The sequence below is a fragment of the Brevibacterium jeotgali genome, assembly GCF_900169175.1.
Classification (GTDB): domain Bacteria; phylum Actinomycetota; class Actinomycetes; order Actinomycetales; family Brevibacteriaceae; genus Brevibacterium; species Brevibacterium jeotgali.
Genome location: NZ_FXZM01000008.1, coordinates 57,672 through 113,660, shown reverse-complemented (window position 1 = coordinate 113,660; position 55,989 = coordinate 57,672). Strand labels below are relative to the sequence as shown.

General features: G+C 69.4%; 52 protein-coding genes (2 of these 52 running past the window's edge). 32 read left to right on the top strand and 20 right to left on the bottom strand.

Annotated elements, in window-relative coordinates; all coding sequences use genetic code 11:
• Together BJEO58_RS09390 and BJEO58_RS09385 are read left to right on the top strand one after the other, a co-directional pair.
• On the top strand, window positions 1-200 hold the 3' portion of the coding sequence (locus tag BJEO58_RS09390) for a DMT family transporter (RefSeq protein ID WP_101589214.1). Its footprint begins 169 nt before the window's first position; 200 of the gene's 369 nt are visible here — the last part of the coding sequence; its start codon lies off the left edge, out of view; it ends in the stop codon at window positions 198-200.
• Window positions 197-517, top strand: coding sequence for a DMT family transporter (locus tag BJEO58_RS09385; protein ID WP_101589213.1), 321 nt, complete (start codon window positions 197-199; stop codon window positions 515-517). The genes BJEO58_RS09390 and BJEO58_RS09385 overlap by 4 nt, the downstream gene beginning before the upstream one ends.
• Before the next feature lie 15 nt (window positions 518-532).
• Here BJEO58_RS09385 and BJEO58_RS09380 read toward each other — a convergent pair whose 3' ends face one another.
• The gene (locus BJEO58_RS09380; RefSeq protein ID WP_101589212.1) at window positions 533-940 is read right to left on the bottom strand and encodes a VOC family protein; all 408 of its coding nucleotides are present in this window, start codon (window positions 938-940) and stop codon (window positions 533-535) included.
• 74 nt (window positions 941-1,014) lie between these two features.
• Here BJEO58_RS09380 and BJEO58_RS09375 point away from each other — a divergent pair, with 74 nt between their 5' ends.
• From BJEO58_RS09375 to BJEO58_RS09360, 4 genes are all read left to right on the top strand, one after another.
• On the top strand, window positions 1,015-1,620 hold the full coding sequence (locus BJEO58_RS09375) for a TetR family C-terminal domain-containing protein (RefSeq protein WP_101589211.1): 606 nt from the start codon (window positions 1,015-1,017) through the stop codon (window positions 1,618-1,620).
• A gap of 113 nt (window positions 1,621-1,733) precedes the next feature.
• Entirely contained in the window at window positions 1,734-2,693 is a 960-nt protein-coding gene (locus BJEO58_RS09370; protein ID WP_101589275.1) for an arsenic resistance protein, read from the top strand.
• 165 nt (window positions 2,694-2,858) lie between these two features.
• The gene (gene glmS, locus BJEO58_RS09365) at window positions 2,859-4,733 is read left to right on the top strand and encodes a glutamine--fructose-6-phosphate transaminase (isomerizing) (RefSeq protein ID WP_101589210.1); all 1,875 of its coding nucleotides are present in this window, start codon (window positions 2,859-2,861) and stop codon (window positions 4,731-4,733) included.
• A 65-nt stretch (window positions 4,734-4,798) separates the two neighbouring features.
• Window positions 4,799-5,326 (top strand): holo-ACP synthase, encoded by a 528-nt coding sequence (locus tag BJEO58_RS09360; protein WP_101589209.1) that lies wholly within the window; start codon window positions 4,799-4,801, stop codon window positions 5,324-5,326.
• 76 nt (window positions 5,327-5,402) lie between these two features.
• Here BJEO58_RS09360 and BJEO58_RS09355 read toward each other — a convergent pair whose 3' ends face one another.
• Together BJEO58_RS09355 and BJEO58_RS09350 are read right to left on the bottom strand one after the other, a co-directional pair.
• Window positions 5,403-6,812, bottom strand: a complete 1,410-nt coding sequence (locus BJEO58_RS09355) for a M20 family metallopeptidase (protein ID WP_101589208.1) — start codon at window positions 6,810-6,812, stop codon at window positions 5,403-5,405.
• Window positions 6,813-6,857: 45 nt separating this feature from the next.
• The gene (locus BJEO58_RS09350) at window positions 6,858-8,384 is read right to left on the bottom strand and encodes an AbgT family transporter (protein ID WP_180951896.1); all 1,527 of its coding nucleotides are present in this window, start codon (window positions 8,382-8,384) and stop codon (window positions 6,858-6,860) included.
• A 206-nt stretch (window positions 8,385-8,590) separates the two neighbouring features.
• On the opposite strand from BJEO58_RS09350, the gene BJEO58_RS14800 reads away from it, so the two are divergent.
• Entirely contained in the window at window positions 8,591-9,487 is an 897-nt protein-coding gene (locus tag BJEO58_RS14800) for a LysR family transcriptional regulator (RefSeq protein ID WP_180951895.1), read from the top strand.
• Here the strand turns inward: BJEO58_RS14800 and BJEO58_RS09335 are convergent.
• Both BJEO58_RS09335 and BJEO58_RS09330 read right to left on the bottom strand, forming a co-directional pair.
• Window positions 9,468-10,871 carry a flavin monoamine oxidase family protein gene (locus BJEO58_RS09335; RefSeq protein WP_101589205.1) on the bottom strand — a complete coding sequence of 468 codons (1,404 nt, stop codon included), beginning with the start codon at window positions 10,869-10,871 and terminating at the stop codon, window positions 9,468-9,470. The two genes, BJEO58_RS14800 and BJEO58_RS09335, sit on opposite strands and share 20 nt — an antisense overlap.
• A complete protein-coding gene (locus tag BJEO58_RS09330) occupies window positions 10,868-11,596 on the bottom strand; it encodes a TetR/AcrR family transcriptional regulator (RefSeq protein ID WP_101589204.1) in 729 nt (242 codons plus the stop codon). The genes BJEO58_RS09335 and BJEO58_RS09330 overlap by 4 nt, the downstream gene beginning before the upstream one ends.
• Before the next feature lie 156 nt (window positions 11,597-11,752).
• Here BJEO58_RS09330 and BJEO58_RS09325 point away from each other — a divergent pair, with 156 nt between their 5' ends.
• The 11 genes from BJEO58_RS09325 to BJEO58_RS09275 all read left to right on the top strand — a co-directional run bounded on the left by BJEO58_RS09325 (window position 11,753) and on the right by BJEO58_RS09275 (window position 25,526).
• Window positions 11,753-13,099, top strand: a complete 1,347-nt coding sequence (locus BJEO58_RS09325; RefSeq protein WP_101589274.1) for an APC family permease — start codon at window positions 11,753-11,755, stop codon at window positions 13,097-13,099.
• A 47-nt stretch (window positions 13,100-13,146) separates the two neighbouring features.
• Window positions 13,147-14,379 carry a M20 metallopeptidase family protein gene (locus BJEO58_RS09320; RefSeq protein ID WP_101589203.1) on the top strand — a complete coding sequence of 411 codons (1,233 nt, stop codon included), beginning with the start codon at window positions 13,147-13,149 and terminating at the stop codon, window positions 14,377-14,379.
• Window positions 14,380-14,445: 66 nt separating this feature from the next.
• Window positions 14,446-16,143: a bifunctional ADP-dependent NAD(P)H-hydrate dehydratase/NAD(P)H-hydrate epimerase gene (locus tag BJEO58_RS09315; RefSeq protein ID WP_101589202.1), complete on the top strand. Its 1,698-nt coding sequence runs from the start codon at window positions 14,446-14,448 to the stop codon at window positions 16,141-16,143.
• Window positions 16,133-18,079, top strand: coding sequence for an alanine racemase (gene alr, locus BJEO58_RS09310; protein WP_101589201.1), 1,947 nt, complete (start codon window positions 16,133-16,135; stop codon window positions 18,077-18,079). Before BJEO58_RS09315 ends, alr begins: the two co-directional genes overlap by 11 nt.
• Window positions 18,076-18,795, top strand: a complete 720-nt coding sequence (gene tsaB, locus BJEO58_RS09305) for a tRNA (adenosine(37)-N6)-threonylcarbamoyltransferase complex dimerization subunit type 1 TsaB (protein WP_101589200.1) — start codon at window positions 18,076-18,078, stop codon at window positions 18,793-18,795. Before alr ends, tsaB begins: the two co-directional genes overlap by 4 nt.
• 224 nt (window positions 18,796-19,019) lie before the next feature.
• Complete coding sequence (gene rimI, locus BJEO58_RS09300; protein ID WP_101589199.1) at window positions 19,020-19,439, top strand: ribosomal protein S18-alanine N-acetyltransferase; 420 nt, start codon at window positions 19,020-19,022, stop codon at window positions 19,437-19,439.
• A 44-nt stretch (window positions 19,440-19,483) separates the two neighbouring features.
• Complete coding sequence (locus BJEO58_RS09295) at window positions 19,484-20,020, top strand: SRPBCC family protein (protein ID WP_101589198.1); 537 nt, start codon at window positions 19,484-19,486, stop codon at window positions 20,018-20,020.
• Window positions 20,017-21,147 (top strand): tRNA (adenosine(37)-N6)-threonylcarbamoyltransferase complex transferase subunit TsaD, encoded by a 1,131-nt coding sequence (tsaD, locus tag BJEO58_RS09290; RefSeq protein WP_101589197.1) that lies wholly within the window; start codon window positions 20,017-20,019, stop codon window positions 21,145-21,147. Before BJEO58_RS09295 ends, tsaD begins: the two co-directional genes overlap by 4 nt.
• Window positions 21,134-21,712: an NUDIX domain-containing protein gene (locus BJEO58_RS09285; RefSeq protein WP_101589196.1), complete on the top strand. Its 579-nt coding sequence runs from the start codon at window positions 21,134-21,136 to the stop codon at window positions 21,710-21,712. The genes tsaD and BJEO58_RS09285 overlap by 14 nt, the downstream gene beginning before the upstream one ends.
• A 142-nt stretch (window positions 21,713-21,854) precedes the next feature.
• Window positions 21,855-22,409 (top strand): glycosyl-4,4'-diaponeurosporenoate acyltransferase CrtO family protein, encoded by a 555-nt coding sequence (locus BJEO58_RS09280; RefSeq protein WP_144573907.1) that lies wholly within the window; start codon window positions 21,855-21,857, stop codon window positions 22,407-22,409.
• A 594-nt stretch (window positions 22,410-23,003) separates the two neighbouring features.
• Window positions 23,004-25,526 carry an HNH endonuclease signature motif containing protein gene (locus tag BJEO58_RS09275; protein ID WP_101589194.1) on the top strand — a complete coding sequence of 841 codons (2,523 nt, stop codon included), beginning with the start codon at window positions 23,004-23,006 and terminating at the stop codon, window positions 25,524-25,526.
• A gap of 24 nt (window positions 25,527-25,550) precedes the next feature.
• Here BJEO58_RS09275 and BJEO58_RS09270 read toward each other — a convergent pair whose 3' ends face one another.
• From BJEO58_RS09270 to BJEO58_RS14795, 4 genes are all read right to left on the bottom strand, one after another.
• Window positions 25,551-26,672: a glutamate--cysteine ligase gene (locus BJEO58_RS09270; RefSeq protein ID WP_101589193.1), complete on the bottom strand. Its 1,122-nt coding sequence runs from the start codon at window positions 26,670-26,672 to the stop codon at window positions 25,551-25,553.
• 131 nt (window positions 26,673-26,803) lie between these two features.
• Complete coding sequence (locus BJEO58_RS09265; protein WP_101589192.1) at window positions 26,804-28,903, bottom strand: FAD/NAD(P)-binding protein; 2,100 nt, start codon at window positions 28,901-28,903, stop codon at window positions 26,804-26,806.
• A complete protein-coding gene (locus BJEO58_RS09260) occupies window positions 28,900-30,129 on the bottom strand; it encodes a peroxidase-related enzyme (RefSeq protein ID WP_101589191.1) in 1,230 nt (409 codons plus the stop codon). Before BJEO58_RS09260 ends, BJEO58_RS09265 begins: the two co-directional genes overlap by 4 nt.
• 63 nt (window positions 30,130-30,192) lie before the next feature.
• Window positions 30,193-30,531 (bottom strand): hypothetical protein, encoded by a 339-nt coding sequence (locus tag BJEO58_RS14795; RefSeq protein ID WP_144573908.1) that lies wholly within the window; start codon window positions 30,529-30,531, stop codon window positions 30,193-30,195.
• A gap of 95 nt (window positions 30,532-30,626) precedes the next feature.
• On the opposite strand from BJEO58_RS14795, the gene BJEO58_RS09255 reads away from it, so the two are divergent.
• Both BJEO58_RS09255 and BJEO58_RS09250 read left to right on the top strand, forming a co-directional pair.
• Window positions 30,627-31,154, top strand: coding sequence for a winged helix-turn-helix domain-containing protein (locus tag BJEO58_RS09255; protein ID WP_246076149.1), 528 nt, complete (start codon window positions 30,627-30,629; stop codon window positions 31,152-31,154).
• A 40-nt stretch (window positions 31,155-31,194) separates the two neighbouring features.
• Window positions 31,195-32,865 carry a glycoside hydrolase family 3 N-terminal domain-containing protein gene (locus BJEO58_RS09250; protein WP_101589273.1) on the top strand — a complete coding sequence of 557 codons (1,671 nt, stop codon included), beginning with the start codon at window positions 31,195-31,197 and terminating at the stop codon, window positions 32,863-32,865.
• 103 nt (window positions 32,866-32,968) lie between these two features.
• Here BJEO58_RS09250 and BJEO58_RS09245 read toward each other — a convergent pair whose 3' ends face one another.
• Together BJEO58_RS09245 and BJEO58_RS09240 are read right to left on the bottom strand one after the other, a co-directional pair.
• A complete protein-coding gene (locus BJEO58_RS09245) occupies window positions 32,969-34,003 on the bottom strand; it encodes a sulfurtransferase (protein WP_101589189.1) in 1,035 nt (344 codons plus the stop codon).
• A 69-nt stretch (window positions 34,004-34,072) separates the two neighbouring features.
• On the bottom strand, window positions 34,073-35,302 hold the full coding sequence (locus BJEO58_RS09240; RefSeq protein ID WP_101589188.1) for a class I SAM-dependent methyltransferase: 1,230 nt from the start codon (window positions 35,300-35,302) through the stop codon (window positions 34,073-34,075).
• 96 nt (window positions 35,303-35,398) lie between these two features.
• On the opposite strand from BJEO58_RS09240, the gene rsmA reads away from it, so the two are divergent.
• Complete coding sequence (rsmA, locus tag BJEO58_RS09235; RefSeq protein ID WP_101589187.1) at window positions 35,399-36,262, top strand: 16S rRNA (adenine(1518)-N(6)/adenine(1519)-N(6))-dimethyltransferase RsmA; 864 nt, start codon at window positions 35,399-35,401, stop codon at window positions 36,260-36,262.
• On the top strand, window positions 36,259-37,230 hold the full coding sequence (locus tag BJEO58_RS09230) for a 4-(cytidine 5'-diphospho)-2-C-methyl-D-erythritol kinase (protein WP_101589186.1): 972 nt from the start codon (window positions 36,259-36,261) through the stop codon (window positions 37,228-37,230). Before rsmA ends, BJEO58_RS09230 begins: the two co-directional genes overlap by 4 nt.
• A gap of 32 nt (window positions 37,231-37,262) precedes the next feature.
• Here BJEO58_RS09230 and BJEO58_RS09225 read toward each other — a convergent pair whose 3' ends face one another.
• A complete protein-coding gene (locus tag BJEO58_RS09225; RefSeq protein ID WP_101589185.1) occupies window positions 37,263-38,006 on the bottom strand; it encodes an HAD family hydrolase in 744 nt (247 codons plus the stop codon).
• A 186-nt stretch (window positions 38,007-38,192) separates the two neighbouring features.
• Between BJEO58_RS09225 and BJEO58_RS09220 the strand changes: the two genes are divergently transcribed.
• Complete coding sequence (locus tag BJEO58_RS09220; RefSeq protein ID WP_101589184.1) at window positions 38,193-40,064, top strand: ABC-F family ATP-binding cassette domain-containing protein; 1,872 nt, start codon at window positions 38,193-38,195, stop codon at window positions 40,062-40,064.
• A gap of 15 nt (window positions 40,065-40,079) precedes the next feature.
• Here the strand turns inward: BJEO58_RS09220 and BJEO58_RS09215 are convergent, their stop codons facing one another.
• The 6 genes from BJEO58_RS09215 to BJEO58_RS09190 form a co-directional block, all read right to left on the bottom strand.
• Complete coding sequence (locus tag BJEO58_RS09215) at window positions 40,080-40,718, bottom strand: phosphoribosylanthranilate isomerase (protein ID WP_101589183.1); 639 nt, start codon at window positions 40,716-40,718, stop codon at window positions 40,080-40,082.
• A gap of 52 nt (window positions 40,719-40,770) precedes the next feature.
• On the bottom strand, window positions 40,771-41,931 hold the full coding sequence (gene fni, locus BJEO58_RS09210) for a type 2 isopentenyl-diphosphate Delta-isomerase (RefSeq protein ID WP_101589182.1): 1,161 nt from the start codon (window positions 41,929-41,931) through the stop codon (window positions 40,771-40,773).
• Window positions 41,921-43,024 carry a phosphomevalonate kinase gene (locus tag BJEO58_RS09205; RefSeq protein WP_101589181.1) on the bottom strand — a complete coding sequence of 368 codons (1,104 nt, stop codon included), beginning with the start codon at window positions 43,022-43,024 and terminating at the stop codon, window positions 41,921-41,923. Before BJEO58_RS09205 ends, fni begins: the two co-directional genes overlap by 11 nt.
• A complete protein-coding gene (gene mvaD, locus BJEO58_RS09200) occupies window positions 43,021-43,998 on the bottom strand; it encodes a diphosphomevalonate decarboxylase (protein WP_101589180.1) in 978 nt (325 codons plus the stop codon). The genes BJEO58_RS09205 and mvaD overlap by 4 nt, the downstream gene beginning before the upstream one ends.
• Window positions 43,995-44,975 (bottom strand): mevalonate kinase, encoded by a 981-nt coding sequence (gene mvk / locus BJEO58_RS09195; protein ID WP_101589179.1) that lies wholly within the window; start codon window positions 44,973-44,975, stop codon window positions 43,995-43,997. The genes mvaD and mvk overlap by 4 nt, the downstream gene beginning before the upstream one ends.
• A gap of 116 nt (window positions 44,976-45,091) precedes the next feature.
• On the bottom strand, window positions 45,092-45,709 hold the full coding sequence (locus BJEO58_RS09190; RefSeq protein WP_101589178.1) for a MarR family winged helix-turn-helix transcriptional regulator: 618 nt from the start codon (window positions 45,707-45,709) through the stop codon (window positions 45,092-45,094).
• A 194-nt stretch (window positions 45,710-45,903) separates the two neighbouring features.
• Between BJEO58_RS09190 and BJEO58_RS09185 the strand changes: the two genes are divergently transcribed.
• From BJEO58_RS09185 to deoC, 7 genes are all read left to right on the top strand, one after another.
• Window positions 45,904-46,995, top strand: coding sequence for a BMP family lipoprotein (locus tag BJEO58_RS09185; RefSeq protein ID WP_246076151.1), 1,092 nt, complete (start codon window positions 45,904-45,906; stop codon window positions 46,993-46,995).
• A gap of 143 nt (window positions 46,996-47,138) precedes the next feature.
• On the top strand, window positions 47,139-48,710 hold the full coding sequence (locus BJEO58_RS09180; RefSeq protein ID WP_101589176.1) for an ABC transporter ATP-binding protein: 1,572 nt from the start codon (window positions 47,139-47,141) through the stop codon (window positions 48,708-48,710).
• Window positions 48,707-49,936 carry an ABC transporter permease gene (locus BJEO58_RS09175; RefSeq protein ID WP_101589175.1) on the top strand — a complete coding sequence of 410 codons (1,230 nt, stop codon included), beginning with the start codon at window positions 48,707-48,709 and terminating at the stop codon, window positions 49,934-49,936. Before BJEO58_RS09180 ends, BJEO58_RS09175 begins: the two co-directional genes overlap by 4 nt.
• Window positions 49,933-51,231, top strand: a complete 1,299-nt coding sequence (locus BJEO58_RS09170; protein WP_101589174.1) for an ABC transporter permease — start codon at window positions 49,933-49,935, stop codon at window positions 51,229-51,231. Before BJEO58_RS09175 ends, BJEO58_RS09170 begins: the two co-directional genes overlap by 4 nt.
• The gene (locus BJEO58_RS09165; RefSeq protein ID WP_101589173.1) at window positions 51,218-51,649 is read left to right on the top strand and encodes a cytidine deaminase; all 432 of its coding nucleotides are present in this window, start codon (window positions 51,218-51,220) and stop codon (window positions 51,647-51,649) included. Before BJEO58_RS09170 ends, BJEO58_RS09165 begins: the two co-directional genes overlap by 14 nt.
• An 87-nt stretch (window positions 51,650-51,736) precedes the next feature.
• Window positions 51,737-53,023, top strand: coding sequence for a thymidine phosphorylase (locus tag BJEO58_RS09160; protein ID WP_101589172.1), 1,287 nt, complete (start codon window positions 51,737-51,739; stop codon window positions 53,021-53,023).
• A gap of 79 nt (window positions 53,024-53,102) precedes the next feature.
• Window positions 53,103-53,825: a 2-deoxyribose-5-phosphate aldolase gene (deoC, locus tag BJEO58_RS09155; RefSeq protein ID WP_101589171.1), complete on the top strand. Its 723-nt coding sequence runs from the start codon at window positions 53,103-53,105 to the stop codon at window positions 53,823-53,825.
• Window positions 53,826-53,867: 42 nt separating this feature from the next.
• Here deoC and BJEO58_RS09150 read toward each other — a convergent pair whose 3' ends face one another.
• Window positions 53,868-54,374 (bottom strand): hypothetical protein, encoded by a 507-nt coding sequence (locus tag BJEO58_RS09150; RefSeq protein ID WP_101589170.1) that lies wholly within the window; start codon window positions 54,372-54,374, stop codon window positions 53,868-53,870.
• An 81-nt stretch (window positions 54,375-54,455) separates the two neighbouring features.
• Between BJEO58_RS09150 and BJEO58_RS09145 the strand changes: the two genes are divergently transcribed.
• Window positions 54,456-54,650: a helix-turn-helix transcriptional regulator gene (locus BJEO58_RS09145; RefSeq protein ID WP_101589169.1), complete on the top strand. Its 195-nt coding sequence runs from the start codon at window positions 54,456-54,458 to the stop codon at window positions 54,648-54,650.
• Window positions 54,637-55,080, top strand: coding sequence for a hypothetical protein (locus BJEO58_RS09140; RefSeq protein WP_101589168.1), 444 nt, complete (start codon window positions 54,637-54,639; stop codon window positions 55,078-55,080). The genes BJEO58_RS09145 and BJEO58_RS09140 overlap by 14 nt, the downstream gene beginning before the upstream one ends.
• Window positions 55,081-55,134: 54 nt before the next feature.
• Here BJEO58_RS09140 and BJEO58_RS09135 read toward each other — a convergent pair whose 3' ends face one another.
• Window positions 55,135-55,989, bottom strand: partial view of a phospho-sugar mutase gene (locus BJEO58_RS09135; RefSeq protein WP_101589167.1) — the 3' portion only. 999 nt of this gene lie beyond the right edge of the window; the window shows 855 of its 1,854 coding nt (coding positions 1,000-1,854); the start codon falls outside the window, past its right edge; its stop codon occupies window positions 55,135-55,137.

Here is a 55,989-nt window from a genome sequence, read left to right as displayed (position 1 = left end):
TGCCTCTGGGTGTCGCGTACGGCAGCTGGGCTGCGGCCGGCGTCGCACTCACCGCGATCCTCTCGGCAGTCGTCTTCGCGGAGCCCTTCACCCCGGTCATGGGGATCGGCATCCTGCTGATCGCGGCCGGCGTGCTGTGCGTCGAGGTGGGCAGCACCCTGCCTGTGCGGCGACGCGGATGCGGGACGGTCGACGCATGACGGCGTGGCTGCTGCTGGCGGGTGCGATCGTGCTCGAGGTCGTCGGCACCCTCGCCCTGCGGATGGGGGCCCACGGCTCGCGGTCCTGGTACATCGCCGTCGGGGTCTTCTACGCGGGTGCCTTCTCCATGCTCGCCCTCGTGCTCGCCCAGGGCATGCCGCTCGGCGTGGCGTACGGCATCTGGTCAGCGGTGGGCGTCTCTCTCACCGCAGTGCTGGGTCGGATCCTCTTCGCAGAGCCCTTCACCTGGCTGAGCGGACTCGGCATCGTGCTCATCGTGGGCGGCGTGCTGCTGGTGGAGACCGGCGCGGCCTGACTGCTGCGACGTGACTCAGCCGCCGGCATAGAGGTCCGCGAAGTCGGCGCTGGGTGCGATCGGCTGGATGACATCGAGGAGGACGCCGTCGGGTGCCGCGACGATGAAGTGCCGTTGGCCGAAATCCTCGTCGCGCAGCGCCAGGATCGGTTCCAGACCGGTTTCTTCGGTGAGCCTGCGGTGGGCTTCGTCGACGTCGTCCACTTCCAGGTTCAGGATCAGGCCGTGGGGGAGGGCCCGGTGCGGCTCGGGGATCGTGGCGTGGTCATGGGAGAGGACTGCCAGCTCGAATGCGCCCAGGCGCAGGCTGACGTACCACTCGGAGTCGAACGTCGTCTCGAAGCCGAGCGCTCTCCGGTAGAAGGCGGCGGTGCCGGCGACGTCGGTGGTCGTGAGGACCGGGTAGAAGCTGGTGGGGGACATCGGCATCTCCTTTACGTACACTGAGTATGTAGCTCGATCAGGATACATACCGCCTGTACGTAAAGGAAGTGCTCATGCCCCGCGCCACAGCAGCCGACGCCGCACGCACCGCCCGGCTGGTCCTGGCCTCGGCCGGTGAGCTGTTCGCGTCTCGGGGCTTCGCTGATGTTTCACTGGTCGACGTCGCCCAGGTCGCCGGTGTGACGAGAGGGGCCGTCTACCACCACTACCGGAGCAAGGCAGGGCTGTTCCGCGAGGTCGCGGCCCAGCTGCAGCGGCAGGTCGCCGAGGCGGTCATGGAGGCAGCGGAGAGTGCCGGGACGGAGCCGAGCGACCAGCTGAAGGCGGGCGCGCATGCGTTCCTCGATGCGGTCACCGCCGGCTCCGCTGTGCGGATCCTGCTCATCGACGCGCCGGCGGTGATCGGCTGGCAGGAGTGGCGGCGGCTCGACGCAGAGAACTCCGCGGCACACCTGAAGGAGGTCCTGCGGGACGTCGGGGTCGCCGAGGAGCTTCTCGAGGCGGTGACCGCACAGCTCTCCGGTGCGATGAATGAGGCTGCGCTCTGGACTGCTCAGCATACGGACGCGGACCTGGCACGAGAGCGATCCCACCAGGTGCTGGACCGACTTCTGGCGGCTGTCCTCCAGGCCGATCAGACCTCAGGGAGAATGGCCTGAGAGCGCACCGTGACGCGAGGAGACCAGATGCGGATGACCGCCCAGTGCAGACGGTGACAGCGCAGTGCAGACGGTGACAGCGCAGTGCAGAGGATGACCGCGCAGTGCAGAAGATGACCGTGCAGTGGATGGAGACCCATCAGGCATCGTTGTATCTGGTGGGTCTTGCTCTGGGTGCATGCGCGGGGCTGCTCCTGCCCGCCGCGGCCGGTCCTGCGGAGGCGGCGATCCTCCCGGTTCTGGCGCTGCTGCTCTATGTCACCTTCCTCGGCGTCCCCTTCGGCCGGTTCGGACCGGCGATCCGCGATTGGCGCTTCGTCATGACCATCCTGGTGGTGAACTTCCTCGCGGTCCCGGTGGTGGTCTGGGTGCTGTCACGGATCGTGGCCGACGACCAGGTCCTGCTGGTCGGCGTGCTGTTCGTGCTCCTGACCCCGTGCATCGACTATGTCATCGTGTTCGCGGGGCTGGCCGGTGGTGACGAGCAGCGCCTGCTGGCAGCCACACCCCTGCTGATGCTCGGCCAGATGCTGCTGCTGCCGCTGCACCTCTGGCTGTTCGTCGGCGCCGAGTTCGTCGCCGCTGTCGAGTTCGCGCCCTTCGTCGAGGCGTTCGTGCTCATCATCCTCATCCCCCTGGCCGCGGCCGCGCTGACGCAGTGCGCCGCCCGCACACGCGCAGGACGAGTCGTGGTGCAGACCGCGACCGGTGCGATGGTGCCGCTCATGGTGGCCACCCTCGCGGTCGTGGTCGCCTCCCAGGTCGCGGGCGTGGGCGCGCAGCTCGGCTCACTGCTGCGCGTGATCCCCGTCTACATCCTCTTCGCCGCCGTCATGGTGCCCATCGGCATGGCCGCCGGTCGACTGGGCGGCGTGGACACGGCGGGACGGCGGGCGATCGTGTTCAGCGGCGTGACCCGGAACTCGCTGGTCGTGCTCCCGCTCGTCCTTGCCCTGCCTGCGGAGTTCGACCTCGCGCCGCTCGTGGTCGTCACCCAGACTCTCGTCGAGCTGCTCGTCATGGTCGTGCTCATCGTCCTCATCCCGCGGCTGATCCCGGGCCGACGGCGATGACGGTTCGCCTGCGGTGACGACCGGACGGCGAGGGAGGGCGGAGGCGCAGTGCGAGGAGGAGGAAGCGAGGAGGAGACCGCGATTCCTCTTCCGATCCGGGCGCTGTCCGGACACTGTGATGTGGAATGCAGAGGGCAGGGGACTGGTACCGCTACGCTTTCTCCTATGTGTGGAATCGTCGGATACGTCTCGTCGGCCGCTGCGAACAGCGCCGACCACCTCGCCCTCGACGTCCTGCTGCAGGGCCTGGGAAGGCTCGAGTACCGCGGATACGACTCCGCGGGCGTGGCAGTCGTCCCCGAAGGGGGTGGGCTCGCCTCGCAGAAGCGCGCCGGCAAGCTCGCGAACCTCCTCGATGCGGTGACGGACGACCCTCTCCCGGACGCTCGTACAGGCATCGGCCACACCCGCTGGGCGACCCACGGCGGACCGACCGATGACAACGCCCACCCCCACCTCGCGGACGGTGGGAAGCTCGCACTCATCCACAACGGCATCATCGAGAACTACGCGCAGCTCAAGCGGGACCTCGTGGCCGACGGCGTCGAGTTCTCCTCGGCGACGGACACCGAGGTCGCCGCCCACCAGCTGGCTGCGAACTACCGCAGGACCGGCGACATGACCGAGGCCATGCGCGTGACGGTCGGTCAGCTCGAGGGAGCGTTCACCCTGCTGGCAGTGCACGCGGACGCTCCGGACACCGTGGTCGCGGCCCGCCTCAACTCGCCGCTGGTCATCGGCCTGGGCGACGGCGAGAACTTCCTGGGATCCGATGTCGCCGCCTTCATCGACTACACGCGCCGCGCCGTGGAGATCGGCCAGAACCAGATCGTGACGATCACCCCGGAGCAGGTGCAGATCATCGACGCGGAGGGAGCCCCTGTCCAGGGCGAGCCGTTCGAGGTCGACTGGGATCCCGCGACCGCGGAGAAGGGCGGCTTCCCGTCCTTCATGGACAAGGAGATCCACGATCAGCCGAAGGCGGTCGCGGATACCCTGCGAGGTCGGTTCGGACTGGACGGTCGTCTTCAGCTCTCGGAGATGAACATCGACGAATCGATCCTCAAATCCGTCGACAAGATCGTCGTCATCGCCTGCGGCACCGCCGCATATGCGGGTCAGGTCGCCAAGTACGCGATCGAGCACTGGTGCCGCATCCCCACCGAGGTCGAGCTCGCGCACGAGTTCCGCTACCGCGATCCCGTCGTGACGGAGAAGACGCTCGTGGTGGCCATCTCCCAGTCCGGCGAGACGATGGACACCGTCATGGCCGTCCGCCATGCACGGGAGCAGGGAGCGAAGGTCATCGCCATCTGCAATACCTTCGGCTCGACGATCCCGCGCGAATCCGACGGCGTGCTCTACACGCACGCCGGCCCGGAGATCGCCGTCGCATCGACGAAGGCGTTCCTGTCGCAGGTCGTCGCCTGCTATCTGCTGGGCCTGTACCTGGCTCAGCTGCGCGGCAACAAGTACAACGACGAGATCCAGGTGATCCTGTCCGAGCTGGAGGCGATCCCCGGCAAGATCGAGCAGATCCTCGAGGGGACGAAGCAGCAGATCACGGACTTCGCGATCCGGCACAAGCACGAGCAGTCGGTGCTCTTCCTCGGACGCCACGTCGGTTACCCGGTCGCGATGGAGGGTGCGCTCAAGCTCAAGGAGCTCGCCTACATCCATGCGGAGGGCTTCGCCGCCGGCGAGCTCAAGCACGGGCCGATCGCGCTCATCGACGAGGGCCAGATGGTCATCATCGTCGTCCCGTCGCAGCGCGGCCGTGATTCGCTGCACGCGAAAGTGCTGTCGAACATCCAGGAGGTGCGCGCCCGCGGCGCGAACGCCGTCGTCATCGCGGAGGAGGGGGAGACGGGGGTCGAGGAGTTCGCCTCCGAGGTCTTCTACGTCCCGGAGACGACGACGCTGCTGGCACCGCTGCTGGCGACCGTGCCGCTGCAGGTCTTCGCGATGGAGCTCGCGACTGCGAAGGACCTCGACGTCGACCAGCCGCGCAACCTGGCGAAGTCCGTCACCGTCGAGTGAGGGCAGGCAGCCGATCACTCCGCGAGTGATCGGCTGCCGTCGAGCGATCGGCTACCGTCGGTGACATGGCGATCATCGGAGTAGGCGTGGACATCGCGGACGTGCCGCGGTTCGCAGAGCACATCGAGCGGGTCCCGGAGCTGCTGGACCGGCTCCTCACCCCTGCCGAGCAGCTGAGGAAGAACGGCGAGCGCAGGTCCGCGGAGTCCTTGGCGGCGCGGTTCTCCGCGAAGGAGGCGCTGGTCAAGGCACTCCAGCTGCCGCAGATCATCCCGTGGCAGGAGGCCGAGGTCGTCTCCGCGTTCTCCGGTGCCCCCAGCTTCCGGCTGACCGGCTGGGTGCTCGAGCACTTCCGGCAGAAGGGCGGCGAGACCGTCCACCTGTCGATCACCCACGACGCGGGCCGGACGGTCACGTTCGTCGTGGTCGAGGGCGACGGTGCGACGATCGTGCCGCCGGTCGACCAGCCTGCGCCCCTCCTCCCGGGCTCGCCCGAGGCGCTCGCGGAGCTCGAGCGGTTCCGCACGATGGCCCGCGCGTCCCGGGAGGCCCGCCGGGCTGAGCGCGAGGCTGCGCGGCGGGCTCCGCGGTAGGTGGACGCGGGCTCTGTGACGGGTCGTCCTCGAGTCTGACGGGGTCGAGGAGACTGGGCGTGCTCGCTGTCGCCTCTCAGGGCCGGTGCGAGCGCAGATCCCAGAACAGCCCGGCCATCATCTGCATTGATTCGCGGACCAGCGGGCCGAGCACATGTTCGTTCGGCGCGTGCTGTGCACATCCGGGGTACGAGTGGGGGATCCACACGGTCGGCAGCCCGAGGACGTCTGCGAATGCGCCGTTCGGGATCGTGCCGGCGAGATTCGGCACCAGCGCGGGCACTCCGCCGGTCGTCTGCTCGATCGATTCCATCGCGAAGCGCACCCACGGGTCGTCCGGGTGCAGCCGGGTGGCGGCCATGTCTCCGCGAGACTCCACCGCGACGCGGTCGAGGTCCGCGGCGGCGAGGTGGGCGCGGACAGCGGAGACGACGGACCCGGGGGTGGTCGACCCCACCACGTAGCGGAGCTGCAGGTCGGCGTGGGCCGTTCCGGGGATGGCGCCGACGGGCTGGTAGGGGTCTCCGCAGAGGAAGTCGAGGATCTCGAGCGTGTTCCACGCGAAGAGCCGCTCCGCCGGTGTGAGACCGGGCTCGCCCCAGTCGTCCGTCAACGACGGGTCTCCGGGGTCCGTACCCACGCTCAAGAGGTCCGTGGCGCGGCGGACCGCATCATCGATCCCGGTGGGGCGCAGCTCCTCGACGAGTATCCGTCCCTGCGCATCGACCAGCGACGACAGCGCGTGCGCCAGGATCGTTCCCGCGTTGGACAGCACACCGCCCCAGTTCCCCGAGTGATGTGAACGGTCCCGTTCGTCGACAGTGAGTCTCAGCAGCGTCGTGCCGCGGGACCCCAGGAACACAGTCGGGGTGGCGGCGGAGATCCGCGGTCCGTCCGACGCGATGAAGACGTCGGCAGCCAGCTCGTCCCGGTGTGAGGCACAGAACTCGGACAGACCCGGCGATCCCGCCTCCTCGCCGGATTCGAAGAGCACTCGCACACTGAATCCGAGGTGCCCGTCGCTCAGACGGATCACTTCCTCGAGTGCTGCGAGATTGATCGTGTGCTGGGCCTTGTTGTCCGCGGATCCGCGGCCGTACCAGCGGTCGCCGTCGACTGTGAGGGTCCACGGGTCCAGGCCCTCCCGCCACTGGTCGGTCTGCGGAGGCTGGACATCCGCGTGCCCGTACAGGAGCACGGTGAATGCGGCGTCCTCCTCTGTGCGGTCGGCGATGACGAACGGGTGCCCGGGGGAGACCGGGTTGTCGTATCGCTGCCAGGCGAAGCCCATCTGCTCCACGGCCGGCCCGATGTCCTCGCTGTAGTAGTCCTCGATCTCCTGCACGAGATCAGGGTCCGTGCTCACCGTGCGCCGTGCGACGCGTGTGCGGAGCTCAGCGAACAGCTGACCCGAGTCGACGCGTCGCTGCGAGGCGGCTATCGCCTCGTCCCGCGCTGCGACGGAGGATGCCGTTGTCTCTGCCATCAGTGGTCCTTTCGGTCGGGTGGAATCGGATGGGGCTGCGGAATGTCACTCGAGATGGAAGCCCACGCCCGGGCCCAGCGGCAGTCCTGCCCAGTAGAAGACGAGGAGGAGTCCGGTCTGCGCGACGAAGACGCCGATGGCGTAGGGGAGTGTCGCGGATATCAGGTTCCCCAGCCCCTGCCGGGGGTCCCATTCGCGCATGAATCCCAGGATCACGATCATGTACGGCATGAGGGGCGTGACCATGGAGGTTGACGAGTCGCCGATCCGATACGCCATCTGGACTGCGGCAGGGTGGAAGCCCAGCTGCATGAACATCGGCACGAAGATCGGGGCAAGGATCGCCCAGAGCCCGGTGCCGCTCGTGATGAGCAGGGTGATGAGCGCGGAGACGGCCACCACGCCGACCAGCAGACCGATTCCGGACGCATTCATCGCGATGAGGGCTTCGGCGCCGTTGACGGACACCCACAGTCCGATGTTCGACCAGGTGAAGTATGCGCTGAACTGGCTGATGAAGAAGATGACGACGAGGAAGTGGCGCATGCTGCCCACCGCCTCCGCGAAGTGGTCGACGACGTCTCGTCCCCGCGAGATCTTCCGTGCTCCCGCACCGTAGGCGAGGGCTGTGAGCGTGAAGAAGACGAGGAGGACGGGGACGACTCCGCTCAGCAGTGGTGAGGGGACGAGCCCGCCCGCGTCGTTCTGCATCGGTGAACCCGGGAGGAGGGCGACCGTGGCGATCAGAACGATGAAGGCGACGGCCGCTGCGCCGGCTGCGACCAGCCCGCGCTTCTCCTCCGCGCGGAGAGGTTCTGCTGTGGCCGTGTGCTGCCCTTCGTACGTGCCGAACCTGGGCTCCACGATCCACCGCGTGACGGACCCGCCGACCAGTGTGCAGACGATCGCGGCGACGACCATGAAGTAGTAGTTGTCGACGGCGGTGACCTCGAGCGTGCCGCCGATGATCGTGACGGCTTCAGTCGAGAGGCCCGCGAGGATGGGGTCGATCGATGTGATGACCAGCCCCGAACCGTAGCCGCTCGAGGATCCGGCGAACGCGGACACGATCCCGACGAGGGGGTTGCGGCCCAGAGTGCGGTAGACGATCGCGGCCAGCGGGGGCACGATGAGGAACGCCGCGTCGGCCGCGATGATCGCGGCGTTCGCGATGAAGAACACCGCGTACGGCAGGAGCCAGAGGGGGATGTTGAGCATGACGGCGCGGATCAGGGCCTCCAGCAGCCCGATCTTGTCGGCCAGCCCGATCCCCAGCATGATCGTGAGGACCGTGCCCACGGGTGCGAAGCCGACGAAGTTCGACACGGTGTTCTCGAGGATGAACTGAAGGCCGTCACCGCTCAGCAGGCTCTGGACCGGCACGTTCTCCCCGCTGTCGGGGTGTGTCACAGACACTCCGGCAGCGGCGAGTGCCGCAGAGCCGACCACGATGATGCCGATGAGCCACAGGAAGATGATCATCGGTTCCGGCAGCTTGTTGCCGATCCATTCGATGAGATCGAGGAAGCGGGTCCGGCGTCTGGTCGGCCGTGAGGTCGTGTCTGCGTCCACGGGTGGTTCTCCTGGGATCGTTGCCGCGATGCGCATGAGCATCGACGGCTGTGCGGGGGCGGAGTGGGGACGTCGACGATGAGGCCTCACGCACCACGCTCTTCCAGAGGAACGTACGCCATGACCGGTGTCCATGTGTGGTCTCCGCCACGTCCGATCAGGCACTGTACCGTTGCCGTGAAGGCAACGATGCGAAAGGACGGGATGTGAGTACGACGCTTCTTCCGGTCGAGCTGCAGTACTTTCGTGTGACTGCGGCCGCCGGTTCCGTCAATGAGGCGGCTCGTCGTCTGCGCGTGGCCAGTTCGGCGGTCAGTCGGCAGATCGTGAAGCTCGAGAGGTCGCTGGGGGTCCCGCTCTTCATCCGTCACGGGCGAGGGGTCGAACTCACGACGCAGGGCTTCCGCCTGCTCGCCTCGGTGCGCCGCTCAGAGGTCGAGGGGAAGCGCCTGCTGGCTGACCTCGCGCAGGAGGAGAACGATGTGCGGCGGATCAGGGTCGCCTGCTCCGACGGCTTCGCGGGTCCGCTCATCGCGCAGGTGATCGTCGCCTTCGCCCGCGTGCACCCGGAAGCGCGGGTCGAGGTCGTCTCGTGCTCGAGCGAACAGGCTGTGCGCCTCGTCCGGGACGCGCACGTCGATATCGGCGCCTGCTTCGTCACGGGGCTCCCCGATGGTGTGCGGGTCGAGTACACGGAACAGCTGCCGATGGTCGCGGTCATGGCGCATGACCATGTGCTCGCGGACCGGCGCGACCTCTCGCTCGCGGAGGCGCTGGAGCACCCCTACGGTCTCCTGAGCGGGCAGAGCTCCCAGCGCGATCTGCTGTCGGACGCTGCGGCGAAGCGCGGGCTCCGACTGGACCCGGTCGTCGAAGCGGATCGCAGCTCGATCCTGCTCGACTTCGTCCGGGCGGGCGGTGGGCTGATCTTCCGCTCGATGCTGGGTGGCGGGGTCGTCGATGACCCGTCCCTCACCGCGGTGCCGTTCGCTGAACCGGAGCTGCTTCAGAGAAGCGCCCAGATCCACTCCCCTCTTCCGGGCGACCTGGACGCCGCGCAGTCGGAGTTCCTCGATCTGCTCATCAGCGGTATGAGGTGGTAGGGGCGGCCGGTGACAGTGCCGCGACCTCGGCGGCGACCCGCTGACCCGAGCGGATCGCGCCGTCGATGTACCCGTTCCACACTGCGGCGGTCTCCGCCCCGGCCCAGTGGATCAGCCCGCACGGCGCGGCGAGGTGAGCGCCCACCGTCGTCCACAGCCCGGTGGCGAACCGACCGCCGTAGCAGCCGCGCGTGTACTGCTCCTCCGACCAGTTCCGCTGCAGCACCTCGGTGGGGCGGGCGGCGGCATCGCCGAAGAACGCTGTGAGGTCGTCGATCACGCGCCGGTCCCGCTCCTGGTCGTCCAGCGTGTGGAGGGCGCGCGCGTGGGCGCCCTCGACGAACGCGACGAGGATGCCCGCGTCGGAGTCCGGAACACAGTTGTCGTAGACGAGTGACACGCCGTGATCAAGGCTCATCACCGTTCCGCTCAGTCCCTCCTCACGCCAGAACGGGCGCGGATACTCGATCTGGAACTTGAGCACGCTGCCCGGCATCATGTGCGACTGCGCGATGTCGCGGCCGGCCGGCAGCGGCGGGTCATACGACATGCGCGTCGCCATCGTCGGAGGCACCGCGACGACGACGCGGTCGCAGCGCAGGGTGCGGTGCGAGGTCGTCACCGCGGCGACCTCGGCGTCCCAGCCGCTGATCCGCAGGACCTCCTCGTCCAGCAGCACCCGATCGCCCAGGGCCTCCGCGAGCCTCTCCGACAGCTGGTGGGTGCCCCCGCGCACGCGTGACTCCTGTGCTCCTCCGATCGTGAGCATCATGCGATGAAGACCGCCGCCCGAGCCCAGGTAGAAGAGCAGGTGGAGCGCAGAGTACTCATCCGCGTCCGCCGCGAGGATCGACGCGAGCATGGTGTCCATGAAGGCACGCGCGTCCGCATGGCCGCAGTGGACGTCGAGCCACTGGGCCGCGGTCATCCGGTCCAGGTGCACTGCGTCAGCAGAATCCCAGGGCGCCTCCCGGTCGATCGTGGCCGCAGTGCGGTCGATGAGCTCGACGAGGTCCGCGAATGCCCTCGCGGCCTCCCCGCCCAGTCCGAAGGCGTCGTCCTCGCCCTCCGTGCGCCCTCCGTCGGCGAACAGCAGTGAGGCGCCCTCGTCGTAGACCGTGAAGGTCTCGAGGCCCAGCCGAGCTGCCAGTGCGAGCACTTCGTCCTGAGTGGGGCCCACCCACTGACCGCCCAGTTCGATGACCGTGCCCGAGGCGAACTCGCCTCCCTCGGTCCGCCCGCCCACGCGGTCGCGGGCTTCGACGACGCGGACGTCGAGCCCGGCCCCGACCAGTCGTTCCGCCGCGGTGAGTCCGGCGATGCCCGCGCCCACGACGACGACGTCGCAGGTGAGGTCGCTGGCGGTGGCGTGAAGGGGTGTCATGGTGTCTCCTCGGGCCGGGTGGGGGCGGTGGTGGTCGGAGTGGCTGGGACGGTGAGGCTGCTGGGGCTGGTGAGGGCTCCGGTGGGGAGTGAGAGCCGTGCGGCGAGCGGTGCCGCGAGGCGTGCAGGATAGTCAGCGGGATCGCCGTAGGCGACCAGGGTGTGCGCGTTGAGCCCGTCGAGCAGCGCGATGAACTCCCACGCCGCAGCCTGCGGATCGTCGACGCTGAACTCTTCGCGGGACGCGCCCTCGGCGAGGATCGCGGCGATGAACTCCTGCCACGTGTCCATCGCGGATCGTATGGTGTGCGCCATCCGGGGGTCCCTGCGGCCGATGCTCCAGCCGTCGAGCCACACACTCGAATGGTCCTCGCGGCCGGTGCGACTCAGGGTGTCGATGAGGGCCGACAGCTGCCTGACCGCAGAGGAGTGCCGAGCGGCGAGTGCTGCACAGGACTCGAACTCCTCGCGCAGCAGCGCCTCGCAGGCGTGCGACCGGAGTTCGCCCATGTCCGCCGCGTGGTGGACGACGAGGGTGTGTGTGATCCCCAAGTGCCCCGCAATGCTGCGGTGGGTGACGTTCTGCAGTCCGTCCGTCAGCGCGAGCTCCTGCGCCGCGGCATGGATCGCCGCACGACGCTGGACGGCGGACAGCCTGCGCCGCTTCCCGCCCCCGGTCCCCGTCGCAGACTCCGGCTCTGTCTCCGGTTCCGTCCTCGTTGACATCGGATGTGACCCCGCTTACTGTGTGTCGGCAATGGTATTGACCGCATGGTCAATATCCCGTGGGTCGCCGGACGTGTCAAGAGACGCGACCGGAGAGCGCATCGGTCAGCGACGACCACCACGAAGCCGCGGACACTCGACGAGGAGGCGCACGCGATGACGGCACCCGGACCCAGACCCGACCACCAGTCCGCTCCCCGAGGCCTCGTGCGGTCGATGGGAGTACCGACCCTGATCTTCTTCGGCCTCGCCTACATGGTCCCGATGACGGTGTTCACGACCTACGGCATCGTGAATGAGGTGACGGGCGGATTCCTCGCGAGCGCCTACATCATCACGCTGGCGGCGATGCTCTTCACCGCCTGCAGCTACGCGTTCCTGGGCCGACGCGTCCGCACCGCAGGCTCGGCCTACGCCTATGCCCGCGAAGGACTGGGCGGTGGCGCAGGGTTCCTCACCGGGTGGACGGTGATGATCGACTACATCCTGCTCCCGATGCTCAACTACCTGCTCATCGGTCTCTATCTGTCGGAGCGGTTCCCACAGATCCCGGCGTGGGTCTTCAGCATGGTGGCACTCGTGCTCGTCACCGCACTCAACGTCATCGGGATCACGGTGGTGAAGAGTGCGAACGTTGTGCTCGTCGTCCTGCAGATCGTCTTCTTCCTCGTCTTCTTCGTCTTCGCCTCCCGTGCGTTCGATCCGGACACAGGACCGCTGGACCCGTTCCTGCGGTCCGACTTCAGCCTGCCCGCCGTCGTCGCGGGATCCGCGGTCCTCTGCCTGTCGTTCCTGGGCTTCGACGCGATCTCCACGATGGCGGAGGAGGCGAAGAGGCCCACGCGCTCCATCCCGATCGCCGTCATCCTCACGACGGTGATCGGCGGATTCTTCTTCGTCACGATCTCCTGGTTCGCGCACATGGCATCCCCGGACGTGGTGACGGGTAGCGGTGCGGACGTGGCGGCGCTGTCGATGCTGGGGCGGCTGGGCGGAGAAGTCCTCACGGCCCTCTTCCTTGCGGCCTATGTGACTGGTGCGCTGGGATCCGCGCTCGCATCGCAGGCGTCGGTCGCCCGCATCCTCTTTGCCATGGGCCGAGACGGGGTCCTGCCGACGAAAGTGTTCGGCTCACTGTCAGAGCGCTTCCGCACACCCGTCGGGGCGATCCTCGTCGTCGCGGTCGTGTCGATCTCCGCGGTGTTCGCCGACGTCGATTTCGTGGCCTCCATCGTGAGCTTCGGAGCCCTCACCGCATTCAGCGTCGTGAATGTGAGTGTGGTGAGCGTGTTCCTCGTGCGGGAGAAGAGGCGCGATGTCGGAGCGATCCTCGCGTACGGAGTCATCCCGAGCATCGGCTTCCTCCTCACCGTGTGGCTGTGGACGAGCCTCGCACCACACACCGTGCTGCTGGGCATCGGGTGGATCGCGCTGGGGATGGTCTATCTGCTGTGGACCACACGGGCCTTCCGGCGGCCCGTTCCACGCATGCACCTGGAGTGAGCGCCCGCGGCGTGCGTCGATAGGGCGTGCATCGATAGCTTGAGGACATGACCCTCCCGACCCCTGCGGAGTCCGACGCCCTCCTGCCTCAGCTCCAGCAGATCCGGCGCTCCCTCCACCAGCACCCAGAGGTCGGCCTGGACCTGCCGCGCACCCAGCGCACGGTCCTCGACGCGCTGGAGGGACTCGCTGTGGAGACCACGACGGGAGCCGGACTCAGCTCGATCGTCGTCGTGCTGCGCGGCGGCAGGCGCGAGGAGACGGGCTCGGGAGTGCTCCTGCGCGGCGACATGGACGCCCTGCCGATCGATGAGGAGACGGGGTTCGACTTCGCCTCCGACAACGGCGCGATGCACGCGTGCGGCCACGACCTCCACACGGCCGGACTGATCGGCGCCGTCCACCTCCTCCACGCGCACCGCGCCCAGCTCCCCGGTGACGTGGTCTTCATGTTCCAGCCGGGGGAGGAGGGCTGCGACGGTGCGGGGAGGATGATCGACGAGGGCGTGGTCGACGCAGCGGGGGTGCCCCTCGTGGGCGCCTACGGCGTGCACGTGTCAGCAGATCAGGAGCCCGGGCACGTGCACACGCGGTCGGGGCCGTACATGGCGGCCTACTCGCGCTTCGATGTGACGGTCCGCGGCCGAGGCGGGCATGCGGCGCGTCCGGAGAACGCACTCGACCCCATCGAGGCCGGCGCCGCTCTCATCGGCCAGCTCCAGGAGTACATCACCCGTCGGTTCAACATCTTCGATTCGGTCGTCCTCACCGTGGGCATGTTCCACGGAGGGACAGCGCCGAACATCATCCCCGAGGCGGCGGACCTCTCGATGAGCGTCCGGACGTTCTCCCCGGAGGCCACAGCCCGGGCGGAGGCGGAGCTGCCCCGAGTCGCGCAGTCATTCCTCGCCGCACACGGTCTGGGCGCGGACATCGAGTTCGAGACCCTCCTGCCGGCGACGGTCAACGATGACACAGAGGCCCGCTTCTATCTCGAGACGTTCGCAGAGCTGTTCGGCGAGGACCGTGTGCACCGGGTCGCGCACCCCAGGGCCGGGTCAGAGGACTTCTCCCGAGTCCTCCAGCAGGTGCCCGGATCGTACGGCCACCTGGGCGCGGCGATGCCGGGCGTCGATGCCGCGGCCCAGGAGGTCAACCACTCGCCGCGCGCCCGCCATGGCGACGAGGGGCTGGGGGACCACTCTCTGTTCCTGGCCCATCTCGCTGCCCGCAGGCTCCACAGGGAACTGGACCGGAAGGTCGCGGACGCGCACACCTGAGGCCCTCGTGACGTCTCTGCGGCCCTGCGCCCGGTACTGGCCTGCGCCCGGTACTAGTCTGAGTGCATGCCCGTCCCCGCCTACAGCGCCGCCGCGGTCCGTGCCGCCGAACAGCCGCTCCTCGACGCCGGCCGAGGCGAGTCCCTCATGCGCACTGCCGCGGCCGGGCTCGCCACCGTCTGCCGCCGCGAGCTGAGGAGTGCCCGCGGCCGGATCACCGGTGCCCGCATCGTCGTCTTCGCGGGCCCCGGCAGCAACGGCGGTGACGCGCTGCTCGCCGCCGCGAACCTCGCGCACCGCGGTGCTCATGTCACCGTCTCCGCACCCCTGGGACGCCTTCATGCGGAAGGCCGCCGAGCCGCGCGTCGAGCCGGTGCGCTGTTCCTCGATTCCGCTGCCGACGTCGAAACCGCCGCCGAGGCCACCGCCGCCGAGGCCGCTGGTCTCGCCGCCGAAGCCGACCTCGTCCTCGACGGTCTGCTGGGCACAGGCGCCCGACCGCGCCTCGATCCTCCTCTGAGCACCCTCATCCACGCGTGGCAGGCCGCGGCCCGCCGACGGTCGGTCCAGCAGGCGAACACCGGGCAGCGGTCCACCTCCCACGGCGCCTCGCAGATCGTCGTCGCGGTCGACGTCCCCACCGGCGTCGATGCCACGACGGGGGAGTGCGGAGACGTCCACGTGCGCGCAGACGTCACGGTGACGTTCGGCGCGAGGAAGGCGGGCCTCCACCTGCCCGGTGGAGCCGAGGTGAGCGGTCGCATCGAATACGTCGACCTCGGCCTGGACCTTCATCCCTCCGAGGACGGGGGGCCACCCCTCGACGGCTGGCCATCCCTCGAAGGCCAGCCGTCCCGGGAGAGCGAGGCGGCCTCGGGCCCGGAGGTGTGGGTCGTCGACGACGTCGACCTGCGCGACTGGCCCCGCCCGGGCCCCCACGACCACAAGTACACGCGAGGCGTGCTGGGGGTGATCGCGGGATCCCGGCAGTTCCCGGGAGCCGGGGTGCTCACCAGCCTCGCGGCGGTGCACGCCGGGGTCGGCATGCTGAGGGTGCAGGGTGCGGGGACGGTGCAGGATGCGGTCGTGGCCCGCGCACCGGAGGTCGTGACCACCCCCGGTCGGGTCCAGGCGTGGACGATGGGATCGGGCGCTCCCGAACCCCACGACATGATGGAGTTCCTCAGTGAGGCGATCGGCACGGGGACACCGCTCGTGCTCGATGCCGGTGCGCTCGCCCTGCTGCCGGCGCTGCTGTCGGTCGCGACTTCGCCGCTGCCGTCGTGCACGGTGCTCACTCCGCATGCGGGCGAGCTCACGGAACTGCTCACCCGCATCGATGATGAGGCAGCCGATCTGGACCGCGGGGACGTGGAGTCCGATCCCGTCCGGTGGGCCCGCCGCGCGGCAGGACTCACCGGTGCCGTCGTCCTGCTCAAGGGCCATCGCACCCTCATCGCCGCACCGGACGGCCGCCTGTGGGCCCCCACGCCGGGACCGCCGGGACTCGCGACGGCCGGCAGCGGCGACGTGCTCGCCGGACTGGTGGGCGCCGCGCTGGCGACCGGACTGCGTCCGGATCCGACGGACGACCCCGCCGGCAGCGCCGCGGCTTTGGCGGCCCTCGCCGTCATACTGCACAATCGTGCGGGTCGCTTCGCACGCAGTGCCTCGGGGATCGTCGAGGCCATCGCGGCGGAGCTTGCAGAGATCGAGCACGTCGGTCCGACGGGGACGGGAAGAGGAGACACGCATGCACGCTGAGGCTCCTTCGATCCTGCGCGCGCTCATCGACGCAGACGCGCTGGCGCAGAACGTGGCCGCGATCCGCGAGCGGATCGGCGAGCGCACCCTCATGGCGATCGTGAAGGGCGATGCCTACGGCCACGGTGCGGCGCACGTGGTGCCGGCCGTGCTCGCCGCGGGCGTCCGACGGTTCGGAGTCGCCACCCTCGCCGAGGCCCTTGACCTGCACGAGCAGCTCGCCGGCCTGCCGTTCGGCGATGAGGCGACCCTCCTGTTCTGGCTGCACGACGATACGACGGATCTGGCCCCTGCTCTTGCGCGCGGGTTCGAGGTGGGGCTGTCGACCGCTGACGGGTTCGCCCGTGCCGGTGAGGCTGCTCGCCGCACGGGGAAGGTCGCCCGCGTCCATCTCAAGGTCGACACCGGGCTGGGGCGCGGCGGCTTCAGCCCCGCTCAGCTGAGCGAGCTCCTCGGGGAGCTCGGCGGACCGGGCGCAGGATCTGCGGGAGCCCCGGCGGGGGATGTGCAGATCGTCGGCCTCATGAGCCACCTGGCGAACGCCGATCTCCCGGGGGACCCGGCGACCCACCGGCAGAAGGAGGCCTTCGCGTCCTTCCATGATGCCCTTGCGGATTTCCTCGCCGGCACGGGTGCCCGCTTCGCCTCGACCGAGGGGCTGACGACGCACACCGCGAACTCGCCCGGCGCGCTGGGCGACGACGACGTCCCCGGCGACACGGTGCGGGTAGGACTGTCCCTCTACGGGCTCAGTCCGTTCGAGCACGTGAGCGCGCGGGACCTGGGTCTGCGCCCGGCCATGACCCTCTCGTCGCGTGTGCTCACGGTGAAGGACGTGCCGGCGGGCCACGGCGCCTCCTACGGGCTCACGTACACGACGAAGCGGCCCACGCGCTTCGCCCTGGTGGCGGGCGGGTACGCGGACGGCATCCCCCGGCCGGCGTCCGGCCGCGCCGAGGTCACGATCCGCGGCCGCCGGCTGCCCGTCGTCGGTCGCATCGCAATGGATCAGATGATCGTCGATGCAGGTGAGACGCCCGTCCAGACGGGGGACCCGGTCACTGTCCTGGGCGACGGCCTCACCGGCCCGAGCGCCGAGGAATGGGGCGAATGGGCCGGCACCATCAACTACGAGATCGTCACGCGCATCGGCCCTCGCGTCGACCGTGTCGGAGCGGGCGCGCCTGGTGACGTGGCGCAGAACCCCGTCTCGGTGACCCTCACCGTTCCGGGCCGGGCGGCGATGGCCGATCTCGCCGAGGCCGTCGGCCGGGTGGTCCGTGCCGGCGACGTCCTCGTCCTCACCGGCAACCTGGGGGCGGGCAAGACGACGTTCACGCAGTTCCTCGCACGGTCGCTCGATGTGCGCGGACGGGTGTCGTCGCCCACGTTCGTCATCGCTCGAGAGCACCCGCCGCGAGGCGCTGGGCCCGGGCTGATCCACGCCGATGCCTATCGGTTGGGAGGTGCCGACGAATTCGACGACCTGGGGCTCGACGCCTGGCTCGACGAATCGGTCACCGTCGTCGAATGGGGGCGCGGCATGGCGGAGACCCTGGGCGGCCACCTCGACGTGGAGATCCTGCGCGATGCGGAGACTCTGCGGGGTGCGGAGGCTCTGCGGGACGGAGGAAGCTCGGGCGATGTGGTGAGCCTCGGCGATGCCGTGTGCGTGAGCGATGCGGACACCGCGCGCGGCATGGATCACGAGGGTGCGGCACCCGAGGGCGGCGCCGCAGACGGCGATGGCTACGGCTATGGCTATGACAGTCAGGATGAGCAGGACGAGGACGGCTCCGATGACGAGTTCCGCACCGTCGTCCTCACCGCCCACGGGGACACCTGGACCGGTAGACTCACGACGCTCCGCGCACACCTGAGCGGTGGCGCGGACGCGGGTACGACCAGCGACCCGAGCACAGAGGAGGCCCCGTGATCGTTCTGGCGATCGACACCTCGGCGGCGGCTTCCGTCGCGCTGGTCGAGGGCGAGCGGCTCGTCTCCGATCGGACGGAGTTCGCCGCCCGCCGCCACGTCGAGTTCGTCGGCCCCGCGCTTGCAGAGGTGCTGGCCGACGGCCGCGCGGAGGGCCTGGTGCCGGATGCGGTCGTGGTGGGCATCGGCCCGGGGCCCTTCACCGGCCTGCGTGCCGGGATCGCCGCAGGCATCGGCGCTGCACTGGGGGTGGGGGCACCGGTCCACGGAGTCGTGAGCCACGATGCGCTGGCGCTCCGTGCGTTCGCCGCCACGTCCGACGCGAGTACCGACCCCGCCGCGGTCACGGGCTCCGACCCCGCCGCCGTCACCATCGCCACAGACGCCCGCCGCCGCGAGGTCTACGCGACGACGTACAGCGGCCTCGACGAGGCAGGTCTGCCCGTGCCGGCGTCCGGACCTGCCGCGCTGTTTCCCGTGGACCTCGCAGAGCGTCGTCCGGCACGGCGTGTGGGGCGGGGCTTCGTCCTGTACCGTGACGTGCTCGGCGACCCGGAGGACGGGGATCCGAACGCCCTCGACCCCACCGCCGCGTGGTTGGCGCGATTCGCACACCGGGCTCTGTCCAGCGGGCGCGCACTGCCGGGGACCGAGCCGCTCTACCTGCGCGAGCCCGACGCGAAGCCCAGCGCACGCCGTGAGACGCTCCTCAGCTGAGGAGAGGGCTGAGAAGAGGGTCGAGGAGAGGACGGAACCGACCGCGCTCACCCGCCTCACCTCGCCCCCTGGCACTCCACCTCGTGCCCCCGCACGCACCCCTCGCGATCCATCGACGGAAGAACCCTGTGAAGCACCCTGATCCGGCCTCGAGCCCCGACCCGGCCGCACATCGCGGCCCCGGGTCCGAACCTCCGCTGCCCCCCGCGCCCCGACTCCGTCGGATGCGCTGGTGGGACATCGATCGTGTCGCCGAACTCGACACGGTCCTCTTCGGTCCCGACACCTGGACGCCGGAGTTCTTCTGGTCGCAGCTCGCGTCTCCGGTCGCGCGCATGACGATCGCCGTGGAGGTCGGCGACGGGCTGTGCGGCTACGTGGGCGTGAGCGTGGCGGGCGCGCAGGCGGACATCCTCACGATCGGCACCGCACCCTCCGCGCAGGGACGCGGCCTGGGGCGACGGCTCCTGGGCCACGCGGCGGACAGCGCCCGGGATGCGGGCGCAGAGGTCCTCCACCTGGACGTGGCCGCGGACAACAGCGCGGCGCTCGGCCTCTACCGGTCGTTCGGCTTCGACGAGCTGGGCCGCCGTCCTGACTACTACGCGGGCGCGGACGCGATCGTCATGAGGGCGTTCCTGTGACTCCGGCCTCTCGCCCGATCAACCTCCGCGCATAGGATGAGGGCATGACGGAACATCTGGTGCACGCGTCGGTGACCGAATGGGAAGACGGCATCGACCTCGTCCTCGACACGCAGGTCGCCCTGCCGCCCACGCAGGTGTGGCCGTATCTCACCCGCTCCGAGCTGCTCGAGGACTGGTTCGTCGGCTACCAGTCGGACTCCGGCGCCGCGGACATCCTCCTCGAGCTCGATGACCAGCCGGTGCCCGCGCATGTCCTGAGCGTCTCCGCACCCGAGGACGACACCGCCAACGCCCACGTCCTCCTCGAGGTCGACGGCATCGGCCGCTTGGGACTGACCCTCACGCCGCTCCCGAGCGATGCCGAGGTCGTGGGCACCCGCATCACCCTGGCCCATACGATCGCGGACCGGGGGATCGACCACGACATCCTCTCCCAGGCGATTGCACAGGTGGGGCCTGTGTGGGAGACGCATCTGCGGCTGCTCGCCGGGACGCTCACCGACAGCCCGGGGGCCTACGACGTGCCGGAATCTCAGATGACGACCCGCTACGAGGCTCTGGCCGAGGAGATCGGATGACCCGTGCCGAACCGCTGGTCCTCGGCATCGAGACGTCGTGCGATGAGACCGGAGTGGGCATCGTCCGCGGCCGCACTCTGCTCACGAACACCGTCGCGACGTCGATGGACGAGCACGTGCGGTTCGGCGGAGTCGTGCCGGAGGTCGCCTCCCGCGCGCATGTGCAGGCGATCGGCCCGATGATCGAGAAGGCGCTCGCGGATGCCGGCGTGGCTCTGGACGACCTCGATGCGCTCGCCGTCACTGCAGGGCCGGGGCTGTCCGGCGCCCTCATGGTCGGCGCTGCGGCTGCGAAGGGGCTGGCCGCGTCGACGGGGCTGCCGCTCTACGGCATCAACCATCTCGCCGCGCACGTCGCAGTGGACCTCGTCGCTCCCGATTCGCCGGGCCTGCACACGCCCACCATCGCGCTGCTGGTGTCCGGAGGGCACACGGAGATCCTGCGCATCGGCGACATCGTCGACGACATCGAACTGCTGGGCGCCACCATCGACGACGCCGCCGGCGAGGCGTTCGACAAGACGGCCCGCCTCCTGGGCCTCGACTACCCGGGCGGGCCCAGCATCTCCCGCGCCGCCGCCGGTCTGCTCGACGGAAGCGGCGTCCCCGGTGACCCCGCTGCGGTGCGCTTTCCGCGAGGACTCTCGACGAAGACGGATCTCCGCGATCCGGAGCGTCGGTTCTCGTTCTCGTTCTCGGGCCTCAAGACCGCCGCTCTGCGCACCGTCACCGCAGCCGAGGCGGCCGTGTCCGCCCAGCCGACCGACGCCCCGGGTGCGGGCGAGCCCTCGCCCGGTGCACCACGGCTCGCGGACATCGCCGCCTCGTTCGAGGAGGCCGTCGTCGACGTGCTGGTGAAGAAGACCCTCCTGGCGTGCGAGGACACAGGCATCCGCCACGTCCTGCTGGGCGGCGGGGTCGCCGCGAACGCGCGACTGCGCGCCCGATTGGCTGAGCGGTGCGAGGCCGCCGGCGTGACACTCCGCGTTCCTCCCCTGGACCTCTGCACGGACAACGGGGCCATGGTGGCCGCGCTGGGAGCGGAGATCGCTGCGCGGGGGCGGGCGGCCTCGGGTCTGGGATTCGGAGTGCTGTCGTCACTGGAGGTGGACGATGTCCTCGTCTGAGGAGGCGCGGGGGAGGTCGTCCGAGGAGGACACCGTGCCTGCTGGAACGTCTGGTCCGGGTGCGACGGGCGAGCTGTCGCAGGAGCTTCGTGAGCACCTGCGTGCTCGTCGTCGAGCCGGCGATGGCTGGGTCGAGACCCCGAAAGGCAGGTTCTGGGGACTGTTCGGCGCGGCCGGACTGCTGCTGCACGATCCGGACCGGGGTGTGCTGCTCCAGCATCGGGTCGCATGGTCGGCCCACGGCGGCACCTGGGGCATCCCGGGTGGTGCGATCGACGCGGGCGAGACGCCTCTGACGGGCGCGATCCGCGAGTGCCACGAAGAGGCCGGAGTCCCTCAGCTCGACGGGGCCGATATCCGCATCATCCACACTCATGTCGTCGACATGGAGGGGTGGTCCTACACGACCGTCGTGGCGCGGACGATCGCGCACCTCGAGGAGTACGTGAACGACATCGAGAGCGTCGAGCTGCGCTGGGTGCCGCTCTCCGAGGTGACGGATTATCGCCTCCACCCCGGCTTCGCCGCGGCGTGGCCGACGCTGCGCGGCGTGCTCGAGGGCTGAGAGAGCCGCGGCTCGGAGCGAGCGCTCTGCGTGGGTGCTCCCAGGCGGAGCATTCGCAGTGCAGACTGCGACGGACATCTTGGGCGCAGTGTTGTCCTCGACGTGCGTCTATAGCCTCGGCATGTGCCGATAGCCTTGGAGTGTGTCTCAACCTCTCGAATCAGCGCGTGTCTTGCTGGTCGCGTCGTTGGCGACGGCACTCGCCGCCGGAGCTATTGCAGCGGCGTGGCTGTTCATCGGGCCTGCGGGGTTCTCCTTCGCCTTGGTCACTCATTTCGTTCTCATGGCGTGGGTGTCCGCGATCGTCGGCCCCCGAGTACAGATTCCGAATCTGGGTTGGCTGTGGGTCGGGCGCTGGGAGTCGCGGCTTTACCCAGCACTGGGGGTCCGGTTGTTCGGGAAGTTGCTCGACGTCATCGGATGGAACCGGGTCATAGCAGAAGAACGCGGATTCAACGGCACGCGAGAGGGGTTGCAAGAGCTCGATCAGCACACGCGGCGCTCCGAGGTCGGCCACAGCCTCTGCATTCTCGTCACTGTGGCTATGGCCCTCGGCGTGCTATCGACAGGGGCATGGCAAGGCGCTGCTTGGCTGGTTGCACTCGGACTGCTCTTGCACCTGTACCCGGCGCTGCTTCAGCGACTCTTGCGCGCCCGCATTCAATCCGTAGCGGACAGGCTTTCAAGGAAGAGCTAGCCGATCGACGCTGTGGAGCTGGTAGTTCGTCAGCCGGAGACGACTGCGAGAGCGAGCCGCCACGTAGCACCGTGAGGACCCCGCCACTGATCTTTGCAATCCACACCCCACGATGAAGAACTCACTCGAACACTCTTGTGCGCTCATCCGTTCTGCCCTAGAATAGAACATGAGTTCGATCGAAGTCGATCGACTGCAGATACGCAACGAGGCGTGAGGCGGGTGAGTGGCATGGCGGAAGGTGCGGACCGGTCTGAGCCCTTCCCTGGTGCCCAGCGTCGTGTCGAGCCCCTTGTCTCCATTCCTCCGATCGCGAGCGTGGACGCACTCTATGAGACGCTGGATTTAGGGCATCCGGTACTCGGTGGCCTCGAGTACCTGGACTGGAGCGCGATCGTCTCGCCGTGGAGCACGTGCGAAGGAGCCTCCGGCGACAAATCACCTGGTGCTGGCGTCGAGACTAGTTTTGAGGCTGGTGCCAGTGCCAGTGCCAGTGCAAGTGCTGAGCATGGATCTGAACCTCGGCCCGGTGCTGCGGCGTCGTGTGCGGAGCGGCTCTCGTCCCGGTCGGTCGCGCTGGATCGACTCCGCGGCTTGGAACTCGTCGACCTCGCCACGACTGCGCTCTCCCTGGCGCGGGCGGAGGAATCTTCGCGCCAGAGGATGGAGAACCTCTTCGAGGACTGTGAGTCCGATGAGGATGACTGCACCTCAGAGCAGTATGCGCAGTTGGCTGAGAGCTACGAAGCGTTCGGGACCCATGCGGAGTATCTGCTCACGACGGAGCATGAAGCCACCCTGAGCGCGCGTTTGAATACGCGCACCGGCACAGCGCGGAAGCGCGTCGGGCAGGCGATCACCGCGTACGTCGGCGTGCCGCTCACGCTGAGCGCGATTCTTGAAGGGCGCCTGCGTTTCAATCGGTGGGAAGCCATCGTACGGCGGATCGAGAGCCTGTCGCTTCCACATCTGCGTGCGCTTGATGTGTTCATCGTCGGGTTGGATCCTCGGTACTCACTAGGGCAGTTCACCCGTCGAGTGTGCCGCTTCTTGGCCGATCTGGTGGACAAGCCGGTGCTCGCTGCGAAGGTGCGTTCGCGGCGGACCGCATGGGTGGAGGACTTGCCTGACGGGGAATCTGTCGGCTCAATCCGGGGACCCACCCCACTCGTGCACGCATGGTTCCAGGAGGGCTATGCGCTCTCCGCCGCAGCGTTGAAGCGTCAGTTCGCGAACGTGGACGTCACTCCCATCGACAAGACAGTCGACTCGAACCCAGACCCAGCCTCAGACTCAGGCTCAGGCTCAGGCTCGGACTCGGACTCGGGCTCGGACTCAGGCTTGAGTTCGGCTGCGGACTCAACTGCGGCTGCGGGCGCGCCTTCGGACTGGAGCGCAGCTTCGGACGTGAGTTCGGCCTCGGTGCCGGAATCAATCACACCGATGACCGCGGCGGACGAACTCCCGCCCCTCGGGTCGCTGGCGGTGAAAGATGAGCGGCAGATCCGGCAGATGATGTTCGACGTGATCACCGGTGCCACCCCGCGGACTGAGACGGTGCTCGAGGAAATCGACGACGAGGACGGCACGAAGACCCGGTACCGCGTTGGTATCGCCTTCTCTGATGAAGCGTCCGTTCTGCGCAAGCACGCGTCTGTGGTCGTGACGGTGCCGATGACCACGCTCATGGGCCTGGATGATCGGCCCGGAACGATCGCTGGGGCCCCCGTTCCGGCGGATATGGCCCGTATGGTCGCCTCCAGCTCCACCGTCTGGTATCGGATGCTCACAGATCCCACGACGGGCAGAGTCCTCGACGACACGGCGCTGAAATACGAACCAGACCGCGCTACGAGGATCGCAGTCCGAGGCAAATGGCAGACCTGCACGGCACCAGGCTGCTCGCGTCCAGCACTCGAATGCGAGATCGACCACGGTATACCGTTCAACCATCACGAGCCGGAGCTCGGAGGTCGGACGGAACCAGCCAACCTCCATCCGCTGTGCAAGAGGCACCACCAGGCGAAGACCGAAGGCCGCCTGCGAATGCGACGGGTCACCGCGGATGAGATCGAATGGATCATGCCCGTCGGCACCACCGACACGACAGTGGCTCCCTCGGTGGATGACGGAGGAATCCTCAGTGCGGCATGCGCGCCGGAGGAGTCTCCGGAAAGGGCGGACGCTCGCCGCGTCGTCCGAGAAAGAGTCGTCACGGATCCATTGACGGGGGCGGATGCGGCCGATGCAGTGCTCGCCGGGGCGTGGCAGGAGCTTCTGGCGGAGGAGGCCATGCGGGAGCGCCGCTGCGCGGAGCAAGCCGCGGAACGCTCAGGGCAGTACGCAGATCTCGAAGCAGAGTGGCGGAGGGCGAAAGCGTGGCCGGAGCAGGAGCGCGCGCGGCTGGACGAGTGGGAAGCACGTCTTGGTAGACAGTCGCTCGACGTCGCCAGGCGGGATGAGAAGGTGAGTCGGGACGAACGCCTCGCGGCCATGATGCTGGCCGATGTGGAGCGACGACGACAGGACCTGCAGGCGCTTCGGGTGGAGGCGGGCCGATCGGAAGCGGATAAGCCGGAGGATCAGCCCGACAACGATCCGCCAGAGGTCGGGTCGCGTTCGACAAGGCGTGCCCGGTCAGCTCCTCCACCGAAGTACAACGAGTCCAGCATCGCGATGCAGACGATCATTCCCATGACGACGACGATCTTCGAGCATGAGCGCGGTGCGACCAGCAGCCTTCACAGCCCACTCTTCGAATCGAGAGCACGGCGGGTGGCGAGACGCGACGAGATCGAAGAGCTCGCGGCCACGTACGACGAGATCTGGCAGCCAGGGGAGAACGCGGTGCGAGGGCCTCGGTCCACAGGGAAGCTGCCGCGCACTGCCTCAGCCATCGCGGACCGGCTCGCGACGGAGCTGCACGACCGCCTTGCGGACAGGGTCCCCGATGTGGTGGTGACCTTCGGACAGATCCCTCCGGTGGAAGAGTCGCCTCCGTGGCGCGAGGAGCTTCGTCGGAAGGTGGCCTCGTTCCGCAGAGTGAGCGCAGAACCTCGGAGCGTGCCGCACGCACGCAGTCCGACAGCTGACGAAGCCGATCCTCCGCCGTTCTGAAGGCGCGCCCTGCTATGGCTACGACTACGGCTTTCCGGCGCGGAACTCGGAGACCAGGAGCTCGGCGACAGACGTGAGCGAACCTGTCTCGGCCAGCCGCGCCCTCTGACGCTGGTACCCGGCTCCCCACGTGGCGAATCCGTTCATCAGCTCGAGCTCCTCGACACACCCCAGCCGCACTGCGACGGGGCGCAGGCGCTCGACTTCGTCCGCGATGACCTCTGTGACCAGGCGTTCGTTCGCAGCAGCATCCTCGATGATGATCGCGTCCATGCCGTACCGCGCAGCGCGCCACTTGTTCTCGACGTGGAACCAGTCCGGCATCGTCGGCAGCGTCTCGCCTACGTCCAGGCGAGCAGAGAAGTCGTCCACCAAGCACTGCACGAACGCCGTGACCGCAGTGATCTCCGACAGGGTCGACAGGCCGTCGCAGACACGGACCTCCACGGTGCCCCAATGCGGGGCGGGTCGCAGATCCCAGCGGATCTCCGTCAGTTCGTCGATGACGCCGGTCCTCTTCATATCCGCGATGTAGGACTCGTAGCCCGACCAGTCGTCGAAGAGGTAGGGCAGCCCGGCGGTCGGGAGCTGCTGGAACATCATCGCGCGGTTCGATGCGTAGTGGGTGTCCGTCGCTTCCCAGAACGGCGATGTCGCACCCGCCGCCTGGAGGTGCGGGACGTAGCAGGTGAGCGCCGCGAGGATCGGCAGCACCTTGTCGCGGTCATCGATGCCCACATGGGTGTGCACGCCGTAGATCAGCATGTGGCGCCCCCACCACTGGGTGCGGTTGATGAGCTCGGCGTACCGGGCGTGGCCGGTGATCTCCTGGTTGTGCCAGAGCGCGAACGGGTGCGTGCCGGCGCACAGGAGCTCGAGTCCCAGATCGTCCAGCACTGGTCGCAGCTGCCCGACCGCGTCCTCGAGGTCGCCGGCGACACCGCTCACGGAAGCATGCACACCGGAGACGACCTCGATGGTGTTCGTGAGCATCTCACCGACGACTCGGTTGGCCAGGGGCGTGTCCGCGATCGCGTCGAGGACCTCGCCCGCCCGGGGGACGAGGTCCAGCGTCGTGGGGTCGACGAGGCCGAGCTCCCATTCGACGCCCAGCGTCGACCGCTCCGACCGTGCGAAATCAACCATGCGTCGAATCCTAAGTCACGTCGAACGGTGCCGGAGGAACACCGATGTCGTGGTCTGCGCCGCTGACTGTGGCCCACTGGTCAGAACAGCGCCGTTTCGAGTCGTCCCGCCGCCTGCCGCATCGTCCTGAGTCACCCCGGCTGCACGCGTTCGGCGCGGTGGAGCACCTGCTTCGCGGCGATGTCCGCCCCCGCCAGCAGCGGGGAGGGCAGTCCCGGAGTCGCGCCGATGGCGCTGCCCGGCTGCGTCGTGGACGCGGGGATGCCCAGCACGATGACGGATTCGTCGACCTCGCCCGATGCGGCGACGAGGTTGTGCCCCGTCGTCACCGCCTCGGCGACGTCGGCACGAGTCGCTTCGATGAAGTCGGTCATGACGCCGTCGACCTGGTGGATCCGAGCCCGTCCGGAGTCGAGCAGCGACCGCAGCAGCGGGTCGTCCGTGTCAGGCACGCGGCCCTTCGACATGCGGGTCTCGACCAGCACTCTCGAATCGACCGCTCGCCGGGAGATGAGCGACTCCGCCCGGAAGCGACCGGCGTCGACGTCGGCGCGCACGACCGTCTCCGGCCCCAGCAGGTCGATCACTCCCGCATCGATGAGAGCGAGCACCTTCCGCACCCGCACCGACGGCGGTCCCGAGGCGAGGAACAGTCCGTCCGCGTCGAACCAGCCCTGCAGGTCGCGCACGAGCGATGTGCCGGCGACCGCTCCCACAGCGCCCAAGCGGTGCGCGGATCCGCGCAGCAGGCTCATGACGCGATTGACTGCCGCGCGGGGATGCCGGGCCGGTTCGCACATCGACGCGAGCTCGTCCTCGATCATCGTGTCGACGAACGCCTGCCACTCGTCGGACGTGACGCTGCGGCCCCGGGTGGGTCTGCGCAGATCCGCGATGGTCCACGACCAGCGCCGGTCGACGACGTGATCGACGAGGATCCGTTCGACGTCCTCGGCGGTCTGTGCGGACGCGAGGTCCGCGACCCAGGATCCGACCGCGCCCGAGGTGCCGGTCACTGCCTGCCCCGACGTTGCGGTGCCTGCCACGGCCTCGGGCGCCCACTCCGCGAGAGCGCTGAGGTACTGGTCGGCGATCTCCTGGGCGATCGTGGGCCAGACCTCGGTGGCGAAGTCCAGACCGCGGCGGTGGGAGAGCTCCTCGAACCAGTCCGGTGTCGCCCAGCGAGGGGTGAAAGCGCGCTGCTCGGCGTAGGGGATCGGCTTCGTCCGATAGGGCATGCCGCGGCGGGAACCGGCGACCAGGTGCGGTTCGCGCCCGGTCGGCAGGTAGCGCAGACGGCCGTGCGGATCGCCTGCGACGGGTTCGAAGGTCCCGCCCCACTCCGCGATGAGCCCGCCGATGACATCGAAGAAGTTCGCCCCCAGGCCTCGGACGATGACGGTCTGGCCAGCGGGGAGGCCCGTGAAATCGCGTTCGGCAGGCATGCCCGGGGCCACGTAGCGGAGTCCGTGATCGTCCGCGAAGCGAGTGAGACCCGCGACCTCGGTGTCCGGCAGCGACTGCACCATGCCCTGTGCGAGGACGACGGTCGGTGCCGCCAGTCTGGTGCCGTCCTCGAGTACGACCGCGGTGAGCGGGTCACCGGAGAAGGGCTCGACGTCGACGGGGTCGAGGTCGTGAGCGGTGGTGACGAACTGCTCCACCTCGAAGCCCCCCGCCGTGATCGCGCCCGCCAGCTGATCGCGGTAGTAGACGCCCTGCAGCCGGCGGGACGTGAAGTCGAGGGCACGGAGCTCGCGTGCCTCCTCGACGACCCAGTCACCTGCGGGGTGTGTCCCGGCGTCCGCGACCCGTCTCATCCAGTCGACGAGATCCGGGCCGGGCGATGGTGGACCGCTCATGGGAGTCGACTCGTCCGGGAAGAGCGTCGTGGCGGAGGCTGTCGTGTTGTTGAGGTACTGCGCGGGCTGCGTCGTGAGCCAGGTCGCGCCTGAACCGACTTCGAGGGCGTCGACGATCGCTATGCGCAGGGGCCGACGGCTCATCGCCGCGTCCGCACGGACTGTGGAGCCGGCGTCAGCTGCACCTGCACTCTCGCTCGCCTGGCGGAGGCGTGCGGCCATGCGGATGAGCGTCGCGACTGTGCGGGGTCCGCCGCCCACGAACACCGCATCGAACTGCCGAGTCACCCGCGCGGTGCGCGTGACACGAATGGTGCGCGGGGAACCGGACACGTCCGCCGCGTCCGGCGACTCAGCGGTGCCGGTCATGACGACTCCTCGGTCTCCGGCCAGTAGGGCTCGCCGAGAGTGAGCATGAGGCGGTTCGCCCAGCCGAAGAACGCGGTCGACGCGATGTGGTCGACCATCTCCAGATCGGTGAGGCCGATTCCGCGCAGACGTTCGGCGTCTTCGACGGTGAACGCCGGCACGAGCGCAGCGAGCCGTGCCGCTGTCTCGATGAGCACCGTCCACCGGTCGTCCTGGCCGGTCGCGAGTGCGGTGACGTCCGATGCGACCCAGTCGGCGTCGCGATCCAGCTCGACTGCGAGCATGCGGTCGACGTCCTCGTCGCGACGAGTGCGCTGCACCGCCTTCCGTGCGTGCACCGATGCGCAGTACACGCAGTCGTTGACCTTGCTGGAGACTGCGGCGGCGAGTTCCCTCTCGCCCTTCTCCAGGCCTTCCTTCGAGGTGAACACGGCGTTGTCGAGAGTCGAGCGCGCCAGTGTGACGCCCGGGGTGCGGGCGATGAGGCGGAAGTACACGCTGCCGGTCGTCGCCTTCGAGGCGAAGGACTCGATCTGCTCTGCGGTGAGTTCATCCTCGGCCGGTGCGGGGAGCCACGGTTCCCAGTCGAGGAACTCGCGGGTGAATGCCGTCGGGCGGGACCGCCCCGTCGTGGTGAGCGCGCTGCGGTCGCCGGTACGGCCTCGGGAGTGGGGAGTGCGGGCCAGGTCGGGCAGCGCAGTGGGGGTCTCGGCGGCAGCGCCGTCGGGTGCCCCCGTGGCGGGAGATGCGTCCAGCGCGGAGAGTCCTGCGACGAGCCGGACGAGGTAGGACTCGAAAGCGACGAGTTGGCCGATGAGGACGACGAGGTCAGGGTCCGCGCCGGCCGATTCGAGGGTCCGCTGGTCCTCGACGGCGGCGAGTGCGGGGGACACGGACACTGTGTCCACGTACTCCATGAGGGCGGCGAGCAGCGGATCTGCGGGCTTCGCACCGGACACCAGGTCATCGAACAGTTCGCGGTCGTCGACCTGCGTCAGGTGCCAGCGAAGCAGGGCGGAGGACCCCTGCTGCGCTGCGACCACCGCGGCGATCGTGTGCAGCAGAGACGGTGGCAGGGGGTGCGAGGCGGCGAAGAGGGCGTTGTAGGCGGCCTGCGTCTGCTCGGTGACGGTCGGCTTCCGATCCGTGAGGACCGCGAGAGCAGCGCTGTCGCCGAGCAGTGACTCGAGGACGGATCGAACCGGCGCGGAAGAAGAGTCGTTCATGAGAATCGACTCTTGCACGTCGTGCTCGCCCGCGCGAGGGTCGGGTCGCGGTTGTTAAGAAGATCACCAGGCGAGGGGTGCCATGAGCATGCGTGCCTCGGCTCGGCGCTGCTCGTGTTCGAGAGCACGGTGGGTGTGGTGACGGCGGATCAGCGTCTCGGTGTCGCTGTCCGTTGCGGTATCGCTGGGCGTACCGGAATGGGCCTCTGACCGCGTCGACCATTCGACCAGCAGCAGCCCGAGGAACAGTGTGATGCGGCGCAGCTGGGCGGTGAGGCGGGGACGCGTGGAGTCGTCCGGCGACGGAACGGGTGGTCGCGTCGTCTGGGTGGGGGCGGACTGGGGGGGGGATGTGGTCGGGGCGAATGCTGTGGAGCAGATGGGCGAGTCGAGCGGGGTCATCGCCGATTCCGCAGGGCGAGCAGACGTCCAGCAGTGCAGCGGCACGCTTCGAGAAGCTGCCCGGGGAGGCTTCGCACGAGATGGATGCGCGAGCTATGAAAGCCTTCGCACATCCCCTGCGCATGGCGATGTACACCTATCTCAGCGACCACGGTGCAGCGACGTCGACGATGCTCGCGCAGCATCTGGGCGAGAGCACGGGGCAGACCAGCTACCATCTCCGGCAGCTCGAGAAGCACGGTCTCGTCGAGGAGGACTTCGGGCGCGGCACCGGCCGTGAGCGATGGTGGAAGCCCATCAGCTTCACGATCCGCCGACATGTCGTCGAACCCGACGGTGCGACCTCGGAGCAGCTCGGCATCCTCATGGGCCACCATCTGCAGGACCGGTTCGAGAAGCTTCGCGCCTGGCTGGGCCATGATGAAGACGAGACCCCCGAGTGGCGGGAGGCGTCCGTGGACACGACGTCGACCGCTCAGCTGACCGCCGCGCAGGCGCGGGCGCTGTCGCGTGAGCTCATGGAGGTGGTGGAGCGCCACACGGCCGCCGCCGAAGACGGCGAGCGCGGCGACACTGCTCGCCGGTTCCGGGTCTACGTCAGCGCGTTCCCACTGCCTGACTGAACGGTTCGTGCCGACGAGGCCCGCCGCTACGATGGACGCCATGCGCACCTCCTTCGGCGTCGTCGGCGCCGCCGCCGCACTCGTCCTCACAGGCTGCTCGTCAGAGCCGCCGGACGGGGACGCGGGCGACGCGCTCCAGCCGACCGGCACCTCGGCGGTGGGAGAGGCCGCAGGCGACCCGGGCGCGCACGCGACGGCGGACACGGAGGCGCCTCCGGCCGACGGCGTGACGGACGACGATGTCGAGGCCGCTGCCGACATCGTCGAGGACATGGATGATGTCGAACTCGTCGGGTCCGTCGTGATGTTCACCTACAACGGCACGGACGTCGACGCCGCGGCGGATACTGTGAACGAACGGCATCTCGCAGGTGCGATCGTGATGGGCCACAACCTCTCCGACGGCGCGGGCGCGGACGAGGTGCGTGGAGTGACCGACACCCTCGCCGCGGCCGCGGGCGACCGCGGATGGCCCGTCGCGATCGGCGTCGATCAGGAGGGCGGCCCCGTCGCACGGCTCGATGACGCGGCCCTCGAGTTCCCCCCGCTCATGGCTGCCGGAGCCGCCGACGACGCGGACATCACGCGCGCTGCGATCGAGGCGCAGGGCGTCGATCTGCGGAACCTGGGCTTCACGGCCGACTTCGCGCCCGTCGCGGATCTCACCATCGGAGCCGAGGACCCGGTCATCAACCTGCGCTCGCCCGGCGACGATCCGGAGCGTGTCTCCGAGGTCGTCGCCGCCGCGGTGAGCGGCTACACCGAGACGGGACTGGCCTCGTCCGCCAAGCACTTCCCGGGCCACGGAGCGCTCACGGTGGATTCGCACGAGGAGCTCCCCGTCTCAGAGGACTCCCTTGACGAGCTCGCGGGCGACAGCTTCGAACCGTTCCGCACGGCGACCGAGTCCGGCGCGCCGATGGTCCTCGTCGGCCACATCGGCCTCCCCGGGGCTGAGGATCTGCCGGCCACGCTCAATCCCGACGTCTACGATGCGCTGCGCGAGGACGTGGGCTTCGACGGCGTCGCCATCACGGACGCGCTCAACATGGGCGCTGTGACGGAGGAGCCGGGGCAGGAGACCGTCAAGGCGATCGCGGCCGGCGCGGATCTGGCACTCATGCCCCCGGACTCCGGTGAAGCCGTGGGTGCGCTGTCGGAGGCTCTGGCAAGCGGCGATCTGTCGCGGGAGCGAGTCGTCGAGGCGTCGACGCGAGTCGTCGCGATGCAGCTGTGGCAGGCGCGGATCGGCGCTGTCGGCGGCGCAGCGGCCGAGGGCGCGGGGCACGACGAAGACGCCTCCGCTGCTGCCGATGATGCCCTCACCGATCTTGCCGACGCCTCCCTCACAGTGCTGGTGGGGGAGTGCCGCATCGAGGAGCCCGCGGACGCGGTGACCGTGACCGGCGGGTCCGACGCCGCGCGCGCAGCATTCACGGAGGCGGCGGAGGAAGCGGGCCTGAGCGTCGGCGACGGCGGCACGACAGTGAGCCTGGGTGCCGGAGACGGCGCGGTGGGCGCGGACGTCGTCGTCGGCACGACCGGCCCGTGGGACGTCGAGGATGCGGCTGCCGACACGACCCTCGAGGTCTACGACGACAATCCGTACGCGTTCGCCGCCGTCGCGAAGTACCTTGCGGGAGATCTGGAGGCTCAGGGCTCCTCACCCGTCGAGCTCTCGATCGACGCCCCCGACTGCGCCGCGGGCTGAGTCGCAGCCGCCCTCCTCGCGAGGGACGGGTGGACGGTTCGACGTGCGGCCTCCTGCGCCCGGCCGTCGAACCGTCCACCCGTCCCTCGCCGGGGGAGCTGTGTCAGGCCTGGGGCGGATGCACCGTCTCGTCCTCGGCCGTGCCGGTGGCGACCGGGCGCGCGGAGTCGTTGGACCATGCTGACCAGCTGCCGGGGAAGAGCGCTGCCTCGACGCCGATGCTCGCGAGTGCCAGCACCGTGTGCGACGCACTCACCCCGGAACCGCAGTAGGCGCCGATGGTGCGGATCGTGCCCTCGGCGGTCATGCCTTCGGTGTCTGCCGCGCCGACTCCGCCGTAGTAGTCCACGAGCTCCTCTGACGAGCGGAAGTGCCCGTTCGCCGTACTGCTGCCGGCCGGCGCGTTGTGCGCGCCCGGGATGTGCCCGGCCTGCGGATCCAAGGGCTCGGCGCGTCCCTCGAACCGCTCGGGTGCGCGAGCGTCCAGCAGGACCCCGCTGCCGGAGCCTGCCAGTGCTGCGGCCTCGTCCGCGGTGAGCGACGGCATCGATCCGGGCCGGATGACGAAGAGACCGCCCTCGCCCGAGGACGCTGTCGGGTCCGATGCGCCCGTCCCGTCCCGTGGTCCCTCCGCGTCCGGCAGCCCCTCCTCGTCCGGCTGCCCGGTCTCCTCCGGCAGTCCGGTCGCTTCCGGTAGTCCCGCGTCCCGCCATGCCGACCAGCCGCCGTCCAGGACACGCACATCGTCGTGTCCGGCCCAGCGGAGCATCCACCACGCACGTGCGGCGGCCTGACCTGCGACGTCGTCATAGACGACGACGGGTGTGCCGGTGCGGACTCCCCAGGAGCGGACGGTCGCCTCGAACTGGTCCTCGCGCGGCAGGGGGTGGCGGCCCCGCGCCGGATCATCGGAGGTGTGGTCGGAGAGCTCGGTGTCCAGCGCGACGTACTGCGCACCAGGAATGTGACCGGCGGAGAAGTCCTGCCGGCCATCGGGCTGTGTGAGGGTCCACCGGACGTCGAGGAGGACGGGTGCGGAACGGGCCGCAGACGAAGGACTCGCCGCGGCGCTGTCTGGACGAAGCAGGTCCGCGAGCTCGTCGACGGTGAGGAGGACACGGCTGCGCGTCTCGGTCATGGGTGGATCCCTTCGCTCAGAGGTGGGCGGTGCTCGGAGGTCGACAGGTGCACAGAGTTCGACAGGTGCTCAGTCACCCGGAGGTTCCGCCGCCACGGGCTGGGTGAGGAGGACGACGTGATCCTCACCCACGCGGGTGAAGACGAGGGTGGCCGGGTCGCCGCCAGGCAGCTTGAGCTGACGACGGACCTGGTCCGGCACGATGTCCGCTCCGCGCTTCTTGATGACGACGCGACCGATCCCGCGGTCCATGAGCGCGCGACGCAGCGCCTTGATGCCGGCCGGCAGCACATCGACGATGCGGTAGCTCGCCACAGCCGAGGCAGCGGAGCCCTCCGGGAGCCGATCGCCGGTGAGATATGCGATCGGTCCGCTCACGCGACGCATGCTCAGGGGCCCGCACAGAGCCGTCACGAGCCCCGCCCGGATGATCGCGCCATCGGGTTCGAACAGGTACTCGCCCAGATCTCCGATCCCGTCCTCGTCGCCCGCGGGCAGCTCGGACTCGTGGATCTGAAGAGCGCCGTGGGGCCCGTGCACCAGCGCATTGCGGCCGGGACGTTCGCGGACCTCACCGTGGTAGAGCGCGACTTCGACGACATCGCCGCCCTCGGACACCCACTGCGCCTCCCAGCCGTCGGGGATGAGCGCATGATCGAGTGCAGGGCCCAGCTTGATGCCGACGCTGGGCACGGTGTCTGCAGCGGAGAAGGCCCACGTGAGGCTGGGGGAGAAGGACTCCGGGTCGACCAGCCGGCGCGAGGCCGTGGTCCTCCCGTCGCCCGTACGGCGTGCGGGGTCCAGCCAGACGGCGCCGAAGCGGTTCAGGTCCGCGTCCTCCGCGAGGCCCTGCGTCACGGACACCGTGTCGAGCGCCTTGAGGTTGTAGGCGGCCAGTGCGGCGGTGACGGGGTCTGCGTCGACCGCCTCGACGCGGGTCGCACCGCCCATCCCGGCGAACGCCATCGAATCGGCGCCCAGGCCGCACCCCAGATCGGCGATGATCTCCGGTGCCGTGGCGAGCATGCGACGGGAATGGTGCGCCGCGACGGACAGGCGTGTCGCCTGGGCGAGCCCGTCGCGGGTGAAGAGCATGGAGTCGGCGAAGGGACCGAACTTCGCCCCCGCCTCGTTCCGCAGCTGCGCCTGGTTGAGGAGTTCGGACGCCAGCGCAGGACTCATCCCGTCCTTCCGCAGGCGGGACGCGATCGCGAGTTCCTCCGACGGCCGGTGCTCGATCGACTCGAGCAGCGCGAGCGCTTCCGGATCCAGGAGCTGTGCGAGAACGGACTCATCCATGCGGTTCACCCTAATGGGTGGACAGAGGCGTCGCGGCGGTGACGTCACGACGCGTCTGCACTGGTGTTCCCGTGTGCGTCCACTAGTGTGAAAGACATGACGACTCTCCTCAGTGCCCGCGACGTCCGCGTCCTCGCCGACGGGCTGGGTCTGAGGCCCACGAAGCAGCGGGGCCAGAACTTCGTCATCGACCCGAACACCGTGCGGATGATCGTCGGTGCAGCGCACCTCGACGGATCGCAGACGGTCGTGGAGATCGGCCCCGGACTGGGCTCGCTCACGCTGGGGCTGCTGGCCGCCGGCCATCGGGTCGTCGCCGTGGAGATCGATGAACTGCTCGCCTCGCGTCTGCCGGAGACCGTCCACCGGTTCGCCGCAGATGTCTTCGACGCGCCTGCTGGTGCGGAACCGTTCGCCCTGGTGAATGCCGATGCGATGCGTGTCACGGAACTGCCCGACCACCTGGGGGAGCCCACGGCGCTCGTCGCGAACCTCCCGTACAACGTCGCGGTGCCCGTCCTCCTCCACTTCCTCGCGACCTTCCCGGCCATCAGGCAGGTGCTCGTCATGGTCCAGGCCGAGGTCGCCGATCGGCTGGCAGCCCCGCCCGGATCCCGCACGTACGGCGTCCCCAGCGTCAAGGCGCAGTGGTACGGCACGGTCGACCGTGCGGCGGACGTCGGGAAGAACGTGTTCTGGCCGGCACCGAACGTGGGCTCGGGACTCGTGCGCATCATGCGCCGAGACACGCCGCGGGAGGGCGACCGGGACGCGGTCTTCGCCGTCGTCGACGCCGCCTTCGCCCAGCGCCGCAAGACCCTGCGCTCCGCTCTCTCCGGGTGGGCGGGCTCCGCCTCCGCCGCCGAGGCCGTGCTCACCCGCGCGGGCGTCGATCCCAGCGCCCGCGGCGAGACACTCACCGTCGACGACTTCGCGGCGATCGCGGAGGCGGCGGTATGAGCACCCCGCGGCAGCTCCATCCGTCCGTCACAGCGCGCGCGTACGGGAAGATCAATCTGCACCTGGGAGTGGGGGATCCGGGGCCGGACGGCTACCACGCACTGGTCACGGTCTTCGAGGCTCTGAACACTCCGGAGACGGTCACGATCGAGCTGGCGGAGTCGGACTCGGTCGAGGTCACGGGCCGTCGTGCCGGTGACGGGATCCCCCTCGATGAGAGGAATCTGGCGCTCGCCGCGGTCATCGCCTTCCGCAAGCGGACGGGATGGGGCGGCCGCGTCGCGATCACGATCGACAAGCAGGTGCCCGTCGCCGGCGGGATGGGCGGCGGATCCGCGGATGCTGCCGCAGCGCTCGTCGCCGTCGCGAAGCTGGCAGGCTTCGACGACCGCGCGGTGCTCGAGGAGATCGCCGCGACGCTCGGCGCCGACGTCCCCTTCGCGCTGCACGGCGGTATAGCCCTGGGCCGAGGCCGTGGAGACGACCTCACCCGGGTCCTGTCCCAGGGCACACACCACTGGGTGCTCGCGACGTCGACGGGGACGCTGTCGACCCCGGACGTCTACCGGCGGGTGGACGAGCTGCGGGACCAGTGGACAGCCGGCGGACACAGCGCTCCAGGTGGAATCAGTGCTCCAGGTGGACAGGTCGCCGCGCGGCTGGCCGACCCCACCGAGGTCCTCGCAGCGCTCGCCTCGGGTGACGTCGAGGCTCTCGCGGCGAATGTCCACAACGACATGACGGACGCGGCCGTCTCCCTGCTGCCGGACATCGCGCACGTCATGGACGAGGGACGGCGAGCGGGTGCGCACGCCGTGCTGCTGTCCGGTTCGGGCCCGACGGTCGGCTTCCTCGCGCAGAACGCGACGCACGCGCTCGAACTGGCGGTGCTGCTGGAGGCATCACGCGGTGTGCGGGAGGTCGTGAGGACGACCGGACCCGCCCGCGGCGCCCACATCGTGGAGTGAGGCGGGGCACTCGAGTCATCTCCGGGGCGACATCATCGTGGTCGGTCTCCGCGAGCAGCGCATGCGTCCTCGACGGCGTGCGCGAACGCGAGGAGTGAGGAGTATTCGGCGTCCGGGGTGACCGTCTCGCGGGGATCGGGCGTCGCGCCCCAGCCCGGACGGTCGTGGCGGCGGTTGATCCAGACGCCCGGCAGCCCGGACGACTGTGCGGGCACATGGTCGTGGAACAGCGACTGCGCCACGTGCAGCAGTCGACCGGACAGTCCGCGGTCTGCGACGCGAGCCGCCAGCGCAGCGAAGTTCGCAGGGTTCGGCTTGTAGGAGCCGATGTCCTCCGCGGTGAGGATCTCGTCGAAGTCGACGACCAGCCGCCGGTTCGAGGCGGCGAATCCTTCTCTGTCCACGTTCGACAGGATGATCAGCTCGTAGTGCCGCTGCAGGATCGTCAGTGCCTCGACTGAATCGTCGAAGGCCGGCCAGTCGGGCACAGACGTGCCCAGCGCGTCGGCGTCGTCATCCGACACCGGGAGATCGAGGGCCTCCCCGGTCCGACGGAACGCCTCGCGCAGAGCATCGGGATAGAGGATCGTCGGCGTCTCGCGAAGGACTACCGCTTCGTTCTCCGCATACGCGACGAGCAGCTCCTCATCCGTGAGCGCGGCGTCGTGACGCCGTGCCCACGGGCCGATGACGGCGGCGATGCCGGCCTCCCAGTCGATGAGGGTCCCGTAGCAGTCGAAGCTCAGGGCTTCGAACGCTGTGAGGTCGAGAGACATGGACGGCTCCTTCGTCTTCGCTGGTCGTGCGTGTCCGCTGGCTGTTCTGGCGTGCTGTCCGCTCCGCCGTGCTGACTGCGCGGACATCGTTCCCAGACTATGACGTCTCCCCCGTGCGTGTGGACGAACCGTGCCCGTGGACGAGTAGGCTGGGGGCCGCTCCACACCACCTGCGAAAGGCTCCCTGTGCACCTGCTCGGCTGCGAGACGATCAGCCTCAGCTATCCGAACCGGACGATCCTCGACGAGTTGACGATCGGTGTGGATGCGGGGGACCGGATCGGCATCGTCGGCCGCAACGGGGACGGCAAGTCCACGCTCGTGACGATCCTCGCGGGCCTGCGCGAACCCGATTCGGGTCGCGTGACCCGCAGGCGCGACGTGACGACAGGATACCTGCACCAGGCGGATGACTTCGCGCCCGGTGCCTCGATCCGCGAGGCGGTGGTCGGCGACGCCGCCGACCACGAGTGGGCGGCTGTGCCGCGCATCCGCGACGTCATGTCGGGGCTCCTGGGAGACCTCGACCTCGAGGCGCCTGTCGCGGGGCTCTCCGGGGGGCAGCGTCGCCGCGTCGCGCTCGCCGCACTGCTCGCGGGAGACCACGACGTCCTGTTCCTCGATGAGCCGACGAACCACCTGGACGTCGAGGGCATCGCGTGGCTCGCACGTCACCTCAGGAACCGCTGGTCGCCCGGCCAGGGGGCAGTCCTGGTCGTCACGCACGACAGGTGGTTCCTCGACGAGGTCACGACCCAGACCTGGGAGGTCCACGACGGCCTCGTCGACCAGTACGAGGGCGGGTACGCCGCGTACGTCCTCCAGCGGCTCGAGCGCCGCAGACTCGCGGACCAGGCGGAGGCGAAGCGGCAGAACCTCATGCGGAAGGAGCTCGCGTGGCTGCGCCGCGGAGCCCCCGCCCGCACCTCGAAGCCCAAGTTCCGCGTCGACGCGGCCAACGCACTCATCGCCGACGTCCCGCCGGTCCGCAACACGGTCGAGCTCGTCGGCATGGCGACCTCGCGACTGGGCAAGGACGTCTTCGAGCTCACCGATGTGGGCGTCGACTACCCCGGGACGACGGTCCTCGACGGCGTCGACTGGATCGTCGGGCCCGGAGACCGCATCGGGATCCTCGGCCGGAACGGCGCGGGCAAGTCGACGCTTGCGGGCCTCCTGGCCGGCGATGTCGCTCCCACGCGGGGACGCGTGAAGAAGGGCAAGACCGTCTCTGTCGCGGTCCTCGACCAGCAGCTGCGGGACCTCGAACCGCTCATGGGCGAGTTCATCCGCGACCTCCTGGGCCGGAAGAAGACCGAGTACAAGACGGCGGGCGGGGACCTGACGCCCGGCCAGCTCGCGGAGAAGCTCGGCCTGGGCGATGTGCTCGCGAACCGGGTGAAGGACCTGTCGGGCGGCCAGCGCCGTCGGCTGCAGTTCCTGCTCACCCTGCTGGATGAGCCGAACGTCCTCATCCTCGATGAGCCGACGAACGACATGGACACCGACATGCTCGCCGCGATGGAGGACCTCCTCGACACCTGGGCGGGCACACTGCTCGTCATCTCGCACGACCGCTACTTCATGGAGCGCGTAACAGACGACCAGTTCGCCGTCCGCGGGGCCGGGGTCCGGCACCTGCCGGGCGGGGTCGACGAGTACCTCACGCTGTCCGCCGAGCAGGACGTGGCGGAGGAGGCGACGCGGGCCGCCGGCGGTGCCGCAGCAGGTGGATCCGCGACCGAGGCGCTGTCGGCCTCCCGCTCGGACGCTGCGGGTGCCGGGGCGGGCCAGAGCACGGCGGGAACCGGGGCCTCGGCCGCGGGCACCGGTCTGTCCAGTGCACAGCGCCGCGCCGCGCAGAAGGAACTGTCCGCTCTCGAGCGGAAGATGGGGAAGCTGCAGCGCAGCGTCGACGACGTGCACGCGCGGATGGCGGCGCACGATCAGAGCGATTTCGAAGGCCTCGCCTCGCTGACGCGGGAGCAGCAGGGGTATGAATCGGAGCTCGCAGACATCGAGGAGCGCTGGCTGGAGCTCACCGACGACCTCGGCTGACCCCCGCTGCCCCGGTCAGGGAGTCGGCGTCTTCGCAGCCTCGACGAAGCGGTGGATCAGCCCGTGGTCCTTCGTGCCCCTCACCGCCTCGACTCCGCTGGAGACGTCGACGCCCCACGGTCGTGCGGCGACGATGGCCTCTGCGACGGTGTCCGGGCTGAGGCCGCCGGCCAGCAGCCAGCGTCCGGTGGGCCGTTCGTCGAGTGTGCCGAGGTCCCATGTCGTGCCGGATCCCGGAGTGCTCGAATCCAGGAGCAGCGCGTCCTCGCCGTGCGCGCCCACGGTGGTGGGCCCGCTCTGAGCGGACGTCGCCCGCCAGATCTCCAGCCCCTCGACCTCCGCGGCTCGGCAGATGTCGGTGTGCGAATAGCCGTGGAGCTGCAGGACGTCGACGCCGATCGCCTCCGCAGCCGCGAGCGCTTCGTCGATGCCCAGGTCGTGCACGACCGCGACGGTCGTGAGCGGTTTCGCCGACGAGTGTGAGCCGGCGGCCGGGAGAGACGCCTCGGCATGCGCCACGAGGCTGCGAGCGTGCTCGACGGAGACCGCGCGCACACTGGTGCGGCTCAGCACAACGCCCAGGGCATCGGCGCCCGCACTGCGCACTGCGTCGACGTCGGCCGGGGTCCTGAGACCACAGATCTTCACGTACACGGTGTGCTCCTCTCGGTGGGGTGCGTCGTCCCCGTCGTGCTGGGGCCGTCGATCAGTCGCGGGTGTCGGAGCGCTGGGCCAGAGCGGCGAGGTCGACGCCTCGTGACTCGCAGAACTCCCGCAGGCGACCGCGGAGGATGACGTCGGTCGAGCGCAGGTCGTCGCGGTGCGCTGCGCCCAGGAGCGCGAACACGGCACGGGTGCGCTCCGTCCAGTCCTCGACCAGGCTGATGAGTCGGTGCGCTCCGCCCTCGTCGCCATCGGGTCCGACGACCGACACGAACGCGCCGGCGACGCCCACCGCGTGCGCACCGGCCGCGAGCGCCTTGACGACGTCGTACGGCGACCGCACGCCGCCGGAGGCGAGGAGGGTCGGTGTCGAGGACGGTCTCGAGGACGATGCGGGGGCGGACGCATCGAGCAGGCTCGCGAGCGCGGACTGACCGAAGCCCGTGAGCATGCCGAAGCCTCCGTCGGTGCGTCGTGCGTCCTCGATCCGGAGGAAGTCGGTGCCGCCGCGGCCGCTGACGTCTGCGACGCCGACCCCGATGTCGGCCAGCCGGCCGAGCGTGCGGCGGCTGAGCCCGAAGCCCACCTCCTTGACGATGACGGGGACGGGGGAGGCGGCCGCGAGACCCTCGACGGAGGCGAGCCAGGAGGAGAGGTCGCGGGACCCCTCGGGCATCGCCGTCTCCTGCACCGCGTTGACGTGGACCTGCAGGGCATCGGCCGACAGCAGCTCGACGGCACGCGGCGCGTCGTCAGCCGGCCGTCCGACCCCCAGGTTCGCCATGACGAAGCCCGAGGGGTTCTCCTCGCGGATCACGGCGAACCCGTGTGCGGTCGACGGATCGTCGAGGGCGACGGAGACTGAGCCGCACGCCATGGGCATGCCGGTCTCTCGGGCGCTGATCGCGAGCTGGCGGTTGATGCGGGTCGTGCGCTCCGTCCCGCCGGTCATCCCGTTGACGTAGAACGGGGTGCGCCAGCGCCACCGACCCGCCGGATGCCGGGCACCGGCGCGATAGGGCACGGAGACCGACAGGTCGACGAGGTCCGCGTCCACCCCGTCGAGCGCATGGTGGACGAAGTCGAGGTCATCGAACTCGTTGTGCGCTCGGCCGTCCCCGTGCTGGTCGAGGGCGAGCGAGAGGTGCTCGTCCTTGCGCGCCGCGCGCGTGGGGTCCGTGGGGGGCGGTGCGTCAGAAGTCATCGATGTCTCCGGTGGCCGGGTGGGGTGCGAGGCTGAGCGGCAGGATGCCGTTCTCGCGCCATTCGCGGATGATCCTGTCGGCAGGACCGGCAGGACCCTCCGTGCGCGTGAGGACGACTCCGCAGTCGCCGCCGCCGGCGCCGGACGGCTTCGCCGCGCCGCCGTGCCGTTCGGCGATGTCGCAGAGGGCCCGCAGCCGGGCGGTCTCGATGAGGACGCCGGAGGAGGCGCTGAGCCGCTGAAGGACGCGCCGCGCGCGGTGGACCACGTCGAGTGCGCCCTCACCTCCGCGTGCGAAGGCCGCGGCGAGGTCGTCGACGCACGCGCGGCTGTCGCCGGCGAAGGAGTCGTACGGGATGACGGCGGGCCGCCCTTCGGCGTCGCGCACCTGTTCGACGAGCCGCTCTGTGGAGGCGGGGGAGCCGGTCCAGCCGACGAGCAGGTCGAGGTGGTTCGGATGGGGGAGCCGGCTGACGCCGCTGCCCGCCCATGCGCGGTCCGCGAAGAGCGTCTCGACCGTGCCGACCGCGGCGCGGTGCGTGCGCAGCGCGCCGCGGTCGGGTGAGGAATAGCGGATCCACCCGCCGAACGTGCTCGCGGCGAGGTCTCCGCCGGACGAGTCCGGGGAGACGTCGATCGTGGCGAGGAGCGCGAGCTTGAAGCGCTCCGTCGCGGTGAGCCCGAGCCGGTAGAACTCGTCGAGCGCGGCGATCACGGCGACTGTCACGGCGCCGGACGAGCCGAGCCCGTACTTCTGACCGCTCACGTCGTCCAGCTCGCTGCTGATGTCGAGGTCGTAGTAGCGCGGCGCGAGTCCGCGCGACGAGCGCAGCTGCTCGGTCGCCGTGATCGCCGCGAAGACGTAGTCGGTGGGATGGTGCTCCAGGATGATGCGGTCGCCGGCGTCGTCCCGCACCCATTCGAGCGGCGTGCGTCCGTAGGCACTCGACCGGACGCGGCCCCTGTCGGCCCCCTCGGTGAGCCGCACCGTGATGTACCGGTCGACGGCGACGAGCACCGCACTCCCGCCGGGTTCCACGACCGCGTACTCGCCGGCGATGTACAGCTTGCCGGGAGCGCGCTTCTCGATCACGAGTCGACTCCCCCGGAGGGGTCGATCAGCGTCGCACCCGCACCGGGGCCCACGAGGCGGGCCTCTCCGAGTTCGGCGAGGGAGTCGCGCAGGCGCTCGGCGTGCTCCGGTCGGACGAGGACGGCGACGTTGGGGCCGGCATCGGCCGTCGCGTACCCCTCGACCCCCTGGGCGCGCAGCGACGCCACGGCGTCGAACACCGCCACGGACCGGGGCGCGAGGTATCGGATGGGCGGATCGCACGCCTCGATCGCACCGTGCATCCGCAGAGCATGGGATTCGGCGATCTCACCGATGCGGGTGAAGTCGCCGGCGGCGCACGCGTCGACCATCTCCGCGAGCGACTGCTCGGTGGAGGAGATCCACGCCGGGAAGTACGGAGACGTGGCTGCGGTCCGGCGCATGGCCTCGCGGCTCGAGACGGTCTTCTGAGCGGTGTCGACGGTGACGATCACCATCTGCATGTCCGGCGCGTCGACGGGCTCCGCGAACGACGAATGGTCGTCGTGTCCCGCGTGCCACACAGCGACCTCGGGGACGATGCTGCGGGCTGCGGAGCCGGAGCCGCGCCGAGCGAGGCGGCTGAGCTCCCGGCGGTCCAGGTCGAGGCCGTAGGCCGCCGAGGCCGCCGTCGCCAAGGCTGCGAACCCGGCCGCGGAGGACGCGAGGCCGGCACCGGTGGGCGCCTCGTTCGTCGATGTGACTCGTGCGCGCGCTGCGGAGCCGGCCCGCGCGCGGATGTGGTCGAGGAAGGTGCTGACCCGACGGGCGGCCTCCCCGGTCGCCGTCGAGCCGTTGAGCTCGAACGCATCGGCCTCCGCAGACGGCATGACCTGGACCGAGGTCGTCGTGGCGAAGGCGTCCAGGGTGAGGGACAGGCTGCCGGCGACGGGGAGGATGAGGTCCTCGTCCCGCTTGCCCCAGTACTTGACGAGCGCGATGTTGGGGAACGCGCGTGCGGCTGCGATGGTCATGCTGCGGGAACCTCCACGGTCCAGGTGCTGTGAGCGCCTGCGCGGCGCAGTGCTGCGCTCAGATCGACTGCGTGAGCGGGAGAGCCGGCGATGGCGATCACGCAGCCGCCCAACCCGCCCCCGGTCAGCTTGGCGCCGGGAGAACCGGCTGCGTGCGCCGCGGCGACGAGTGCATCGAGCTCCGGTGAGCTCACTCCCACGCGACGAAGGATATCGTGCGCCTCCCCCATCCGTGCGCCCAGCGCCGACCGATCGCCGGTCTCGAGGTCTGCGACGGAGCCCTCCGCGACCTGGGCGAGCCGGGCGAGCAGCGCCTCCGTGCGGACCGGATCGCGCTCTCGCAGCGCGCGGACGACGCCGACGGCCCGTGTGGTCGACCCGGAGCTGCCGGAGTCCGCGAACGCGAGGTGCAGGGGCGCCCCGATGCGGACCGGTGCCGATTCGCCGCGGGTGAACCTGATGGGGACGGGCGAGGTCACCGTGCGTGCGTCGATGCCGCTCGGGCTGCCGTGTGCGGCGCGCTCGGACGTCTGGATGAGCTCGAAGAGCGTGTCGGCGTCCAGGTCCGCTGATGCGGAGTCGTAGATCGCACGGATGAGTGCGGCGGCGACGGCGGCGCTCGAACCCAGCCCTCTCTCGTGGGGGATCTTGCTGTCGATCCGCACGAGCGCGTCGGGGCCCTGCGGGTCCGGCGCGCCGAGGCGTGAACACGCCTCCGCGATCGCGGCGCTGACGGGGGCGAGGCGTGCGGGGGCGTCTGCGAGCGGTCCCGTGTAGAGCGCACTCTCGATCCGCAGACCTCCGGAGGACGGCGCGATGTCGACACGCGCGGTCAGTTCGTCGACGGGGATCGCGATCGCGGGCGCACCGTAGACCACGGCGTGCTCGCCCAGGAGGATCGCCTTCCCGTGGGCGCTTCCGGCGCCGGGGCGAACGGCTGCGGATGCGCTGCCGGCATCGTGGTGCGTCGTTCCCATCCCGCCATCCTAGAAGGGGAGGCGCGCAACCACAGAGGCGCCGGGCCCTTCGGGATGAAGGTGCCCGGCGCCTCGGCGTCGGTGTGCGGGGTGCCCGGAGGGCGGTGGTCAGGACCTCAGCTGGCGGCCTGGTCGTGGGACAGCTGCTCTGCGGAGGACTGCGGATCGGCGAGTGCCGCCCGGCCCTGCGTGGCGCTGCGCAGGTTCTCTCCCGACTTCTCGAACTCATCGACGACGCGCTGGTTCGCCGCCTCCAGCTCGGAGACGAAGGCGGTGTGGGCCTGGACGTGCTCGTCATCGGCGGATTCGAACGCCGCCTCGTACTGGGCGGCGAGGTGACGGTAGAAATCCGCCATGAGCTGCGCGGACTTGTCCGTGTGGTAGATCGAGATCCGGCGGCGGTCTGCGGAATCACGCTCGCGGACGAGAAGGCCGGCACGGACGAGGCGCTCGAGGATCGAGGTGAGGGTCGACGCGGACAGCGACAGCCCGCGGGCGATGTAGCCCGGCGTCGCCGTCTCCTGGTCGTCGCCCAGTGCGATCACGGACTGCACGACGTGGAAGTCGATCAGATTGAGGCCGTGTGTGTGCGCGAACTGCGCCGCAGCGGTCCGGGAGACCATCGTCTGCACCTGGTTCGCGTGGATGAGCTCCACGATGGACAGGCGGGGTGAGGGGGCGTTCGCGGCAGGCTGCTCGGGGAACAGCTGAGTCCGGAGGTGTTCAGGAAGCATGGACCCGAGTCTAGTTCACAACGATTGTGTTGCGATTGGGGCATCTCGTGCGAGATTCCGGTGAAAACAGTCCGAATCCGTGGAAGATGATCCCTTGAAACAACGGCCCACCATCGATGTCGTCGGCGAATGCCGCACGCGCGCGCAGGTGTGTATATGAGGTCGTCCTCGGACTCATAGAGAGTGAGAAACCAGTGAAGCGAAAGCATCTTGCATCGGCCACGGCGCTGATGGCGGCGGGCGCACTCGCGCTGAGCGCGTGCGGAGAGGCGCCGGAGGAATCGGGCGGCGGCGGCGAAGGCGGCGAAGGCACCGACTACCTGGGCTGCATCGTCTCCGATGCGGGCGGGTGGGACGACAAGTCCTTCAACCAGTCCGCTGCGGAGGGCCTCGAAATGGCAGTCGAGGAGCTGGGGATCGACGAGGCTCGTGCGGAATCGCAGAGCGACTCGGACTTCTCGCCCAACGTCGACAGCATGGTCGGCCAGGGATGCAACATGACGATGGGGGTCGGCTTCCTCCTCGAGGACTCGATCCAGCAGGCCGCTGAGGCCAACCCGGACCTGCACTTCGGCCTCATCGACTCGACGTTCTCCGATGCGGACGGCGAGTCGACCGAGCTGGAGAACGGCAAGCCGATCATCTTCAACACGGCGGAGGCCTCGTTCCTCGCCGGCTATCTCGCGGCGGGCATGTCGGAGACCGGTACGGTCGCGACGTTCGGGGGCATCCAGATCCCTTCGGTCACGATCTTCATGGACGGCTTCGCCGACGGCGTCGACGAGTACAACGCGGACAACGACGAAGACGTCTCGCTGCTCGGGTGGGACAAGGAATCGCAGGAGGGATCGTTCTCCGGCGACTTCGACAACCAGAGCCAGGGCCAGGCGCTCACGGAGCAGTTCATCTCCCAGGACGCGGACATCATCATGCCGGTCGCGGGCCCCGTCGGCCTCGGTGCGGCATCGGCCGCGCAGGACGAAGAGGGCACCAAGATCATCTGGGTGGACTCGGACGGCTATGAGTCGACCGACTACGGCGACATCATCCTCACGTCGGTCATGAAGGAGATCTCCAACGCCGTCAAGGACACGATCGCGGAGGACGTGAACGGGAACTTCTCCGCAGAGCCGTACGTCGGCACGCTGGAGAACGAGGGCGTCGGCCTGGCTCCCTACCACGACTTCGAGGGAGAGGTCCCGGAGGAGCTCGACTCGAAGGTCCAGGAGCTGCGCGAGCAGATCATCTCCGGTGAACTGACGGTCGAGAGCCCCAGCTCGCCCTGACCTCACCAGGGGCCGTGAACGGGTCCCGGCGGTGCGCCGTCCTCCGTCCCAGCCTTCGGATAGGCTGTGGCCGCGGGTGACGACGACTGCCGGGGCCCGTCAACATCCTCCGCCCCGTGTTCCCACTCCAGGAGAATCCGCACGTGAAGCTCGAACTCAGAGGAATCACCAAGCGATTCGGCTCGTTCACCGCCAACGACTCGATCGACCTCGTCGTCGAACCCGGTGAGATCCATGCGCTGCTGGGGGAGAACGGGGCGGGCAAGTCCACTCTCATGAATACCCTCTACGGCCTCTATGCGCCGGAGGAGGGGGAGATCCTCATCGACGACCGTCCGGTGGCTTTCAGCGGTCCCGGCGACGCGGTGGCCGCCGGCATCGGCATGGTCCACCAGCACTTCATGCTGGTGCCCGTCTTCACGGTCGCGGAATCCGTGGCCCTGGGCTATGAGCCGACGACGAAGGGCGCCCTCCTGGACCTCGGAGAGGCCCGCCGGAAGGTCACGGAGATCTCCGCACGCTTCGGCTTCAACATCAACCCCGACGCGGTCATCGAGGACCTGCCGGTGGGTGCGCAGCAGCGCGTGGAGATCATCAAGGCCCTGTCCAGGGACGCGAAGATCCTCATCCTCGACGAGCCCACCGCCGTGCTCACCCCGCAGGAGACGGACGAGCTGATCGAGATCATGCGCCAGCTCAAGGCCGGCGGCACGTCGATCGTCTTCATCACGCACAAGCTGCGCGAGGTCCGCGCCATCGCAGACGGAATCACCGTCATCCGCCGCGGCAGGGTCGTGGGGGAGGCATCGCCGGAATCCGACGAATCGGAGCTCGCGGGGCTCATGGTCGGCCGTGACGTCCACCTCACGACGGACAAGACGCACCCGGATCCCGGTGAGGCCACGTTCTCCGTCCGCGGGCTCACCGTCGTCGACAAATCGGAGTCCGTCGTCGTCGACGACGTGAGCATCGACGTGCGCCGCGGTGAGATCCTCGCGATCGCGGGCGTCGACGGCAACGGCCAGTCCGAGCTCGCAGAGGCGGTCATGGGCCTCGTCGAACCGCGCAGCGGCACGATCTCCCTGGACGGGGAGGACCTGGCGGGCAGGTCCGTGAAGGAGCGTCTGCGCAAGGGCATCGGCTTCGTGCCGGAGGACCGGTCGACCGATGGGGTCATCGGCTCGTTCACGATCAGCGAGAACATGATCCTCGACCTCTACGACCAGGCCCCGTACGCCTCCGGCATGTCGATGCAGCCGGCCGTGGTGCGGTCGGAGGGGGAGAAGAAGGTCGGCGAGTTCGACATCCGCCTCACATCGATCGACGACCCCATCTCCACACTGTCCGGGGGCAACCAGCAGAAGGTCGTCCTGTCCCGCGAGCTGGGCCGTCCGCTGCGTCTGCTCGTCGCCAGCCAGCCCACCCGCGGTCTGGACGTCGGATCGATCGAGTTCGTCCACAAGCGCATCATCGCCGAGCGCGACTCCGGCACACCCTGCGTCATCGTCTCCACGGAGCTCGACGAGGTGTTCAACATCGCCGACCGCATCGCCGTGATGTACCGCGGGCAGGTCGTCGGCATCGTTCCGGCCGGCACGCCTCGCGATGTCCTGGGCCTCATGATGGCCGGGGTGCCGGAGGACGAAGCGCTGGCCCGCGTCGAGGACGGCTCCGCCGCAACGGAGATCTCAGCGTCCGAGGAGGACCCGGCATGAGTGAGAAGACCGCGACCGGGCAGCCGGTGCCCGCTGCTCCGGACAAGGCTGCCGCGCCCGAGCCCCCCGCGCCGACCCTGCTCCGGGACATCCTCTCCGGATCGTGGATGGTCTCCGTGCTGTCGATCTTCGTGGGCCTGCTCGCCGGTGCCGTGCTCATCGCCGCGGCGGACACGAACGTGCAGTCCACGCTGGGGTACTTCTTCTCCCGGCCCACCGACCTCCTCGTGAGCGTGTGGCAGACGGTGAGCGAGGCCTATCTCGCACTGTTCCGCGGTGCGGTCTTCGACTGGGAGGCCCAGTCGTTCGTGCGTGCGGTGCGTCCCTTCACGGAGTCGCTCGTCGCCTCGACCCCGCTCATCCTCGCCGGACTGGGCATCGCGCTGGGCTTCCGCTCCGGGCTCTTCAACATCGGTGGTCAGGGACAGGTCATCCTCGGCGCGATCTTCGCCGGCTTCATCGGCTATTGGCTCACCCTGCCGCTGGGCCTCCACATGCTCCTCGCGATCGCCGCGGGCATCGTCGGCGGTGCGATCTGGGGCGGCATCGCCGGTGCGCTCAAGGCCCGTACGGGCGCCAACGAGGTGATCGTCACGATCATGCTCAACTCGATCGCCGGCTACCTCATCGCGTACCTGCTCAAGCAGGAGTGGTTCCGCCAGACCGGCTCCGCGAACCCGCAGTCGCGCGTCGTCGACGAATCGGCGGCGCTCTTCCCGCTCCTCCCGGAGCCCTTCCGGCTGAACGCGGGCTTCCTCGTCGCCGTCGTCGCCACCGTGCTCGTGTGGTGGCTGCTCGAGCGGTCGACTCTGGGCTTCGAGTTCCGCGCCGTGGGCGAGAATCCGCACGCAGCGCGCACAGCAGGCATCTCCGTGGGACGTGTCACCCTCGTCGCCATGATGGTCGCAGGGGCTCTCGCGGGCCTCGCGGGTGCGGCACAGGTGCTGGGCACGGAGCAGAAGCTCACGATGGGCATCGGCGGATCCCTGGGCTTCGACGCGATCACCGTCGCGCTGCTGGGCCGGTCCCGACCGGTCGGCACATTCCTCGCCGGCCTGCTGTTCGGCGCGTTCAAGGCCGGCGGGTACACCATGCAGGCGCAGACGGGCACGCCGATCGACATCATCCTCGTCGTCCAGTCCGTCATCGTCCTCCTCATCGCGGCACCGCCCCTGGTCCGCGCGATCTTCAGACTGCCAGCACCGGTTGGGAAGGGAGCCCGATGAGCACCTCGACCGAGACCCACGTCCTGTCGACGCCGGGCGGACAGCCCGCACTGCGCTCGCGGATCGACTGGAAGTTCCCCATCGTCTACGGAGCGCTCGCGCTCCTGACCCTGCTGCTCTTCGGACTCTTCGGCGGTGCGGCGGGCAAGAGCACGACCTTCTCCTTCTCCGCGGGCACCGACCTGTTCGAGATCCGGCCGCTCACCGTATCGTCGATGGCGACCTCCGTCGCCGTCGGCATCGTGCTCGTCGCCATGGCTGCGGTCGCGACGTGGCTCGCCACGAAGCGGGAGAAGATCGGGATGTGGTTCCCGGTCCTCTTCGGCATCCTCTTCCTCTCCGCCTTCCTCACGTGGGCGGGTGCGGACACCGGACGCATCCCGGTCACACCGCTGCTGGCCGGCGCCCTGGCGCTGTCCGTGCCGCTCATCTTCGGTGCGATGTGCGGGCTCGTCGGCGAGCGCTCCGGCGTCATCAACATCGCCATCGAGGGGCAGCTGCTGGCGGGCGCGTTCCTCGCCGCCGTCGTCGCCTCCGCCGTGAAGAACCCCTATGCGGGACTCATCGCAGCCCCCTTCGCCGGTGCGCTCGTCGCCGTCGTCCTGTCCTTCTTCGCGATCCGCTACTGGGTCGACCAGATCATCATCGGCGTCGTGCTGAACGTGCTCGTCGTCGGGCTCACGAACTTCCTCTTCTCCACGGTGCTCACGCAGAACCCGGAGATGTGGAACGCCCGTCAGCAGCTGCCGATCATCCCGATCCCGCTGCTGGCCGACCTGCCCGTCCTGGGGCCGGTCCTGTTCCGCCAGTCGATCCTGGTCTACCTGATGTACGTCGTCGTCGCCGTGCTCTACGTGGCGCTCTTCCACTCGAAGTGGGGCCTGCGCACACGCGCGATCGGCGAGCACCCCAAGGCAGCCGACACGGTCGGCATCCCCGTGAACCGCAGCCGTGTCATCAACGTGCTCATCGCAGGCGGCATCGCCGGACTGGGCGGCGCATTCTTCACAGTGGGCTCCGGTCTCGCCTTCGGCAAGGAGATGTCCGCAGGGCAGGGCTTCATCGCGCTGGCCGCGATGATCCTCGGCAAATGGAATCCGCTGGGCGCGGTCTTCGCCGCACTCCTCTTCGGCTTCGCACGGAACCTCGGCAACACACTCTCGACGATGGGCACCCCGGTCCCCAGTGATCTGCTGCTCATGCTCCCGTACATCGTGACGATCTTCGCGGTCGCAGGCTTCGTCGGCCGCGTGCGCCCACCGGCCGCGAACGGCAAGGCCTATGCCAAGCAGTGACGTTCCGGGCACGGAGGCCGCAGCGCCCGGCCACGACGTGACGTGGGACGATCTGCGCGCCCAGGCGCGGGCCGCCATGGCGCACGCCTACGTGCCGTACTCGCGCTACCCGGTGGGGGCGGCGGCCCTCGTGGACGACGGACGCGTCGTCACCGGATGCAATGTGGAGAACGCGTCGTACGGTCTGGGGCTGTGCGCGGAGTGCGGCCTCGTGTCGGAGCTCGCGCGCACCGGCGGCGGCCGGCTGCTGGCCTTCGCCTGCGTGGACGGGCGGGGAGAGCGGCTCGTGCCGTGCGGACGGTGCAGACAGCTGCTCTACGAGTTCGGAGGACCGGACCTCCTGCTCGCCATGCCGGGAGGGGTCCAGCCCATGTCGGTGGTCCTGCCAGAGGCGTTCGGCCCCGACCACCTGCGATAACCACCCGATCACAACTGTTCCCGCATCCTGGTGGGACGACTGCTCAAGGCTTAGGCTGACGGGCACAGCTCCGACGGAAGGACAGTCATGGTCGAGCGTTTCGATGCAGTGGACATCATCAGGATCAAGCGTGACGGCGGCACGCTGAGCCCCGATCAGATCGACTGGGTGCTGGACGCCTATACGCACGGCGGCGTGGGCGACGAGCAGATGGCGGCCCTCGCGATGGCGATCCGGATCCGCGGGATGGGCCCTCGGGAGACGCGGCAGTGGACCCGTGCGATGATCGCCTCCGGCGAGCGCATGGACTTCGGGACGCTGTCGAAGCCCACCGCGGACAAGCACTCCACCGGCGGCGTGGGCGACAAGATCACGCTGCCGCTCGCACCGCTCGTCGCGGTCTTCGGGGTCGCCGTCCCGCAGCTGTCGGGACGCGGACTCGGACACACGGGCGGCACCCTCGACAAGCTCGAGTCGATCCCCGGCTGGCGGGCGGACCTCACGAACGAGGAGATCCGCACGCAGCTCGAAGAACCGGGCGCGGTCATCTGCGCGGCGGGCACCGACCTGGCCCGGGCGGACAAGAAGCTCTACGCGCTGCGCGACATCACGGCCACCGTCGATTCGATCCCGCTCATCGCCTCGTCGATCATGGCGAAGAAGATCGCGGAGGGCACCGGGACGCTGGTGCTCGACGTCAAGGTGGGGTCCGGTGCGTTCATGAAGCGGCTCGCCGACGCGCAGGAACTCGCGCGCACGATGGTCGAGCTCGGCACCGCCGCGGGTGTGCGCACGTCCGCGCTCATCACCGACATGTCCGCGCCTCTGGGCCGCACCGTCGGCAATGCCCTGGAGGTGCGCGAATCGCTCGAGGTGCTCGCCGGCGGCGGGCCCCCTGATGTCGTGGAGCTGACCGTCGAGCTCGCACGGGAGATGGTGTTCCGCGCAGGGCAGGGCGAGCCCGACGTCGCCGCCGCGCTCCACGACGGGCGTGCGCTGGACATGTGGAGGCGGATGATCTCCGCGCAGGGCGGCGACCCCGACGCGCCTCTGCCGACCGCGCGGGAGCGCCAGTACGTGCGGGCGACGAAGTCCGGCGTCATCACGGAGATGGACGCACTGCGCGTGGGCTATGCCTCGTGGCGACTGGGCGCGGGCCGTGCCTACAAGGGCGACACGATCCAGGCGGGCGCGGGCATCGAGATCCACAAGACGGTGGGCGAGGCGATCGTCGACGGGGAGCCCCTCTTCACACTCCATACGGACGACCCGGAGCGGTTCGAGCGCGCTGTCGACGTGCTCGACGGCGCGACGATCATCGACGGGAACGCTGCGCGGAGTCGCGGCTCCGTGATCCTCGATCGTGTGAGCTGATCCGCGTGCGATGATGACTCGCACGCACCCCCGTTCCGTCCGCCCCCGTCGCACACTGAATCGCTCCCGAGGAGACACGATGACCCACGCCGCCACCGCAGCGGATCTCGCCGCACGCATCGACCACACCCTGCTCAAGCCGGAGTCCTCGTCCTCGGCCTTCGCGGGGCTCGTCGCCGATGCCCGGGAGCTGGGAGTGCTCGCCGTGTGCGTGTCACCGTCCGCACTGCCGCTCGCGGACACAGGCGGACTCGTCGTCGCCACGGTGTGCGGGTTCCCCTCCGGCGCCGTGCAGAGCAGCGTCAAGGCCGCCGAGGCCGCGCGCGCTGTGGCCGACGGTGCCCGGGAGGTCGACATGGTCGTGAACCTGGGCCTCGTCAAGGACGGTGCGTGGGACCTGTTCGAGGCGGACGTCCGCGGGGTCGTGGGTGCAGTCGCCGCTGCGGCCCGTGAGCAGGGGCTGCCCGAGGCGGACGGTCCCGAAGCCGCGGCGGACGGTGCCGCGATCGTCAAGGTCATCCTCGAGTCCGCCGCGCTCACGGACGACGAGGTCGTCGAGGCCTGCCGCAGGTCCGAGGCCGCGGGTGCGCACTACGTGAAGACGTCGACGGGCTTCCACCCGTCGGGCGGCGCGAGCGCCCACGCCGTCGCCCTCATGCGCGAGACGGTCGGGGACCGGCTGGGCGTCAAGGCCTCCGGAGGGATCCGGACGCTCGAAGCGGCGCAGCAGATGCTCGAAGCAGGTGCGTCCCGCCTGGGCCTCTCCGGTTCGAAGGCCATACTCGACCAGCTGGCGGGCTGAAGGCCCGCGCGGGTCGACCGGTGCAGATCCACCGGAGCGGGTTCACCGGAGCAGATTCACCCCGAGAGCGGCGAGCACGCCGAAGCCGATGCCCCAGAGTGTGATCCCCACGATCTGCCAGACGATGACCGCGTTCCTGCTGGCACCGAAGCCCACCATCATCGCGGACGTGATCTGACTCGGCAGGACCCACTGCCCCAGCAGGCTCACACCGGGGACGCCGAACCGGTCGAAGGCGCGCTTGACCTTCTCCTGCTTGCGGGACCGCGTCTCTGTGCGCTCGAGATCGGCCGCGGCGGTCTCGCCCTTCGCCGCGCGGACGGCGACGGCCTTCTGCCGTCCCGCGTCCGCCAGGACGACGAGGACGAACATGCACACGGCGTTGCCGACGATCGCCGCGAGGATCGCGATGGGTACGGGGACCCCGACCAGCACGCCGATCGCGGATCCCAGGTACGACTCGACGAACGGGATCGCGCCGATGAGCATGACTCCGAGCCATTGCAGCGCTGCGGGCAGTGAAGAGGTGAAGTCGACGAGCTGGTCCACGGGGTCTCCCAGGGGTGGAAAGCGGATCTTTCATGTCAAGCGTGCTTTACCATGCGACCGTGTGTCAAGTATGCTTTCCATATGGACAGTCGGATCCGCGAGCTGAGGGCGGAGCGGGGCCTCTCGCAGCAGGCGCTCGCCGCAGAGGTCGGAGTGTCGCGGCAGACGATCAACTCTCTGGAGAAGGGGCGCTACGACCCCTCGCTGAAGCTGGCGGTGCATCTGGCACGCTTCTTCGGGGAGACGGTGGAGGAGGTCTTCGATGTCGACGAATGAGCGATCGGGTGCGCGCGGTCGAGCGCTGAGGCGATTCCGCGTGTCACCGATCAACGCCGTCTTCACCCTGCTGTTCCTCGCGGGCAGTGTGCTCTTCTTCCTCTACGACACATGGCTGACCGGCACGGTCTTCCTCGTCGCCGCCGTGTGCCAGTACGCGTTCGCCGTGTTCACCCGCCGTGGACGCTCCGGGTCTGATCTGTGGCGCATGAGCGTGTTCGAGCCCAGCGATGAGCGCGACCGCGCCGTCTTGAGGACCGCGTCCGCCTTCGTCGCGTATGTCGCGGCGACCGGCAGCATGGTGGCCTTCGTCGCAGCGCTGCTGTTCTTCCGCTCCGAGACAGTGCTCGTCACCTACCTCGCACTCCAGGCGATGGCCATCAATCTCCTGTGGGGCGTCAGCATCTGGGTCGTGGCCCGCCGCAGCTGAGGGCCGACTGCGGCGGAGCAGCAGGCGATCGCGGGCGCCTGCCGAGCTCGGGCCTCAGAGCCGGAAGAAGGAGCGCAGGTCCGCGGCCATCATCGTGAGGCGAGCGCCTGCGACGTCCCAGGCCGGACCCACGAGGGCATGAGGATCTGCCCGTGCCGGTTCCTTCGCGGCGAGTGCGGGGTCCACGTGCTCGACGTCCTCGACCGCTTCGAGGTAGCACTTGAGCTTGGGCTCTGTCCCCGACGGCCGCACGATCGCCCGATCGCCCGCCTGCGTGAGGACGACGATCCCGTCCGTGGGGGCAAGGTCGCCGTATCCCAGGGTCATGTCGATGACCTCCGTGACGGGCGACCCGCCCAGCTGGGTGGGAGGGTTCGCGCGCAGCGTCGCCACGGCCCCGGCGATGAGGGCGGTGTCCTCGAGGCGGAACGTGAGCGGCTGGGTGCGGAACACGCCGTCGGTCGCCCGGATGCGGGCGAGCTCGTCCGGGATCGTCCGGCCGGCGGCGCGCAGACGTGACGTGTATGCGGCGAAGAGCAGTGCGGCGCTGATCCCGTCCTTGTCCCGGACCGTGTCCGGATCCACGCAGTAGCCCAGAGCCTCCTCGTACCCGTACACGATGCCGGGTACGCGGGAGATCCATTTGAAGCCGGTGAGCGTCGGGGTGTGCGCGATGCCGTGCCGTGCCGCCAGCGCGGCGAGCGCGCGCGACGAGACGACGGAGCTTGCGAACACAGGGTGGAGGGCGGGCTGCGCGGCCGGGTCCTCGAGCGGCGCCGCGGCCTCGGCGAGTCTGAGGGCGATCGCCTCACCCAGGAGGAGGCCGACCTCGTCGCCGGACAGCTGGTACCAGCCCGACCCGTCGGGGGAGGGGACAGCGGCGGACAGGCGGTCCGCGTCCGGATCGTT

Excerpts from the sequence above, each read along its gene's own strand:
- BJEO58_RS09140 (WP_101589168.1), top strand. The coding sequence starts at position 54,637 with ATGTCGACGAATGAGCGATCGGGTGCGCGCGGTCGAGCGCTGAGGCGA.
- BJEO58_RS09255 (WP_246076149.1), top strand. The coding sequence starts at position 30,627 with ATGAAAGCCTTCGCACATCCCCTGCGCATGGCGATGTACACCTATCTC.
- BJEO58_RS09295 (WP_101589198.1), top strand. The coding sequence starts at position 19,484 with ATGACGGAACATCTGGTGCACGCGTCGGTGACCGAATGGGAAGACGGC.
- tsaD (WP_101589197.1), top strand. The coding sequence starts at position 20,017 with ATGACCCGTGCCGAACCGCTGGTCCTCGGCATCGAGACGTCGTGCGAT.
- BJEO58_RS09165 (WP_101589173.1), top strand. The coding sequence starts at position 51,218 with ATGCCAAGCAGTGACGTTCCGGGCACGGAGGCCGCAGCGCCCGGCCAC.
- BJEO58_RS09175 (WP_101589175.1), top strand. The coding sequence starts at position 48,707 with ATGAGTGAGAAGACCGCGACCGGGCAGCCGGTGCCCGCTGCTCCGGAC.
- BJEO58_RS09380 (WP_101589212.1), bottom strand. The coding sequence starts at position 940 with ATGTCCCCCACCAGCTTCTACCCGGTCCTCACGACCACCGACGTCGCC.
- glmS (WP_101589210.1), top strand. The coding sequence starts at position 2,859 with ATGTGTGGAATCGTCGGATACGTCTCGTCGGCCGCTGCGAACAGCGCC.
- mvaD (WP_101589180.1), bottom strand. The coding sequence starts at position 43,998 with ATGACCATCGCAGCCGCACGCGCGTTCCCCAACATCGCGCTCGTCAAG.
- BJEO58_RS09145 (WP_101589169.1), top strand. The coding sequence starts at position 54,456 with ATGGACAGTCGGATCCGCGAGCTGAGGGCGGAGCGGGGCCTCTCGCAG.
- BJEO58_RS09265 (WP_101589192.1), bottom strand. The coding sequence starts at position 28,903 with ATGACCGGCACCGCTGAGTCGCCGGACGCGGCGGACGTGTCCGGTTCC.
- BJEO58_RS09240 (WP_101589188.1), bottom strand. The coding sequence starts at position 35,302 with ATGGATGAGTCCGTTCTCGCACAGCTCCTGGATCCGGAAGCGCTCGCG.
- deoC (WP_101589171.1), top strand. The coding sequence starts at position 53,103 with ATGACCCACGCCGCCACCGCAGCGGATCTCGCCGCACGCATCGACCAC.
- BJEO58_RS09360 (WP_101589209.1), top strand. The coding sequence starts at position 4,799 with ATGGCGATCATCGGAGTAGGCGTGGACATCGCGGACGTGCCGCGGTTC.
- mvk (WP_101589179.1), bottom strand. The coding sequence starts at position 44,975 with ATGGGAACGACGCACCACGATGCCGGCAGCGCATCCGCAGCCGTTCGC.
- BJEO58_RS09270 (WP_101589193.1), bottom strand. The coding sequence starts at position 26,672 with ATGGTTGATTTCGCACGGTCGGAGCGGTCGACGCTGGGCGTCGAATGG.
- BJEO58_RS09330 (WP_101589204.1), bottom strand. The coding sequence starts at position 11,596 with ATGTCAACGAGGACGGAACCGGAGACAGAGCCGGAGTCTGCGACGGGG.
- BJEO58_RS09315 (WP_101589202.1), top strand. The coding sequence starts at position 14,446 with ATGCCCGTCCCCGCCTACAGCGCCGCCGCGGTCCGTGCCGCCGAACAG.
- rsmA (WP_101589187.1), top strand. The coding sequence starts at position 35,399 with ATGACGACTCTCCTCAGTGCCCGCGACGTCCGCGTCCTCGCCGACGGG.
- BJEO58_RS09325 (WP_101589274.1), top strand. The coding sequence starts at position 11,753 with ATGACGGCACCCGGACCCAGACCCGACCACCAGTCCGCTCCCCGAGGC.
- BJEO58_RS14795 (WP_144573908.1), bottom strand. The coding sequence starts at position 30,531 with ATGACCCCGCTCGACTCGCCCATCTGCTCCACAGCATTCGCCCCGACC.
- BJEO58_RS09320 (WP_101589203.1), top strand. The coding sequence starts at position 13,147 with ATGACCCTCCCGACCCCTGCGGAGTCCGACGCCCTCCTGCCTCAGCTC.
- BJEO58_RS09190 (WP_101589178.1), bottom strand. The coding sequence starts at position 45,709 with ATGCTTCCTGAACACCTCCGGACTCAGCTGTTCCCCGAGCAGCCTGCC.
- alr (WP_101589201.1), top strand. The coding sequence starts at position 16,133 with ATGCACGCTGAGGCTCCTTCGATCCTGCGCGCGCTCATCGACGCAGAC.
- BJEO58_RS09285 (WP_101589196.1), top strand. The coding sequence starts at position 21,134 with ATGTCCTCGTCTGAGGAGGCGCGGGGGAGGTCGTCCGAGGAGGACACC.
- BJEO58_RS09245 (WP_101589189.1), bottom strand. The coding sequence starts at position 34,003 with ATGACCGAGACGCGCAGCCGTGTCCTCCTCACCGTCGACGAGCTCGCG.
- BJEO58_RS09160 (WP_101589172.1), top strand. The coding sequence starts at position 51,737 with ATGGTCGAGCGTTTCGATGCAGTGGACATCATCAGGATCAAGCGTGAC.
- BJEO58_RS09375 (WP_101589211.1), top strand. The coding sequence starts at position 1,015 with ATGCCCCGCGCCACAGCAGCCGACGCCGCACGCACCGCCCGGCTGGTC.
- BJEO58_RS09170 (WP_101589174.1), top strand. The coding sequence starts at position 49,933 with ATGAGCACCTCGACCGAGACCCACGTCCTGTCGACGCCGGGCGGACAG.
- rimI (WP_101589199.1), top strand. The coding sequence starts at position 19,020 with ATGCGCTGGTGGGACATCGATCGTGTCGCCGAACTCGACACGGTCCTC.
- BJEO58_RS09355 (WP_101589208.1), bottom strand. The coding sequence starts at position 6,812 with ATGGCAGAGACAACGGCATCCTCCGTCGCAGCGCGGGACGAGGCGATA.
- fni (WP_101589182.1), bottom strand. The coding sequence starts at position 41,931 with ATGACTTCTGACGCACCGCCCCCCACGGACCCCACGCGCGCGGCGCGC.
- BJEO58_RS09370 (WP_101589275.1), top strand. The coding sequence starts at position 1,734 with ATGACCGTGCAGTGGATGGAGACCCATCAGGCATCGTTGTATCTGGTG.
- BJEO58_RS09260 (WP_101589191.1), bottom strand. The coding sequence starts at position 30,129 with ATGAACGACTCTTCTTCCGCGCCGGTTCGATCCGTCCTCGAGTCACTG.
- BJEO58_RS09385 (WP_101589213.1), top strand. The coding sequence starts at position 197 with ATGACGGCGTGGCTGCTGCTGGCGGGTGCGATCGTGCTCGAGGTCGTC.
- BJEO58_RS09335 (WP_101589205.1), bottom strand. The coding sequence starts at position 10,871 with ATGACACCCCTTCACGCCACCGCCAGCGACCTCACCTGCGACGTCGTC.
- BJEO58_RS09230 (WP_101589186.1), top strand. The coding sequence starts at position 36,259 with ATGAGCACCCCGCGGCAGCTCCATCCGTCCGTCACAGCGCGCGCGTAC.
- BJEO58_RS09225 (WP_101589185.1), bottom strand. The coding sequence starts at position 38,006 with ATGTCTCTCGACCTCACAGCGTTCGAAGCCCTGAGCTTCGACTGCTAC.
- BJEO58_RS09250 (WP_101589273.1), top strand. The coding sequence starts at position 31,195 with ATGCGCACCTCCTTCGGCGTCGTCGGCGCCGCCGCCGCACTCGTCCTC.